Below are 56,274 nucleotides of genomic sequence, written 5' to 3' on the forward strand. Positions count from 1 at the left end.
GGTGCAGGCGGCGGTGTACGCGTACGAGAGCGGGCTGGTGCGCCCCGGCGCGCAGTAGCGGCGGGGCGGCCGGCCGCCGGTACGGCGAAGGGCGCCCCTCGCGCGTGGTGAGGGGCGCCCTTCGCCGTGACCGCGTCAGCTCTTGCTGAGTTCCCAGAACCGGAACACCGTCGAGGCGTCCAGGCAGTACTCCAGGCCGTAGACGCCGTCGCGGACGACCGCGTACTGCTTGGCCTGCCAGACCGGCAGGACGGGCAGTTCGTCGGCGACGATGTCCTGCAACCTGCCGAACTGCTTGTCGGTCGCGGCCCGGTCGCTCTGCGCGGCGGTGGCGGGCAGCAGCGAACCGGTGATGGTGCGGTTGCCGTAGTGGTTCTCCAGCACGTTGCCCTTGCCGAAGAAGGGGGCCGTGAAGTTGTCGGCGTCGGGGTAGTCCGGCACCCAGCCCTTCACGTACACGCCGTACCTGCCCTGGGCGATCTCCTTCTCGTACCGGTCGAAGGGGACGGACCGCACGTCGGCGTCGAACAGGCCGCTGGCGTTCAGCTGGCCGGCGATGGCCTTCAGTTCCTCGTCGGTGGCCGGGCCGTAACGGGACGGCGTGGACCACAGGGTGAGCTTGACCTTGCCGGTGATGCCGTCGGCGCGCAGTGCGGCGGCGGCCTTGGCACGGGAGGGGCGGGCGCCGTACGTGTCGAAGAAGGCGGTGTTGTGGCCCGCGATGCCCGCCGGGATGATCGAGTACAGCGGGGTGGCGGTGCCCTGGTACACGTTCGCGATCAGGGCGTCGCGGTCGATGAGGTAGGCCATGGCCCTGCGGACGCCGAGCTTGCCGGCCACCGGGTCCTTCATGTTGAAGACCAGGTGCTGGACCTCGGCGCTGGTGCCCTCGATGACGTCGACGCCCTTGTCGTCCTTCTGCTGGTCGAGGCCGGCGATGTCGGAGGCGGAAAGACCGCGGTAGGCGATGTCGACGCCGCCGTCGAGGAGGGACTGCTTCAGTGCGGTGCGGTCGCCGTGGAAGAACTTCAGGGTGACGCCGGAGTTCTTGACCCGGACGGTTCCCTTGTAGTTGCCGTTGACCGAGAAGACCGCCTGCTCCTTGTCGAAGGAGTCCAGCTTGTAGGGGCCGGAGCCGACGGCCTTGTGGTCGGTGCGCAGGCCGTTCGCGTCGTACTGGCGGTGGTCCACGATGGAGCCGGCGCCGGAGGCGACCTTGCTGGGGAAGGTGGCGTCGGGCACCTTCAGGTGGAAGACGACCGTCTTCGCGTCCGGTGTCCCGATCGTGCCGAGCATCGGGAACATGATCGCGGGACCGGCTGGGTCGTTGATCTTCAGGATGCGCTCGAAGGAGAACTTCACGTCGGCGGAGGTGAGGGGGTCACCGTTGCTGAACTTCAGGCCGTCCTTCAGTTGGCACCGGTAGACCATGGCCCGGGTGTCGGTGAAGCCGCACTGCTTCGCCAGGTCGGGCTCGGGTTCGGTCGCGCCCTTGGGAAAGCTGAGCAGCGACTGGAAGACGTTGTTGAACAACAGCCACGAGCCGGGGTCGTAGCCGGACGCCGGGTCCGTGGCGAGGACGTCGTCGGACATCCCCATCACCACGGCGGCGCCGGTTCCCCCGGAATCGCCGGTCTCCGAGCCGCAGCCGGTCAACAGGCCGGAGGCCAGCCCCGCCACGAGGGGCAGGACCGGCCACGGGTTGCGCTTCTTCACTTGAAAGATGCCTTGTCGTCGGTTCGTCACCCCGGGGCCGCCGTCCTGGCCCCGGGACCCGGGGCAGCCGTCCCTGGCCCCCGGGTGAGGAAGCCGTCAGCCGCTCACACCACGGCCGAGCTCCCACAACTGGAGCGTAGACGACGAGTTGAGGGCGTAGGAGACCCCGGTGACGTTGTCCCGGGCGGCGACGTACTGCTTGCCCTGCCACAGCGGCAGGACCGGCACGTCGTCGGCGACGATGTCCTGGATCTCGGTCAGGCTCTTGGCGGCGCCGAGCCGGTCGGCCTCACGGCGCGACTGCGGGATCAGCGAGCGCTGGATGGTGCTGTTGGCGTACGGCGAGCCGAGGAAGTTGTCCTTGTCGAGGAAGGGGGCGAGGAAGTTGTCGGCGTCGGGGAAGTCGGGGAACCAGCCCATGCCGTAGACGTCGTACGCGCCCTTCTGCTCGGCGGGCCGGAACGTCGCCCAGGGGTGGCCCTGGATGGAGACGTCGAACAGGCCGCTGTCGTTGAGCTGCTGCTGGAGGACCTGGAACTCCTGCTTGGTGGCCGAGCCGTAGTGGTCGGTCGTGTAGTGCAGGGTCAGCTTCACCGGCGTGGTGACACCGGCCTTGGCGAGCAGGTTCTTGGCCTTGTCGACGCTGGGATTGCCGTACTTGTTGAAGAACGAGTTGGAGTGGCCGGTGACGGTGGCGGGGACCAGCGAGTACAGCGGCTCGGCCTGGGTGCCGTAGACCTTGGAGACCAGCTCGCCGCGGTCGATGACCTGCGCCATCGCCTGGCGTACGGCCTTGGACTTCACGCTGGTGGCGTCGGTGTTGAACGCCAGGTAGCGGATCTCCAGGCCGGGCATGTCGACCAGGTCGGCCTTGTCGTCGCTGCCGGCGTCCAGTTTCTGGATCTGCGCGGGCGACATGGTGCGCGTCATGACGTCGATGTCACCCTTGTCGAGCGCGATCCCCATGGCGTCGGCGTCGCTGAAGGAGCGCAGCTCGACCGCGTCGTTGTGCACCGTCACGTTGCCCTTGTAGGAGGGGTTCTTCGTGAAGGTGATGCTGGTGATCGCATTGTTCTTGACGTCGGCCTGGAGGGTGTACGGGCCGGAGCCGTCGACGTCGAAACCGTCGCGCAGCTTGTCCTTGTCGTAGTCCTTCGGGTTGATGATGCCCGCGACCGGAGTGGACAGCTTGTACGGGAAGGTGGCGTCGGCCGTCTTCAGATGGAAGACGACCTCGCGGTCGCCCTGCGTCTCGATGGTGTCGACGGTGTTCAGCAGGGCGGAGACACCGCTGTCGGCCTTGATGCGCAGCGCACGCTCGATGGAGTACTTGACGTCGCCGGCGGTCACCTTGTCGCCGTTCGCGAACTTCAGGTCCTTGCGGAGCTTGCAGACGTAGCGCTCGCTGCCGCTGTCGGTGAAGGAGCAGCTCTCGGCGGCCTCGGGCACGGGGTCGCCCTCGCCCTTGGGCTGGGACATCAGGGTCTGCACGGTCTGGCGCAGGATGTTCCAGGTGCCGACGTCGTAGGCGTAGGCCGGGTCGAGGGGCGCCGGAGCCGCCTTGGTGGCCGTGAACTGGTCCGTGGTACCGACGACGATGGCGTCACCGCTCTTGCTCCCGCTGTCGGTTCCGCCGCACGCGGCGAGAACCGGGGTGAGCAGGCCGGCCACCGCCGGCAGCACCAAAGTCTTGCGGTTCATGCGGGAGTTTCTCCAGAGCTGTTCGGGTCCGTGTATCCGGCATGCATGGGTGGTGCGACGGATCACGGGGGTTCGCGGTGATGTTCTCGCGACGAGATTAGTCCGCGCTCGCAGCACGCTTCACGGCCGCGTGAGTTGACCCCTCATCACGCAGTGGAACCGGTCGCGGACACACCGAAAACCCGACAGCGGCAGGATTAGTGCAGCATCCCATCAATCGGGACACAAAGACCCGTCCGCACCACCCGATCCAGGGCGTTCAGCACAGTCCGCCGACACTGTCGAGCCCCATGGGCGTGGGAAACGTCACACTCGTAACTGTGTGACCGGTCAGCACAATTCGGCCGGACGGCACACCCGTATTTCCCCTGGGGTGTACTTCCCCGAAATATGTCCAGCACGCCCAATGGACGTCGCACGCTGGGTGAACGGCTAGCGCATTTCCGTCATCAGACCGTGCAGAAATGCCAGGTCGACCTCTTCCAGAGAGGAGACGACGGTCCGTCCGGCGGCGGGGCCGATGGGCGCCACGGAGGGTACGGCGATCACCCGGCAGCCCGCGGCCTCCGCGGCGGCGACCCCGGTCGCGGTGTCCTCGACCACGGCGCATCCGGCCGGATGCGCGCCGAGCCCCGCGGCGGCGAGCAGGTACGGATCCGGGAAGGGCTTGGTGCGGGAGACCTCGTCGCCCGCGACGGAGAGGGCGAAGTGGTGCGGGCCCAGCACGGACAGCACCCGGTCGATGATGCGCCGGTGGGAGGCGGAGACCAGGGCCGTGGGCACGTCGTGCCGGTGCAGTTCGCCGAGCAGACGGGCGGCGCCCGGCATCAGCGGCAGGGCCCGGTCGATGCGCTCCTCGAACCCGTCGTTGAGCAGCACCGAGAGTTCGGCGAGGGTGATGTCGGCGCCGGTGGCCTCGATGAGGAAACCGGCGCTGCGGGTCATGGGGCCGCCGACCACGACGTGCCGCCAGGAGTCGTCCAGGGTGTGGCCGAGGCGGGCGAAGACCTCCACCTCGACGTCCCACCAGAAGCCCTCGGTGTCCACCAGGGTGCCGTCCATGTCGAGAAGCACCGCCTGGAGGGCGGAGCCCTCGGGCGGCGCGGTCCTGCCCGCTGCGGTGCCGGTGGTAGCGGGGGGAAGGGTTCCGGGCGCGGGGACCGTGCTGGTCATCCGGGCGCACCTCCTTGAGGGACGGTCAGGCCGGTTCCCGTGCGGGGAACCGGCCTGCGGTGGACCGACCAGTGTACGACTCCGCGGAGCGAAACGCCTCGTTCGCCACTCGCGGCCCCGGGGACACCCCGCCGGACCCCCCTGAACGGCCCTGGGGCGCCGGGTGTGCCCGCGGCGGGGTCACCTGGCGTTGAAGTACTTCGCCTCCGGGTGGTGGATGACGATGGCGTCGGTGGACTGCTCGGGGTGGAGCTGGAACTCCTCCGACAGGTGCACGCCGATCCGCTCCGGCTGGAGGAGGTCGGCGATCTTGGCCCGGTCCTCCAGGTTGGGGCAGGCGCCGTAGCCGAGGGAGAATCGGGCGCCGCGGTACCCGAGGGCGAACATGTCCTCGATGGCGGCCGGGTCCTCGCCGGCGAAGCCGAGTTCGGAACGGACGCGGGCGTGCCAGTACTCGGCGAGGGCTTCGGCCAACTGCACGGACAGGCCGTGCAGTTCGAGGTAGTCGCGGTAGGCGTTGGCCTCGAAGAGCCGGGCCGTCTCCTCGCCGATGCGCGAGCCGACGGTGACGACCTGGAGGCCGACCACGTCCGTCTCCCCCGACTCCTCCGGGCGGAAGAAGTCGGCCAGGCACAGCCGGCGTCCGCGGCGCTGGCGCGGGAAGGTGAACCGGGTGCGTTCGTTGCCCTGCTCGTCCAGGATGATCAGGTCGTCGTCCTTGGAGACGCACGGGAAGTAGCCGTAGACCACGGCCGCCTCCAGCAGGTTCTCCGTCTGGAGCCGGTCGAGCAGGCCGCGGAGGCGCGGGCGGCCCTCGGTCTCCACCAGTTCCTCGTACGACGGCCCCTCACCGGTGCGGGCCTGCTTCAGGCCCCACTGGCCCTTGAACAGGGCGCCCTCGTCCAGCCAGCTCGCGTACTCCCTGAGCTGGATGCCCTTGACGACCCGGGTGTCCCAGAACGGCGGGACCGGCACGGGGTTGTCGGTGGCGACGTCGGAGCGGACGTGGCCCTCCTCCGGGCGCTCCTCGGCCTCCTCGACGACGGCCGCGGCCCGCACCCGGCGCTGCTTCAGCTCGGGCAGCTTCGCGCCGGGCACGCCCCGCTTGACGCCGATCAGCGCGTCCATCAGGCGCAGGCCCTCGAACGCGTCACGGGCGTAGCGGACCTCGCCCTCGTAGACCTCGTGCAGGTCCTGCTCGACGTAGGCCCTGGTCAGGGCTGCGCCGCCGAGGATGACCGGGAAGCGGGCGGCGAGACCGCGCTGGTTCAGCTCCTCCAGGTTCTCCTTCATGATCACCGTGGACTTGACCAGGAGCCCCGACATGCCGATGACGTCCGCCCGGTGCTCCTCGGCCGCCTCCAGGATCGCGGAGACGGGCTGCTTGATGCCCAGGTTGATCACGTTGTAGCCGTTGTTGGACAGGATGATGTCGACGAGGTTCTTGCCGATGTCGTGCACGTCGCCGCGCACGGTCGCGAGGACGATGGTGCCCTTGCCGGCCTCCTCGCCCTCGACCTTCTCCATGTGCGGTTCGAGGTGGGCGACGGCCGCCTTCATGACCTCGGCGGACTGGAGGACGAACGGCAGCTGCATCTGGCCGGAACCGAACAGCTCGCCGACGACCTTCATGCCGTCCAGCAGCGTGTCGTTGACGATGTCGAGCGCCGGCCGGTCCCGCAGGGCCTCGTCGAGGTCCGCCTCCAGGCCGTTGCGCTCACCGTCGATGATGCGGCGCTTGAGGCGCTCCTCCAGCGGCAGCGCGGCCAGTTCCTCGGCGCGGCCAGCCTTCAGCGACTTCGCGGTGGCGCCCTCGAAGAGCTGCATGAGCTTCTGGAGGGGGTCGTAGCCCTCGGCGCGGCGGTCGTGGATGAGGTCCAGGGCCGTACGGACCTCTTCCTCGCTGAACCGGGCGATCGGCAGGATCTTGCTGGCGTGCACGATCGCCGAGTCCAGGCCCGCCTTGACGCACTCGTCCAGGAAGACGGAGTTCAGCAGGATGCGGGCGGCCGGGTTGAGGCCGAAGGAGATGTTCGACAGGCCCAGCGTGGTCTGCACCGCCGGGTGGCGCCTCTTCAGCTCGCGGATCGCCTCGATGGTGGCGACGCCGTCCTTGCGGGACTCCTCCTGACCGGTGCAGATGGTGAAGGTCAGGGTGTCGATGAGGATGTCCCCCTCGTGGATGCCCCAGTTCCCGGTGAGGTCCGCGATCAGCCGTTCGGCGATCTCGACCTTCTTCTCGGGGGTGCGGGCCTGGCCCTCCTCGTCGATGGTGAGCGCGATCAGGGCGGCGCCGTGCTCCCGCGCCAGCCGCGTGACCTTCACGAACCTCGAGTCGGGGCCGTCACCGTCCTCGTAGTTCACGGAGTTGATCACCGCGCGCCCGCCGAGCTTCTCCAGGCCCGCCCTGATGACCTCCACCTCGGTGGAGTCCAGGACGATCGGCAGCGTGGAGGCGGTGGCGAAGCGGCCGGCCAGTTCCTCCATGTCGGCGACGCCGTCACGGCCGACGTAGTCCACGCACAGGTCGAGCATGTGCGCGCCCTCGCGGATCTGCTCGCGGGCGATCTCCACACAGTCGTCCCAGCGGGCCTCCAGCATGGCGTCGCGGAACTTCCTGGACCCGTTGGCGTTGGTGCGCTCGCCGATGGCCAGGTAGGCGGTGTCCTGGCGGAACGGCACCGACTGGTAGAGGGAGGCGGCACCCGGCTCGGGGCGGGGGTCGCGCTCGGCCGGGGCGAGGTCCCGGACGCGCTCCACGACCTGGCGCAGGTGCTCGGGGGTGGTGCCGCAGCAGCCGCCGACCAGGGACAGGCCGTAGTCCTGTACGAAGTTCTCCTGGGCGTCGGCCAGGCCCTCGGGGCCGAGCGGGAAGTGGGCGCCGTCCTTGGTGAGGATGGGCAGCCCGGCGTTGGGCATGCACAGCAGCGGGATGCGGGAGTGCCGGGTGAGATAGCGCAGGTGCTCGCTCATCTCGGCCGGACCGGTCGAGCAGTTCAGCCCGATCATGTCGATGCCCAGCGGCTCCAGCGCGGTGAGCGCGGCGCCGATCTCGGAGCCCAGCAGCATCGTGCCGGTCGTCTCGAAGGCCATCGAGACGAGCAGCGGGACCTCGACGCCGAGCCGCTCCATGGCGTTGCGCGCGCCGAGGACGGAGGCCTTGGTCTGGAGGAGGTCCTGGGTGGTCTCGACGATCAGGGCGTCGGCGCCGCCCGCGAGCAGGCCCTCGGCGTTCGCCTGGAAGCCGTCCCGGATGGTGGTGAAGGCGATGTGGCCGAGGGTGGGCAGCTTGGTGCCGGGGCCGATGGACCCGAGGACCCACCGCCGGCGGCCGTCCCCGGCGGTGTACGTGTCGGCGACCTCGCGGGCGATGCGGGCACCGGCCTCGGACAGCTCGTACACGCGGTCGGGGATGTCGTACTCCGCCATGGCCGCGTGGTTGGCCCCGAAGGTGTTGGTCTCCACGCAGTCGACGCCCACGGAGAAGTACGCCTCGTGGACGGAGCGGACGATGTCGGGGCGGGTGATGTTGAGGATCTCGTTGCAGCCCTCGAGGTTCTCGAAGTCCTCGAGGGTGGGGTCCTGGGCCTGGAGCATGGTGCCCATGGCTCCGTCGGCGACCACCACACGGGTGGCGAGTGCCTCGCGGAGCTCGGACACCCGGGTCCGGCTGTCGGCGGAAGGGGACGTGGGCAACGAGGCCATGAAGGGGCTCCCTGGGCTGCGACGGCTGTCGGCTATGCGGTTTCCCCGGCAGGCAGGGTTGCCGCACGGCGCCACAGTAGCCGGGAGTGGGCTTGGATGGGCACCTGCGTCCACGGAACGGACGCCTCCGGCCCCGGCCGGAGGCTGTGTAACAGGTGTCGTCCGACCATTGGCGGGAGATCGGCAAGGACCGGTAGTGTTCGGCATTGCCGAACGGCGGATCGGGCAGGGTGCCTACGGCAGTCGAAGGGGACGGAGGCAGGACGGCGATGGCACGGAACATCCAGTCGCTCGAACGGGCGGCCGCGATGCTGCGGCTGCTCGCGGGCGGCGAGCGGCGGCTCGGCCTCTCGGACATCGCCTCGTCGCTGGGCCTCGCCAAGGGCACCGCCCACGGCATCCTGCGCACCCTCCAGCACGAGGGCTTCGTGGAGCAGGACGACGCCTCGGGGCGCTACCAGCTGGGCGCGGAGCTGCTGCGCCTCGGCACCACCTACCTGGACGTGCACGAACTGCGGGCCCGGGCCCTGGTGTGGGCCGACGACCTGGCCCGCTCCAGCGGCGAGAGCGTGTACCTGGGCGTCCTGCACCAGCAGGGCGTCCTGATCGTGCACCACGTCTTCCGGCCCGACGACAGCCGGCAGGTGCTGGAGATCGGCGCCATGCAGCCGCTGCACTCCACGGCACTGGGCAAGGTGCTGTCGGCGTACGACCCGGTGGCGCACAGCGAGGTGCTGGAGGCCGACCGGAAGGCGTTCACGGACCGCACGGTGTGCGACCCGGGCGACTTCGAGCACCTCCTGGACGTCACGCGCGCGCGTGGGTACGCGGCCGACGTGGAGGAGACCTGGGAGGGCGTGGCCTCGCTCGCCGCCCCCATCCACGACCGGCGCCGCATGCCCGTGGGCGCGGTCGGCATCACCGGGGCCGTGGAACGGCTGTGCCGGGAGGGCGAGCTGCGCGCGGAGCTGATCGCGGCGGTGCGGGACTGCGCCCGCGCGGTCTCCCGCGATCTGGGCGCCGGACGGTTCTGAGCAGGGGCTGAGCACGGAGCGACCGGGACGTCGGGCGGCGTTCCGGCTGCCGACCTACCCTGAAACGGACAAACAGGATCAGAATGTATGTCCGCACTCGTTCCACACTCGACGGCTGATAAGCCCCAGCGATCAATAACGATCCTGTTTTCGATAACAGAACTCTTGACGCACGCGTAACGCCGAAGCGAGACTCCCGTCCATCGGTCGGCATTGTCGAACACCTACCGGCAATACGCGCTAGAGTGTGACAACGCCAGAGGCCGGCCAGCTCTCACCCCCTGAGGGCGCCAGACCCCCGGCGGGAACCGGGGTCCGGCTACCCCTGGACGAAGGACAAAGGAGTCGCGGGTGTCCAGCTCCGACATCTTCATCGGCGAGACCATCGGTACCGCCATACTCATCCTGCTCGGCGGCGGCGTCTGCGCCGCTGTCACGCTGAAGGCCTCCAAGGCCCGTAACGCCGGTTGGCTCGCCATCGCCTTCGGGTGGGGCTTCGCCGTCATGACGGCCGTGTACATCTCCGGACCGCTGTCCGGCGCCCACCTCAACCCGGCCGTCACCGTCGCCCTGGCCATCAAGGACAGCGACTGGAGCAACGTCCCGACCTACTTCGCCGGCCAGCTGCTCGGCGCCGTGATCGGCGCGGCCCTGGTGTGGGTCGCCTACTACGGACAGTTCCAGGCGCACCTGACCGACAAGGAGATCGTCGGCGGTCCGGGCGCGCAGGCCACCTCCGCCAAGGCCGTGGAGGCCCAGGAGCAGGGCGCCGGCCCGGTCCTCGGCGTCTTCTCCACCGGTCCGGAGATCCGCAACGTGGTGCAGAACCTCGCCACGGAGATCATCGGCACCCTCGTGCTGATCCTCGCGGTCCTCACCCAGGGCCTGAACGACAAGGGCAACGGCCTCGGCGTCCTCGGCGGACTGATCACCGCGCTCGTGGTCGTGTCGATCGGTCTCTCCCTGGGCGGCCCGACGGGCTACGCCATCAACCCGGCCCGTGACCTTGGCCCGCGCATCGTGCACGCCCTCCTGCCGCTGCCCAACAAGGGCGGTTCCGACTGGAGCTACGCCTGGATCCCGGTGGTCGGTCCGCTGATCGGCGCCGCGATCGCCGCAGGCATCTACAACGTCGCGTTCGCCTAGGAAGCCCCCGAGCCTTCGCGTACGCGCCGTACGTACAGCCCCACCACCACGGACCCTTCAGGAGCACACAGTGACCGACGCCCACACCGCAGGCCCGTTCATCGCCGCCATCGACCAGGGCACGACCTCCTCGCGCTGCATCGTCTTCGACCGGGACGGCCGCATCGTCTCCGTCGACCAGAAGGAGCACGAGCAGATCTTCCCCAAGCCGGGCTGGGTCGAGCACAACGCCAACGAGATCTGGACCAACGTCCAGGAGGTCGTCGCCGGAGCCATCGAGAAGGCCGGCATCACCCGCGACGACATCAAGGCCATCGGCATCACCAACCAGCGCGAGACCACCGTGCTGTGGGACAAGAACACCGGTGAGCCCGTCCACAACGCCATCGTCTGGCAGGACACCCGCACCGACGCCCTCTGCCGGGAGCTGGGCCGCAACGTCGGCCAGGACCGCTTCCGCCGCGAGACCGGGCTGCCGCTCGCGTCCTACTTCGCCGGACCCAAGGCCCGCTGGCTGCTCGACCACGTCGACGGCCTGAAGGAGCGCGCCGAGGCGGGCGACATCCTCTTCGGCACCATGGACAGCTGGGTCATCTGGAACCTGACCGGCGGTGTCGACGGCGGCAGGCACGTCACCGACGTCACCAACGCCTCCCGCACCATGCTGATGAACCTGCACACGATGCAGTGGGACGAGAAGATCGCCGAGTCCATCGGCGTGCCCCTCCAGATCCTGCCCGAGATCCGCTCCTCCGCCGAGGTCTACGGCGAGGTCACCGGCGGCCGGCTCGGCGATCTGCTCGGCGGCATCCCGGTCGCCTCCGCGCTCGGCGACCAGCAGGCGGCCCTGTTCGGCCAGACCTGTTTCTCCGAGGGCGAGACGAAGTCGACCTACGGCACCGGCACCTTCATGGTGATGAACACCGGCTCCAAGATCATCAACTCCTACGCCGGCCTGCTGACCACCGTCGGCTACAAGATCGGCGAGCAGCCGACGGTGTACGCCCTGGAGGGCTCCATCGCCGTCACCGGCTCGCTGGTGCAGTGGATGCGCGACCAGATGGGCCTGATCTCCACCGCCGCCGAGATCGAGACGCTCGCGCTCTCGGTCGAGGACAACGGCGGCGCCTACTTCGTGCCGGCCTTCTCCGGCCTGTTCGCCCCGCACTGGCGCTCCGACGCCCGCGGTGTGATCGCCGGCCTGACCCGGTACGTGACCAAGGCGCACCTCGCGCGCGCCGTCCTCGAGGCGACCGCCTGGCAGACGCGGGAGATCGCCGACGCCATGGTCAAGGACTCCGGCGACGAGCTGGTGACCCTGAAGGTCGACGGCGGCATGACCGCCAACAACCTGCTGATGCAGAACCTCGCCGACGTCCTGGACGCCCCCGTGGTGCGCCCGATGGTCGCCGAGACGACCTGCCTCGGCGCCGCCTACGCCGCCGGCCTCGCCGTCGGCTTCTGGTCCAGCACCGACGAACTGCGCGCCAACTGGCGCCGGGCCGCCGAATGGACCCCCCGCATGGACGCGGAGACCCGCGACCGTGAGTACAAGAACTGGCTCAAGGCCGTAGAGCGGACCATGGGCTGGCTCGAAGACGAGGACTGAGCGGTTCCCCCGGCTCAGTCAGCTCTGACGAGGAGTAAGTACCCGACATGACCAGTCAGTCCACCCTGAAGTCCGTGCCTGCCCTGGGGACGCACCCGGCCTCCGGCTCCAACCCGAGCCGCGCCGAGACCAGGGAGCAGCTCGCCAAGGCGTCGTACGACCTTCTCGTGATCGGCGGCGGCATCCTGGGCATCTCCACCGCCTGGCACGCCGCGCAGTCCGGTCTCAGGGTGGCGCTGGTCGACGCCGGCGACTTCGCCGGCGCCACCTCCTCCGCCTCCTCCAAGCTGCTCCACGGCGGTCTGCGCTACCTCCAGACCGGCGCGGTGAAGCTGGTGGCGGAGAACCACTTCGAGCGCCGTGCGGTCTCCCGCCAGGTGGCCCCCCACCTGGCGAACCCGCTCACCTTCTACCTCCCCGTGTACAAGGGCGGGCCGCACGGCGCGGCGAAGCTCGGCGCGGGCGTCTTCGCCTACTCCGCGCTCTCCGCGTTCGGCGACGGCGTCGGCCACCTGCTCTCGCCCGCCAGGGCGGCGCAGGACGTGCCCGAGCTGCGCACCGAGAACCTCAAGGCCGTGGCCGTGTACGGCGACGACCAGATGAACGACGCCCGCATGGCGCTGATGACGGTCCGCGCGGCCGTCGAGGCCGGCGCGGTCGTCCTGAACCACGCCGAGGTCACCGGGCTGCGCTTCACCCAGGGCCGGGTCACCGGCGCCGAGCTCAAGGACCGGACCTCCGGTGACGAGTTCGGGGTCAACGCCCGCCTGGTGCTGAACGCGACGGGCCCCTGGGTCGACCACCTGCGCAAGCTGGAGGACCCGAACGCGGCTCCGTCCATCCGCCTGTCGAAGGGCGCGCACCTGGTCCTGAAGCGGACCTCCCCGTGGAAGGCCGCGCTCGCGACCCCGATCGACAAGTACCGCATCACCTTCGCCCTCCCCTGGGAGGACATGCTGCTGCTCGGCACCACCGACGAGGAGTACGAGGGCGACCCGGCGGACGTGTCCGTCACCGAGAACGACATAACCCAGATCCTGGACGAGGCCGCGTTCTCCGTCCGGGACCAGCAGCTGCGGCGTGACCTCATCACGTACTCGTTCGCCGGTCTGCGGGTGCTGCCGGGCGGCCCCGGCAACACCGCCAAGGCCAAGCGCGAGACCGTGGTGACCGAGGGCCGGGGCGGCATGCTGTCCGTCGCGGGCGGCAAGTGGACGACGTTCCGCCACATCGGCCGTACGATCATGAAGAAGCTGGAGGCGCTGCCGGGGCACCCCCTCGGTGACGACTTCGAGCCGATCTCCTCGCTGCCGAAGAAGCTGCCGCTGCCCGGTGTCGCCAACCCGCGCGCGGTCGCCCACCGCCTGCTGGTGGACAACCCGGCACCCGGCCCCCGCATGGCCGCCGACACCGCCCGGCACCTGGCCACCCACTACGGCTCCCTGGCCTTCGACATCGCCCGCCTGGCGAACGAGAGCCCGGAGCTGGCCGAGCGCGTCCACCCCGACGCCCCGGAGATCTGGGCGCAGGTCGTCTGGGCCCGCGACCACGAGTGGGCCGAGACGACGGACGACGTGCTGCGCCGCCGGACCACGCTGACCATCCGCGGCCTGGCCACGGACGACGTCCGCACGAAGGTCCAGGACCTGCTCGACCGGAAGTAGGCCCGCGTGCGAAAGGGCGGCCCCACCCCGGTGGGGCCGCCCTTTCGCGTGCTCAGCGGGGGTGTTCGCGGCCGGGGAACGGGGCAGTGATCCGTTCACTCCCCCGTGCGAGGGGGCTGCGGGCGCCCCCGCCGGACGCCGTAAGGTTGGTGAGTCAAGCGAGGGCACGTCGGAAGGAGGCACTGGGTGATCGAGCTGGAGGGGGTTCCCGAGCTGATCGACCCAGTCATGGTGGCCGCGTTCGAGGGCTGGAACGATGCCGGCGACGCCGCCTCCACGGCGGTCGCGCATCTCGAACGCGAATGGAAGGGCGAGGTGTTCGCGGCGCTGGACGCCGAGGACTACTACGACTTCCAGGTGAACCGCCCCACGGTGTTCATGGACGGCGGTGTGCGAAAGATCACGTGGCCGACGACCAGGCTGTCGGTGGTCCGCGTCGGCGGTGACAAGCCGCGGGACCTGGTGCTGGTGCGCGGGATCGAACCGTCGATGCGCTGGCGCTCGTTCTGCAACGAACTGCTCGGGTTCGCGCACGAGCTGGGCGTGGAGCTGGTGGTCATCCTGGGCGCCCTGCTCGGGGACACCCCGCACACGCGGCCGGTGCCGGTCAGCGGGGTCACGTCCGACCCGGACCTGGCCCAGCGGATGGACCTCGAGGAGACCAAGTACGAGGGCCCGACGGGCATCGTCGGCGTCCTCCAGGAGGCGTGCACCCACGCCGGTGTCCCGACGGTCTCGCTGTGGGCGGCCGTACCGCACTACGTCTCCCAGCCGCCCAACCCCAAGGCCACGCTGGCACTCCTCAACCGGCTGGAGGACCTGCTCGACGTGCGGCTCCCGCTCGGTGAGCTGCCCGAGGACGCGCGGGCCTGGCAGGTGGGCGTGGACCAGCTGGCCGCCGAGGACAGCGAGGTCGCCGAGTACGTCCAGTCGCTCGAGGAGGCCCGGGACACCGCGGAGCTGCCGGAGGCGTCGGGCGAGGCCATCGCCCGCGAGTTCGAGCGGTACCTGCGGCGCCGGGACATCGGCCCGCCGGGCGGCCACGCCACCGCGGAGGGCGGGGAGGGCGGCTCGTTCCTGCGGGACAACCCGGGCGGCCGGACCCGCCCGGCGAAGCCGCCGAGGCCGGACGCGGCCGAGGGCGACGACCAGGACAAGGGCGACGCCACCGAGGACTGAGCGGACCCACGGAGAGGGGCGGTACGCGTCACGCGTACCGCCCCTCTCCGTCGCACGGCCACCGCCACGGGGGCCCACGGCCCTGCGGGGCCGGTCGCCCGGACCGGTTACACCCCTCGGCCGCGCGAGCGCGGCACGGCGGGCCGGCCGCAGGGCCCCCTCACGACGACCCGCCTCGTGCGCGACCTCGCGGCCGACACCGGCCCGCACCGCGCCCATGATTGCGACTCTTCACGGCAGCCCGTGCGGACCACTCACGGCAGCCCGTGCGGACCTCTCGCGGCGGATCACCGGGCCCGGCGCGGCCCCGGCACGGCCGGCCGCACGAACCCCGTCATGGCCGCTCACGCGGACCTCGCACGACCGGTCACGCTGGCCGGCACGACCGGTCAGGCGGAACCGGCACGACCCTTCACACGGCTCACGCAGGCCGGTCACGGCCGCTCTCGCTGGCCGGCACGACCACTCCTGCGGACGGCACGGCGGCGTACGACCTGCGCAGACCGGTCACGACTCCTGCGGACCCGACACGGCCGATCACGCGTCACACGCGGATCGGTCACGGCCGCTCCCGCGGGCCCGGCACGACCACTCCTGCGGACGGCACGGCCGGCACACGGACCTGCGCGGACCGGTCACCGATCCCGCCCACCCGGCAGAACCACTCCTCCGGAACCGGCACGACCGGTCACGCGGCTCACGCCAACCGGTCACGGCCGCTCCGGCCGAGCCGGCGCGGACGGGCGCGGACCGGTTCACGGCCGGTCGCGCGGCCCCGGCCGCTCCCGCCGACCCGGCGCGGGCGGCCACGCTGGCCCCGCGCGGGCGGCCACGCTGGCCCCGCGCGGGCGGTCGTGCCGGCGCCTGCCTGCGGTCGCTCGGGCGGGCGGGGGCGGCCGTAGGGCCCGCCCCCGCCCTGGGCCCCTTTTAGAGCGCCACGCCCAGCAGGGCGTCGACGGCTCGGGACGTCAGGCCGGGGGCGCCGGTGTCGGTGCCGCCGTCCCGCTCCTGCCGGGCCGCCCAGCGGTCCACCGCGGCGAGCGCGGCCGGTGCGTCCAGGTCGTCGGCGAGTGCCTCGCGGATCTCCTCCACGAGCGCGTCGGCGGACGGGCCGTCGGGCCGGGAGACGGCCGCGCGCCAGCGGCCGAGACGGGCCACGGCGTCCTGGAGGACCTTGTCGGTCCACTCCCAGTCGGCACGGTAGTGGTGGGCCAGCAGCGAGAGCCGGATCGCCGCCGGGTCGACGCCGTCGCGGCGCAGCCGGGAGACGAAGACCAGGTTCCCCTTGGACTTGGACATCTTCTCGCCGTCCAGGGCGACCATGCCGGCGTGCACGTACGCCTGGGCCATCGGGAACTCGCCGGTGAGCACCTGGGCGTGCGAGGCGCCCATCTCGTGGTGCGGGAAGGCCAGGTCGGAGCCGCCGCCCTGGACGTCGAAGCCCATGCCGAGGTGGTCGAGGGCGATGGCCACGCACTCGATGTGCCAGCCGGGCCGGCCCCGGCCGAGGGTGGCGCCGTCCCAGCTGGGCTCGCCGGGCCGGGCCGCCGACCACAGCATCGGGTCCAGCGGGTTCTTCTTGCCCGGGCGGTCCGGGTCGCCGCCGCGCTCGGCGGACAGCAGCCGCATGGCGGCGGCGTCCAGGTGCGAGACCTTGCCGAAGTGCGGGTCGGACTCGACGGAGAAGTAGACGTCGCCGTCGAGCTCGTAGGCCGCGCCGAGGTCACGCAGCCGCTCCACCAGCGGCACGATGCCGGGTATCGCCTCGACGGCGCCTATGTAGTGCCGCGGCGGGAGCATCCGCAGGGCGGTCATGTCCTCGCGGAAGAGGGCCGTCTCCTTCTCGGCGAGGGCGACCCAGTCGACGCCGTCCCGCTCCGCGCGCTCCAGCAGCGGATCGTCGACGTCGGTGACGTTCTGGACGTAGTGGACCTGCCGCTTGGTGTCGAGCCACACGCGCTGGACGAGGTCGAACGCGTTGTAGGTCGCCGCGTGACCCATGTGGGTCGCGTCGTACGGGGTGATGCCGCAGACATAGATTCGGGCGACAGGACCGGGGTCGAGGGTGACCGGACCGCCGGTCGCGGTGTCGTGGATCCTCAGGTCGCGGCCCTGACCAGGCAGGGCGGGGACCTCGGAAGCGGGCCAGGCATGCATGTACATGAGCCTAACCGGCGTAGAGCCGCACGTACGAACGAGATCAGGCCGGACGGCCGGTTCTGCGCTCTTGCACCTCGGCGCCGAATGTGCTGACGCACACGGGTGCGACTCTCACACGGGCGGCCAGGGGATCGCCGGCCACTCCCCGCTCGGCTCCGGGTGCAGGCCCGAGGCGAGCAGCGCGTCGACACGCGCGCGCGTGGCGTCGGTCTCGGCCTGCGTGACCAGCCCGCTCAGCCGCTCGCCCAGCGGCCCGTCCAGGGCGTCCCGCAGCCCCTTGAGGACACCGACGGCCTCCGCGGTGAGGGGTTCCCCGGCCCAGCCCCACAGCAGCGTGCGCAGCTTGTTCTCGACGTTGAAGGTGACGCCGTGGTCGATGCCGTAGAGCCGGCCGTCGGCGGTGGGCAGCAGATGGCCGCCCTTGCGGTCGGCGTTGTTGATCACCGCGTCGAGGACGGCGAGCCGGCGCAGCCGCTCGTCGTCGGCGTGCACCAGCAGCGCGGTGCGTCCCTCACCGACCTCGGCGAACCCGATCGCCTTCCAGCCCGGCTCCGGTTCCTCGCCGTCGACCAGGGCGAGCAGTTCCGCCTCGGGGCTCACCTCGATCCACAGCTGGCACATGCCCTCGCCGTACGGCCCGTCGCGCAGCACGGTCGGCGGCACGAGCCCCCAGCCGGTGGCCTCGGAGACCTCGTACGCGGCCACCTCACGGCCCGCGAGGTGGCCGTCGGGGAAGTCCCACAGGGGCCGCTCCCCCGCCACCGGCTTGTACACGCAGGAGGCTTCCCGGCCGTCCAGGGCGACCGTGCAGAACAGCGCGGCGTTGGACGCCTCGCGGATGCGCCCGCGCACGGTCAGCTCACCGCGCGCGAGCAGCTCGGCGGGGTCCGGGTCCGCCGTCACGCTCCGCGGCGGTATCCGTTCTGTCGCGGACATACGTGTCCTTCCGGATCGAGCGGGAGGCTGCACAGCGGGCACGGCGGCCGGCCGGCGTTGACGATGTCGAGGGCGCGCTTGGCGAAGGCCCGGGCCTGCGCGCCGGTCAGCCGGACCCGCAGCATCGGGGGCCCGTTCTCCTCGTCCTGGAGCAGCCGCTCCTCGGCCTCGGCGAGGTCCTCCTCGGTGTCGGCGTCCAGCTCGACCAGCGCCTGCGCCTCGACGATCATGCGCTGGTCCTCGCCGTCCCAGGCCAGCGCCATGGTGCCGACGCGGAACTCCTCCTCGACGGGGCTCTCCAGCGGGGCGGTGTCGCTGATCTCCGAGGGCACCACGGCGGGCACGGCGGCGCTGCCGCCACTACGCCGTACGACCTCGTCGAGCAGTTCGTCCATGCGCTCGGCGAGCGCGGCGACCTGGGTCTTCTCCAGGACCACGCTGGTCACCCGGGGGCCTGCGGTGGCCTGGAGGAAGAACGTACGGCGCCCGGGCAGTCCGACCGTGCCGGCGACGAAGCGGTCCGGCTGGTCGTAGAGGAACACCTGACGGGACACGTCCTGTCTCCATTGATTCGAGAGGTGCGGTGCAGGTCATTCGGATTCACGGCTGTTCGCGGATGCGCGGACCGCTTCACCCTACTGCGGCCGACGATCACGGTGCGCCCGCACCACCACCGACCGGTGCGTCGCCCTCGCCGTGTTCCTCGCGCGGGACGAGCGAAGCGAAATCCCCCGTGTCGCCGAGGCGGACGAGGAACGGCCGCAGACGGGTGTAGCGGATCACGGTGACGGAACAAGGCTCCACGGAGATCCGCTGGAACAGGTCGAGATGGAGCCCGAGGGCGTCGGCGACGAGCGACTTGATGATGTCGCCGTGGGAGCACATGAGGTAGACGGCGTCGGCGCCGTGATCGCGCTCCACGCGCGCGTTCCACTCGCGTACGGCCTCGGCTGCGCGGGTCTGCATGGACCGCATCGACTCACCGCCGGGGAAGGCGGCGGCGGACGGGTGGGCCTGGACGACCTCCATCAGCGGCTCGTCCGTCAGCTCGGCGAGCTTGCGGCCGGTCCAGTCCCCGTAGTGGCACTCACCGATCCGTTCGTCGGTGTGGGCGCGCAGCTCCGGGCGGGCCTCCAGCAGCGGCCGCACGGTCTCCTGGCAGCGCTGGAGCGGGCTGACGACCACTTCGCGCAGCGGCAGGCCGGCGAGCCGGCCGGGCAGCGCGGCGGCCTGCGCGGTGCCGCGCTCGTCCAGGGCGACGCCGGGCGTCCAGCCGGCGAGGAGGCCCGAAGTGTTTGCGGTGGAACGTCCGTGCCTTACGAGGATCAGCGTGGGCATGCGGACCAGGGTAGGCGCATCACGTGATGTGCCGATGGTCGGCCGAAGGGAGAATGCGCCGCGTGATCGTGGACTGCGCCGTTTACCGGCAGGGGCACCGTACCGAGGGCCCGGAGGACCTGTCCGACGCGCTCGCCGAGGCGAGGGCGGCGGGCGGCTTCGTGTGGATCGGGCTGCACGAACCGTCCGAGCGGGAGTTCGACCTCGTCACCAGGGAGTTCGGACTGCATCCCCTGGCCGTGGAGGACGCCCTCAAGGCCCATCAGCGGCCCAAGCTGGAGGTGTACGACGACTCGCTGTTCCTGGTGCTGAAACCGGTCGTGTACGAGCCCAGCAACGACACCGTCTCGGCCGGCGAGGTGATGATCTTCATCGGTGACTGCTTCGTGGTGACCGTACGGCACGGCGAGGGCGCCCCGCTGGCCGCCGTGCGGCACCGGCTGGAGGAGGAGCCACAGCTGCTCGACAAGGGCCCCACGTCCGTGCTGTACGCGATCGCGGACGCCACCGTCGACCACTATCTGGAGGTGGCGACGGAGCTACAGACCGACCTGGACGAGCTGGAGGCCGAGGTGTTCCGGCCGGACATCGGGGGGTCGCGCAACATCGCGTCCCGGATCTACACCTTCAAGCGGCAGGTCCTGGAGTTCCGGCGGGCCACCGGGCCGCTGGCGCTGCCGCTGTCCCGGCTGTCCGGCAGCGGCCCGACCGGCGACGGGGTGCCGTTCGTGCACGACAAGGCGCGGCCGTTCTTCCGGGACGTGGGTGACCACCTCACGCGCGTGAACGAGTCCGTGGAGGCCCTGGACCGGCTGGTGTCGGACATCCTGTCGGCTCATCTGGCGCAGATGAGCGTGCGGCAGAACGACGACATGCGGAAGATCTCCGCGTGGGCGGCGATGGCCGCGGTCCCGACGATGATCGCGGGCATCTACGGCATGAACTTCGACCACATGCCGGAGCTGCACTGGGTGTGGTCGTACCCCGTGGTGATCCTGGTGATGGCGGTCCTGGAGATGACGCTGTACCGGCTGTTCAAGCGGCGCGGCTGGCTGTGAGGGCCGGGCGGGAGCGATGCGGCTGGCCGTGAGGCCCGGCGGGAGCGATGCGGCTGGCCGTGAGGCCCGGCGGGAGCGATGCCGGACAGGTGTGCGGAGCGGATCGGCCGGAAGAAGGACCACGGGAGTCGTAACCGCGCGGCGCCGGGCGCGTTGTTCCGGGTGACGGCCGTGGCGGGGAAGACCCCCGAGCCCCCACCACGGCCGCTGAACTCCTCCTACGCGAGCCCGGCGCGCTCCAGGGCCTCGCTGCCGGCCCGCAGGGACGCGAGCCGCTCGTCCAGCGTGAAGCCGGCCGGGGCCAGGCTGAGGGTGGTGACCCCGGCGGCGGCGTAGGCCTTCATCCGGTCGGCGATGCGGTCGACGGAGCCGAGCAGCGTGGTGCTGTCGACGAGGTCCTGCGGGACCGCGGCGGCGGCGCCCTGCTTGTCCCCGGACAGGTACTTCCGCTGGATCTCGGCCGCCTCCTTCTCGTATCCCATGCGCTGGGCGAGCTGGTTGTAGAAGTTCTGCTTCGCGCTGCCCATGCCGCCGACGTACAGCGCGGTGTACGGGCGGAAGGTGTCGGCGAGCCGGGACACGTCCTTGTCGTCACCGAGGGCGATCGGCAGGGTCGGGCACACGTCGAACCCGTCGAGAGTGAGGCCGGCCTTCTCCCGGCCCGCGCGAAGGTACTTGACCGTGGTCTCGTCCAGGTGCTCGGCGGAGGGGAAGATCAGCAGCGCGCCGTCGGCGATCTCGCCGGTCTGCTCCAGGTTCTTCGGGCCGATCGCGGCGATGTACAGCGGGATGTGCTCGCGCTGCGGGTGCACGGTCAGCTTGATCGGCTTGCCCGGTCCGCCGGGCAGCGGCAGCGTCCAGTGCTCGCCCTCGTACGTCAGCCGCTCCCGGGTCATCGCCCGGCGGACGATCTCCACGTACTCGCGGGTGCGGGCCAGCGGCTTGTCGAACTTGACGCCGTACCAGCCCTCGGAGACCTGGGGGCCGGAGACGCCGAGGCCGAGCCGGAACCGGCCGCCGGACAGGGAGTCCAGCGTGGCCGCGGTCATCGCCGTCATCGCGGGCTGGCGGGCCGGGATCTGGAAGATGGCCGAACCGACGTCGATGCGCTCGGTCTGCGCGGCGACCCAGCTGAGCACCGTCGCCGCGTCGGAGCCGTACGCCTCGGCGGCCCAGCACACGGAGTAGCCCAGCCGGTCGGCCTCCTGCGCCACGGCCAGATTGTCGCCGTCCATTCCGGCACCCCAGTAGCCGAGGTTGATCCCGAGCTGCATGCGCGATTCCCCTTACCGATGAGTAACGTCCCTGTGCGCAGACCTTAGCGCGGGGCCGGGCGCCGGGGGCAGGGCGTGGCCGGGGACAGGCGGTGGATCGTGCGGTGCGCGGGGCGGGCGGGGGGCCGGCGGCGGGACGGCCGAAGCATCGCGCGGCGGGGCCACCGGAGTCCGCACGCCGGGCGCGACCAGGCTGTTCGCTCGGGGCCGTGCAGGTTATCCACAGGCAACCCACGGCAGCGGGCGCGGCCAGTAATCTCGCGGACATGGAGCAGAGGCATCTCGGCCGGACCGGCCTTCGCGTGTCCCGGATCGGACTCGGCACCCTCACCTGGGGCCGGGGCACCGACGAGCACGACGCCGCGGACATGCTGAAGGCGTTCTGGGAGGCCGGCGGCACCCTCGTCGACACGGCAGACGTGTACGGCGACGGGGAGGCGGAGTATCTGCTCGGGCAGCTCATGGAGACACTGGTGGCGCGCCGCGACCTGGTCATCTCCACCAAGGCGGGCAGCGTCCCCGATCCCGACCGCCGTATCGACGGCTCCCGGGGCCATCTGCTCGCCGCGCTCGACGCCTCCCTGGCCCGCCTGGGCACGGAGTACGTGGACGTGTGGCACGTCCACGCCTACGACCCCGACACCCCGCTGGAGGAGACCCTCCAGGCCCTCGACCTCGCGGTGAGCAGCGGCCGCGCCCGGTATGCGGGGGTGTCCAACTTCTGCGGCTGGCAGCTGGCCAAGGCGGCCACCTGGCAGCTCGCGGCGCCGGGCACGCGCACCCGGCTGGCCAGCACGCAGATGGAGTACTCGCTGCTCCAGCGGGGCGTGGAGCGCGAGGTGCTGCCCGCCGCGCTCGACCTCGGCGTCGGCCTGCTGCCGTCCTCCCCGCTGGGCCGGGGCGTGCTGACCGGCAAGTACCGGCACAGCACCCCCCAGGACTCGCGCGGTGCCTCCGAGCAGCTGGCGCCGTTCGTCGAGCCGTACCTGGACGACACGGCGACCCGCATCGTGGACGCGGTGACGACGGCCGCGGACGGGCTCGCCGTCACCCCGCTCCAGGTGGCCCTCGCCTGGATCCGCGACCGGCCCGGGGTGACCGCGCCGATCGTCGGCGCGCGCAACGGGCAGCAGCTCGCGGCGGCGTTGTCAGTGGAGGCCCTTAGTCTTCCTGACGAGATCTGCCGGGCGCTGGACGATGTGTCGGCGCCCGTGCACCGCTATCCCGATCACGACTGGAGCACGCTGTGAGCACCGAGCCGGAGACCACGGAGAAAGCCGGGCCGGGGACACCGGACACGGGGGCCGCCCCGGCCGGGAGCACGGGCGACCCCGACGGCCGGGCCACCACGGCAGACCGGGACGGCACCGGGCACACCGAAGACACCGGGGGCGCGGAGGGTCAGGGGGGCGGGAGCGGCGTGAAGAGTGCCGGGGGTGCGGAGGCTCAGGAGGGCACGGGCGGCATGCAGGGTGCCGGCGGTCCGGAGGGCCAGAGGGGCGCGGGCAGCGTGAAGAGTGCCGGGGGTCCGAAGGCTCAGGAGGGCACGGGCGGCATGCAGGGTGCCGGGGGTCCGGAGGGTGCCGGGGGTCCGGAGGGTGCCGGGAGCGCCGAGGGTCAGGGGGGCGCGGAGGGCGCCGGGCGCGCCGAGGACGCCGGTTCCGGCAGTGGTGCGGAGGCCGGGGGTTCTGGTTCCGCCGCTGGTTCCGAGGAGCGTACGGGGGCCGCGGCGGGGGACGACTCCCCGGGCTCCCCGGGCTCCCCGGGCTCCCCGGGCTCCCCGGGCTCCTCGGGTGGTGAGGAAGCCTCTGCCGAGCCCGGCGCCGAGGCCGGTGCGGAAGCGCCTGTGCCGGCCGGCGCCGACGGCGGCGGAGAGGCTGCGGCGGGGGCCGGTTCACCGGGCGGCGTGGATGCCGAGGGCGGCGTCGCGGGCGGTGTGTCCGAGGCGGAGGCCGAGTTGGCCGCGCAGCGGATCGAGCGGGAGCGGATCGAGCGGCGCAAGGCCGAGAGGGGGGGTCCGGTCGCCGCCGGGACCAAGCTCAGCGGCAAGGCGGCCGACCTGCTCGCGGCGGTGCGGGCCGTGGAGAGCGGTGAGAAGCCGGTGACCGCGGTGTTCGCCGAGCCCGCGCCGGCACCGCGCCGCCCCGCACCGGAGCCCGTGCGCAGGCCCCAGCCCGTCCCGGCCGTGGCCGCGCCCGGCGCTCCCGCTCCGGAGGCCGTGGAGGCCGTGCGCCGGGTACTGACCGAGGGCGGCGCGCCCGACGGCCTCGCCCCGCAGGTGGCCGCGGCCCTCGGGGAGGGCGCCGCCACCACGCTCCGGGAGGACCCCTGGCAGCTGCTCCGGGTCGGCGGCGTCCGGCCGGAGCAGGCCGACGGGTTCGCGCGGGCACTGCTCGGCGCCGACTGCGGCCCCGACGACGAACGGCGCGGCCGCGCGCTGACCGTCTGGCTGCTGGAACAGGCGGCCCTGGCCGGGCACACCGCCCTGGAACTGCCCACGCTCACCGCGGCACTGGTCCGGCAGGCGGTGCCGGACGCGGACGCGGCGGTGCAGAGCGCGCTCGCCGAGGGCGAGGCCCTGGTGTTCCAGGACGCCCTGGAGGAGACCGGCGCCCCCGAACCCCGGGACAGCGACGAGGAGCAGGAGCGGCCGGTCCGGGTCCTGGCCGGGCTGGAGCGCTACGCCATGGCCGAGGAGAGCCTCGCCGACGGCCTGGCCCGGCTGGTCAACTCCCTGTCGCCGGAGCCCGGTCAGGCCTGGGTGACGGCCGCCTCCGGGGTGTCCGGCGGTGCGGCCGAGCTGGCCCGCGCGGTCGCCGGGCACGGCCTGGTGCTGCACACCGGCGGGGAGGCGGCCCGCGCGGAACCGGCCGCGCTGCTCGGTGCCGCCCGCGCCGCGGGCCTGCGGGCCTTCGCCGTCTGCCACACGCCCGACGGCCGCCGGCGCCTGGCCGCGCTGCTGGGCGGCGACCCGGCGGAGCAGGGAGTGGGCACCGTCGCCGGACTGCTGTCCGGCGCCGAGGGGCCGGCCCGGGACGCGGAGGGTGCCCTCGAACTCGATCTGCTGATCGTGCTGGACGCACCCCAGCTCGACGTGGAGGCCGCCGCGATGCTGGTGGAGTCGCTGCCCGACGGGGCCCGGCTGGTGCTCAGCGGTGACCCGGCGGTGCTGTGGTCGGCCGGTCCGGGCCGGGTCTTCGCGGACCTGCTCGCGGCCCGCGTCTGCCCGCAGACCGTGTCGCGCGTGCCGGACCCGGGTCCGCTCGGGGAGCTGGTCTCCGGCATCGGCGTCGGCGAGCTGAACCAGGTCGCCGCCCCGGGCAAGGAGGTCGTGATCGTGCCGGTGCGGGACGCCGGCGAGGCCGTGCACCGGACCGTGCAGCTGGTCGCGGACTCGGTGCCGCGGGCGATCGGCGTGCCGGCCGACCAGACCGTGGTGATCACCCCGGGCCACGGAGGAGCCGCGGGCACCCGTGCCCTCAACTCCGCGCTGAAGGAACGGCTCAATCCCGGCCCCGGCCGGTTCGGCGGCTTCGACCCCGGTGACCGGGTGGCCTACTCCCCCGCGCCGGGCCGCACGGTGCCGGGCGTGGTGGTGAAGGCCGACGCCGACGGCCTGCACCTGTCGTGCGCGGGCGCCCCCGTCGTCGTACCCCGGGAGCGGGTGGAGAACGGTGTGCGGCACGGCTGGGCGCTGACCGCGCACCAGGCGGTGGGCGCGCGCTGGCCGGCGGCGGTCGTGGTGCTGCCCGGCGACGCGGCGCAGGTTCTCAGCAGACCGTGGGTGTACACGGCGTTCGGGCGTGCGGACCGGCATCTGTCCGTGGTGCACGGAGTGGACCAGGCGCTGCCGAAGGCGGTCGCGGAGATCTCCGCCAAACCGCGCACGACCCGTCTGCGGGCCCTGCTGCGGACGCAGACCCCGACGCCCTGACCCCTCGCCCGCCCGGGTCCGCGGCGCGGCCGGTCAGCGCGCGGCGGCGGGAACCGGCGGCGCCGTAGGGGGCCCGGCCCTCCACGGCGCCGCCACGCCGCTCACTTCTCGGCGTCGAGCGGCTCCAGCTCGTCCCCGTCGCCGTCGTGGTCCTCGGCGTCCTCGTGGTCCTCCTCGACGAAGTCGATGTCGTCGTCCTCGATGTCGGGGGCCTCGTCGTCGAACACCGCGCTCACGTCGAAGCGGCACACCACCTGCTGCGGGTCGAAGTGCTCGAACGGCGCCTCCAGCCACTCCCCGGCCTCGGGTGGTTCCTCCGCGGCGGTGACCCACAGCGTGGAGTCGCCCTCCTCCAGGCCGAACTCCTTGTGCCGGGAGGCGATCTCGTCCGGTTCGAACTCACCGAAGAGGATGCCCAGCGCTCCGGGGACGGAGCGGGCGGCCTCGTCGTCGTCCACGCCGTCGTCGTACTCCGCCGCCTCGATCCGCTGGGCCTGGGCGAGCAGCCGCTGCGGTTCCGCCACGGTGTAGTCGCGGCGGATCAGCACACTGATCGCGTTCGGTTCGTCGGGTCCGGCGTACGGCGGCAGGGCGTCCTCCGCGCCGGGGATCTCGAAGGGCGTGACCTCGTCGTGGCGGTCGTAGAGCAGCTCGTCGTACACCTCGGCGGCAGCGGCCAGCTGGTTGAACGCCTCGGAGACGGCCGGGTCGTCGTCCCCCGACCGGCGTTCGACCGCAGCCAGATGGCGGTCGAGCGCGGTCTTGACCGCCTCGGCGGCGGCGCGTACCTCGGCAGCGGTGGGCTGCGCAGCATCAGACATAGTGCAGACGCTATCCGTACCGGGCACCAGCCCGCACAATAGATGCGATGCCGGAATACGAATTTGTCGACGTGTACGTGCCTCGCGGGGTCTCCCGCAAGGAGGCGACACGTCTGCTGACCGACCATGCCGAGTACGGACACTGGGAGTTGGACCGACTGAGCCTGCTGCGCGACGGCAGCCGCAGGGTGCGGTTGCGCCGGCGGATCATCCGCCAGGTGCGTGCCACGTGGTGACCCGGGACAACTGAACGGAGCGGGCCCCGCCGGCATGGCAGGGCCCGCTCCGTTTTCCCGGGCGATCACAGCCCTGCGGGGGGCCGTACCGCCCTCGTACCGGGTGTGTCCGTTACGCCGCGGACCGCGCCTTGCGGTAGAGCAGGGCGCCCGCGAGCAGCGCGCCCCCGGCGGCCGGCAGCGCGACGCCGAGCGGCATGCCGTTGCCGGTGTGGGCGAGCTGGGCGGTGGTCACGGGCCGGTCGGCGCGGCCCGTCCACTGCGCCTGGTGCCCCGGGGTCTGCCGGTGGGCGGAGTGACCGGAATCACCCGGGTGACCGGGCTGGACCGGGTGGCCGGGGCGGCCCGGGTGACCGGGCTGGGCCGGCTTCCCGGGCGGGTTGCCGTGTCCGCCGCCCGGCGGCTGGGCGGAGTGCCCGCCGCCGTTGCCGCAGTCGTCGCCCACGGTGGCGTTGCCGGCCCCGATGACGTCGACGCTGTTGCCGCACACGTTCACCGGGACGTCGACCGGCACCTGCACGGTGTTGCCGGAGCCGACGCCCGGCGAACCGGCGCTCCCGCCGCCCGCGTGCGAGCCGCCGGAGGCGCCGGAGCCGCTGTGGTGCTCCGCCGAGGTGCCGCCGTGCTGGGCGCAGGCGTTGCCCGCCGACGGGTTGAGGAGCCCGATGACGTTCACCGTGTTGCCGCAGACGTTCACCGGGACGTGGACCGGCACCTGCACCGTGTTGCCGGACAGTACGCCGGGTGAGCCGGCGGCGGCGCCGGTGGCGGTCGAGTCGGCGTGTGCGTAGCCGCTCGCGGCGGCGATCACGCCGGTCGCGGCGGCGATGGTCATCAGGCCTTTGCGCGTGCTCTGTCGCATGCTGGAATTCCCCCCTGCCTTCGATGCTGTGAAGGACCGGCCCCGTCGAGGACGGACGGCCGGCCGCAGAGACCGGTCGGCCCCGGAGCGCATGGCGCGCGCTCCGGGGCCGACCGCTCAGGAAAGAGGCCCCCTCGGGAGGGATGTCCCGCGGGGAGCCGGCCTCACTTGTTGACGCAGGCGTTGCCGAAGGCGGGGTTCAGGAGCCCGATCACGTTGATCGTGTTGCCGCACACGTTCACCGGGACGTGCACGGGCACCTGGATGACGTTGCCCGAGACCACGCCCGGGGAGCCCACGGCGGCACCCTGGGCACCGGCGTCGGCGACGGCGAGGCCCGCGCCCGCGAGGAGCAGCCCACCGGTGGCAGCCGCGGCGGCGACGACCTTCTTGATCATTATTCCTCCTAGTTGGCAGTGCGACCCCAAGGTGCGGGGTCACATCACCTGTAACGAGGAGGGACTGATGAAGCTACGAACCTATCGTCGCATTCACCCTCTCAGGCGATCTCGCACGGCTGCCCGATTGTGTGCCGGTCATCCGGGGCGGGACGGCCTCAGGACGCGTCGATGAACCGGTCGAGCACGCGCACGCCGAACCGCAGCCCGTCCACCGGTACCCGCTCGTCCACGCCGTGGAACATGCCCGCGAAGTCCAGCTCCGGCGGCAGCTTCAGGGGCGCGAAGCCGAAGCCGCGGATGCCGAGGTCGTCGAAGGACTTGGCGTCGGTGCCGCCGGAGAGCATGTACGGGATGGCCTTGGCCGTGGGGTCCTCGGCGAGCAGCGCGGACTGCATGGCCTCCACCAGGGCGCCGTCGAAGCTGGTCTCGACCGCCTTGTCGGCGTGCACGTCCTCGCGGCGGACGTGCGGCCCGAGCAGCCGGTCGAGGTCGCTCAGGAACTCGTCCTCGTGGCCGGGCAGGAACCGGCCGTCGATGTGCGCGGTCGCCTCGCCCGGGATGACGTTGACCTTGTAGCCGGCGTTCAGCTGGGTGGGGTTGGCGGTGTTGCTGAGGGTCGCGCCGATCAGCTTGGCGATGCCGCCGAGCCGGGCGAGGGTGGACTCCATGTCCTCCGGGTCCAGCTGGGTGCCGAGCGCGTCGCCCAGCTCGTCCAGGAAGGCCCGGGTGGTCTTGGTGACGCGCACCGGGAACTTGTGCCGGCCGACGCGGGCGACGGCCTCGGACAGCTCCGTGATCGCGTTGTCGCGGTGGATCATCGATCCGTGCCCGGCGGTCCCGGCCACCGTCAGCTTCATCCAGTGCATGCCCTTCTCGGCCGTCTGGATCAGATAGAGCCGCCGCTGCTCGTTCACGGTGAAGGAGAAGCCGCCGACCTCGCTGATCGCCTCGGTGACGCCCTCGAACAGCTCGGGGTGGTGGTCGACCAGGTAGCGGGCGCCGTACGTGCCACCCGCCTCCTCGTCGGCGAGGAAGGCGACCACGATGTCCCGCGGCGGCCGGCGCCCGCTGCGCAGCCGGTCCCGCACGACCGCCAGCGTCATGGCGTCCATGTCCTTCATGTCGACACCCCCGCGCCCCCACACGCACCCGTCGGCGATCTCGCCGGAGAAGGGGTGGTGGGTCCAGTCGTCGGCGTTGGCCGGTACGACGTCCAGGTGGCCGTGGATCAGCAGCGCGGGCCGGGAGGGGTCCTCGCCCTCGATGCGGGCCACCGTGGAGGCGCGGCCGGGGTGCGACTCGTAGATCTCCGGTTCCAGCCCGACCTCGGCGAGCTTGCCCGCGACCCACTCGGCGGCCTTGCGCTCGCCGGGCCCGGAGTGGTCGCCGTAGTTGCTGGTGTCGAACCGGATCAGCTCGCGGCAGAGGTCCACGACCTCGTCCTCACCGGTGACGCTCCTGGCCGTGTCCGTCTCGCTCACGCTGCTTCCTCCCGCTGTCACTGCTGGTGGTCCTTCTCATCCTCTCTCCGGGCGCACCCCGGGCCCAAGACGGGGCCGGGCCCGTCACACGCCGTTCACGCGCGAGCTGCCGGGGTCCGCGCCGGGGGAAGGGGGTGATCGGCCACCCCGGAAAGCCTGGTAATGTTTCCTTCGTCGCCGCGAGGAAAACCCCGCCCAAAGGGAAATCTCGTACGACAGACACCTTGTCCGGGTGGCGGAATGGCAGACGCGCTAGCTTGAGGTGCTAGTGCCCTTTATCGGGCGTGGGGGTTCAAGTCCCCCCTCGGACACCAGCAGGGCCCCCGCGATGCGGGGGCCTTTCGCGTTGCCCCGGCGGGTGCGGGCTCCCGGTCACTCACGGGTCAGCCAGAGCGGCGTCAGGGCGGCGTCCGTGCCGGTGGCCCCTGTCGCCCTCATGTCGCCGTCGGCGGCGCGCAGCAGCATGCGGCCCAGGGCGATCAGGGCGCGGCCGGCGGCGAGTTCGTCGCCGATGTCCGGCATCGCCGGGTCGTAGGGGCTGCGGCGGGCCTCCGCGCGGATCTCCAGGACACTGTCGCCGGTGTCCAGGACGATCCGGGCCGTGGTGTCCGGATCGCGCTCGGACAGATAGAGGTTGAGCCGCCACTCCCTGATGGCGGGAGGACGGCTGCCGAGGGGTCGGGTCATCGTCCGTCTCTCCTCCCTGCGCGCCGCGGCCCGGTGGGGCGCCGGTGGGGCCCCTTCCACTGTGCACCCCCGCGCGGGCGGACGCCGCCGGGCCGCGGGCAGAATGTGGGGCATGACCTCGCGCACGTGCCCCTGCGGGCTCCCCATCTCCTACGAGGCCTGCTGCGGCCGCTTCCACTCCGGTTCGGCCGCCGCGCCGACGGCGGAGCTGCTGATGCGGTCGCGGTACAGCGCGTTCGCGCGGGGCGACGCGGGATATCTGCTGCGCACCTGGCATCCCCGGACCCGGCCGGAGCGGCTCGACCTCGATCCGCGGACGCGGTGGACGGGTCTCGAGGTCCTCGGCTCCACCGACGGGTCGGCCTTCCACACGACGGGCACGGTGACCTTCCGCGCCTCCTACCGGGGCGGCTCGCTGCTGGAGCGCAGCCGGTTCGAGCGGGTGGACGGGGCGTGGGTGTACGTGGACGGCGACTTCCCGGACGAGTAGGCGGCCCGGGACGGCCGCGCCGGCCGCGGCCCCGGCGAGGCGCCGCGGCGGCATCTCCCTCTGGCGGGCCGGCGCGTTTCAGGGCGCCAGGATGTCCAGCTCCTGGAGGGCGCCCACGGTGATCTGCCGGGTCAGCTCCTCGGCGCGGACCGCGTCGCCCGCGCGGACCGCCTCCGCGACCCGCACGTGCAGGGTGACGGCCGCCGGGTCGGGGTCCTCGAACATGACCTCGTGATGGGTGCGTCCGGCCAGCACCTCCGCCACGACGTCGCCGAGGCGGGCGAACATCTCGTTGCCGGAGGCGATGAGGACGACCCGGTGGAAGGCGACGTCGTGGACCAGGTACTGGTCCAGGCGGTGGCCGCGGGAGTTGGCCACCATGCCGAGGGCGCACTCGGTGAGTTCCGCGCACTGCCCGGCCGTGGCGTGCCGGGCGGCGAGGCCGGCGGCGACGGGTTCGACGGCGGAGCGCAGCACGGTCAGGGAGCGCAGCTGGTGCGGACGGTCGGCGCCCGCGAGACGCCAGCGGATGACCTGGGGGTCGTACACGTTCCACTCGGCCTTCGGGCGGACCGTGACGCCGACCCGGCGGCGCGACGCGACCAGGTGCATGGACTCCAGGACGCGGACCGCCTCGCGCATCACGGAGCGTGACACCTCGAAGTGCTGTGCGAGTTCGTCCGTGCGCAGAACGCTGCCCGGCGGGTACTCGCCCGCCGTGATCGCGGGACCGAGAGTGTCCAGTACACGGCCGTGCAGGCCCCGGCCCGGTGTGCTCATGCACTCAGCGTACGGCCTGGATCACGGAGACAAAAAGTCAGACTTATATGTCACACAGTCTTGAATTCGTCGTACCTAATGGGTTTCAGTGTGGCGACGCCGCAGTGGCGTCGGATGTCGAGGAAGACAGCGAGGCAGTGATGCGAAGCCCCCAGGTCGTCGTCGTGATGGGCGTCGCGGGGACGGGCAAGACCACGATCGGTCCTCTGCTCGCCGCGCGGCTGGGCGTCCCGTACGCCGAGGGTGACGACTTCCACCCGCAGGCCAACATCGACCGGATGTCGGCCGGGATCCCGCTCGAGGACGCCGACCGGTGGCCGTGGCTGGAGGCCATCGGGCACTGGGCGCAGGGCCGGGCGGGGCTGGGCGGGGTGGTCAGCGGCTCCGCGCTGAAGCGGTCGTACCGCGACCGGCTCAGGGCCGTGGCCCCCGGGATCGTGTTCCTGCACCTCACCGGGGACCGGCAGCTGATCGAGGAGCGGATGTCCGGGCGGCAGGGCCACTTCATGCCCACCGCGCTGCTCGACTCCCAGTTCGCGACGCTCCAGCCGCTGGAGCCGGACGAGCCGGGAGTCGCCGTGGACGTCGCCGGCAGCCCGCAGGAGATCACCGAGCGCGCCGTGCGGGCGCTGGACGCCCTTCCCGCCGCATCCGCCTAGCCCCGTTTCCGTAACCGCAAGGGAACCCCCGTGACCAGACTCAGCGTCGAGATGCTGGCAGCGGACACGCCTCCGCCGATCACTTCCGCCGGACACGCCCAGCTGGGCATCGCCGTCCTGGTGGGCATCGCCGTGATCGTCCTGCTCATCACCAAGTTCAAGCTCCACGCCTTCCTGGCCCTGACCATCGGGTCACTGGCGCTCGGGGCGGTCGCCGGAGCGCCGCTCGACAAGACCATCACCAGCTTCACCACCGGGCTCGGTACCACCGTGGCCGGCGTCGGCGTCCTGATCGCGCTCGGGGCGATCCTGGGCAAGCTGCTCGCCGACTCCGGCGGCGCCGACCAGCTCGTCGACACGATCCTCGCCCGGGCGGGCGGGCGCGCGATGCCCTGGGCGATGGTGCTGATCGCGTCGGTGATCGGTCTGCCGCTGTTCTTCGAGGTCGGCATCGTGCTGCTGATCCCGGTCGTGCTGATGGTCGCCAGGCGCGGCAACTACTCCCTGATGCGCATCGGCATCCCGGCGCTGGCCGGTCTGTCCGTGATGCACGGCCTGATCCCGCCGCACCCCGGCCCGCTGGTCGCGATCGACGCGCTGCACGCCAACCTGGGCGTGACCCTGGCGTTCGGCATCCTCGTCGCCATCCCGACGGTGATCATCGCCGGTCCGCTGTTCTCGAAGGTCGCGGCCCGCTGGGTGGACGTGCCGGCGCCGGACCGGATGCTGCCGACGCGCGCGTCGGACGAGCTGGAGCGCCGCCCCGGTTTCGGCGCGACGCTGGCGACCGTGCTGCTGCCGGTGGTGCTGATGCTGGCCAAGGCGCTGGTGGACATCGTCGTGGACGACACCACGGACCGGACCCAGCGGGTCTTCGACATCGTCGGTTCGCCGCTGATCGCTCTTCTCGCCGCCGTGCTCGTCGGCTTCTTCACGCTGGGCCGGCCGGCCGGGTTCACCAGGGACCGTTTGCAGCAGACCGTCGAGAAGGGCCTCATGCCCATCGCCGGCATCCTGCTGATCGTCGGCGCGGGCGGCGGCTTCAAGCAGACGCTGATCGACTCCGGGGTGGGCCAGATGATCCTGGACATCTCCCGGGACTGGTCGATCCCGGCGCTGCTGCTGGGCTGGCTGATCGCGGTGGCGATCCGGCTGGCGACGGGCTCGGCGACGGTGGCGACGGTCTCGGCGGCCGGCCTGGTCGCGCCCCTCGCGGCCGGCATGTCGACCACCCACACCGCCCTCCTCGTCCTCGCCATCGGCGCGGGCTCGCTCTTCTTCAGCCAGGTCAACGACGCCGGTTTCTGGCTGGTGAAGGAGTACTTCGGGCTGAGCGTCGGGCAGACCGTCAAGACGTGGTCGGTGATGGAGACGATCATCTCGGTGGTCGGCGGCGGCCTGGTCCTGCTGCTGTCCCTCGTCGTCTAGCCGTCCCCGGGAGCCAGGGGCGAGGAACGGTGGGCGGGGGGCCGGGCCGGCACGGTCAGGGGCGCCACAGCGGGTGCTCCCGCCGCGCCCACTCCTCGCTCACCGTCCCCGTGCGTAGGCCCTTGCGCGCCTCCGGGTCGGCAAGGGCCATGCCGATGTGGCCGGCCAGGACCACGCCGATCGTCAGGGCCAGCCAGTCGTGCACGAAGGTGGCCGACGTGCGCCACATCAACGGGGTGAGGTGGGTGAACCACATCATCAGACCGGTGCCGAGCATGACGAGGGTGGCGCCGGCGATCCAGGCGGCGTAGACCTTCTGGCCGGCGTTGAACTTGCCGGCCGGACGCGGGGCGTGCCGGGTGGCGCGGCGCAGGGCGGCGCGCAGCCAGAGCCGGTCGTGCGGGCCGAAGCGGTTGAGGAAGCGCAGGTCGGTGCGGAAGGCACGGGAGGCGAGGCCCAGCAGGACCGGGACCGGCAGGGCGAGGCCCGCGCACTCGTGGACGCGGACGACCAGTTCACGGCGGCCGACCAGGATCGCCAGCTGCGGGATGTAGAGGACGGCGGCCGTCAGCACGCACAGCCCCATCAGCGCGGCGGTGCCGCGGTGCACCCGGCGTTCGGCCGGGGTGAAGCGGTGGACGCGGGTGCCCGGCGGGGCCGGGGTGTCAGTCGGTAGGCGCATCGGTGCGTCCGTTCGAGCGGCCCACCCAGGCGTCGACGTCGTAGCCCAGGTCCTCCCAGTAGCCGGGCCGGACGCGGTCGGTGACCGTGATGCCGGAGAGCCACTTGGCCGACTTGTAGAAGTACATGGGCGCCACGTAGAGGCGGACGGGGCCGCCGTGGTCGTGGCCGAGGTCGTGGTCCTGCATGCGCAGGGCGGCCAGGACGTCCGGGCGGCGGGCCTGGGCCAGGGTGAGGCTCTCGGTGTAGGTGCCGTCGAAGCAGGTGAAGCGGAGGGCCCGGGCGGAGGGGTGGACGCCGGCGGCGTCCAGCAGCCGGGAGAGGCGTACGCCCTCGAAGGGGGTGCCGGGCACCCGCCAGCCGGTGACGCACTGGACGTCCTTGACCAGCCGGGTCTGCGGCAGGGCGCGCAGTTCGGCGAGGGTGTAGCTGTGCGGGCGGTCGACCAGGCCGTCGACGGTGAGGCGGTAGGCGGTGGCGCTGGGGCGCGGGACGGAGGCGGCGACGGAGTAGTACCGAAATCCGCCGCCGTTGGGCAGCAGCCCGGTCAGGCCCGTGGGGTCCTTGCCCGCGATGTCGCCGAGGAAGCCTTCCGTACCGCGTTGCAGCACGGGCGCGCCGAGGACGCCGAGCGCGCCGAGACCGAGGGTGCCGAGGAAGATGCGGCGGCCGACCGGCCGGCCGTCCCGCTCCTCGGGTTGGTCAGGGTTCACGTGGCCCATTCGAGCACTCGCGGCTCCGCGGGGCCAGGGATCCGGGTCACCGGTCAGACTTTCGTCATCTCTTCTTACCGGCATCTCTTCTTACCGGCCGAGCGCGTGGCCGCGGGCCGTGCGGAAGGCCGTCCAGGGGTCGCGGTGGACGTAGGACCAGGGCGCCCGGGTCGCGTGCCGGCCGATGCGCTGGAAGAGGGCCGCCGCCTCGGCCGGGCGGCCGGCTGAGGACAGGGCGAGAGCGAGGTGGTTGAGGTCGAGGTGGCGGCGCGGGTGGTCGCCGTGCTCCCACTCCAGCCACCAGTCGAAGCAGGTGCGCAGGATGCGCCGGGCCCGCGGGCCGGACCAGTGCCCCGAGGCGGCCGGGTCGGCGGGGGTGAGGCCGGTGGCGGCCAGGACCCGGTACCGCTCGGCGTAGGCGACGACGGGCAGCACGGCGAGGGGAGAGTCGGCGGGGGCCTCGGCGGCGGCCAGTTCGGCGACGTCGTACACCTCGTGGACCTCGGCCCGGCCGCCCGCGGGCCGTTCGGCGAGGCGGGCGATCAGCAGGTGGTGGGCGTGGTGGTGCTCGGGGTGGCGGCGGCGCAGCTCGGTGAAGGTGCCGAGCAGCTCGCGGTCGGAGCCCAGGGCGCGGGCCAGCAGCAGCCGGCCGAGCCAGGGCGTGGGGTCGGCCGGGGCGAGCGCGGCGGCCGTGTCGCAGGCCTCCCGGGCCCGGCCCGGTTCCTCCCTGCCGCGCACGGCGCGGTGGACGAGGGCCAGGGCGAGGAGGGCGGCGGCGTCGGCGGACCGGGGTTCGGCGGCCAGCCAGTCACCGGCCCGGTCGGCGGCGCGGGGGTCCTGGGCGAGGACGGTGAGGCGGTGACCGCGGCGGTCCCAGTCGTCGCCGGTGTGGATCAGCAGGGAGCGGGCGGCCTGCCGGCGGCCCTGGGCCAGGGCGGTCCGTGCGGTGCGCAGTCCGGCGTCGCCGAGGTCCTCCTCGAAGGCGGCGGTGGCGTCCCCGGCGGGGTCGCCGGACGCGTCCGTGGGGGCCCGGCTCAGGCCGGGCGCGGGCGGGAGAGGGGGCACCGGGGAACTTCCTGTTTTCTCGGGCTGCCATCAACCGATCACGCACAGCAAACCCGCAGCCACGACTTGCGTCAAGCGGAACCCCGGCGCTCCGCACTTCAACAGCCTTCCCCAGAACGGAACTTGGCGTAACCGACGCAGGTGGCCGGGGTCCGCTGCCGCGGTCGGCGGGTTTCCCTGTGGCGTATGCCACGGGCTGTGCGGAACACGTGCCCGCCCGGTGTGGCGTACGCCATGGCGCGGGACGCCCCGGCACCGGACCATGGCGAGTCAACTGCCCGTTTTCGGGTGCTTCCGGGGCAATGCCGTCCCGGGAACGCTACAGTCGGCGACTACGCGCCCGTGGTCCGGCCGGATGATGAGGTACACAGCGTGTCGGTTCTGGTTCTCGTCCTCGCCGTGAGCGCGGCCTGCTGTCTGGGCTTCGGATTCGTACTCCAGCAGAGCGCGGCCCAGCAGGCACCGCTCAGCGACTTCCTGTCCTTCCGGCTGCTGCTCGACCTGGTGCGGATGCCGCGCTGGCTGGGCGGCCTCGGTCTGATGGTGGCCGGCATGGTGCTGGGCGCGGTCGCCCTCGGCAAGGGCGAGATCTCGCTGGTCGAGCCGCTGCTCGCGACCAACCTGCTGTTCGCTCTCGCCCTCTCCCGGTACCGCACCGGACAGTCCCTCGGCCGTCAGGGCTGGGCCGGGCTGCTGCTGCTCGCGGGCGGCGTGAGCGCGTTCCTGATGGCGGGCGAGCCGCGCGCCGGCACGGCGGTCGCCGATCCGCTGCGGCACTGGCTGATCATCGGGGCCGTGGTCGGCGTGGCGCTGATCCTGACGGCGTACGCCAGGCGCTCCCGGATGAGCTGGGGCCCGGTGCTGCTGGCCACCGCCGCCGGCCTGCTGTACGGCATCCAGGACGCGCTGACCCGGGTGAGCGGCACGCGCTTCGGTGACGGCGGACTCACCGAGCTGCTCACGGGCTGGCAGCCGTACGGCGTGCTCGCGTGCGGGATCACCGGTCTGCTCCTGGTGCAGAGCGCGTTCGAGACGGCCCCCCTGCGCATGTCGCTGCCCGCGCTGACCGCGGCCGAGCCGCTCACCGGGATCCTGTGCGGGGTGGGCTTCCTCGGTGACCGGCTGCGCACCGACACCGGGGCGCTCGCCTGGGAGGCGGCCGGGCTCGCGGCCGTGGTCGCGGGCATCGTGCTGCTGGGGCTGCACCCGGCGATGCCGTGCGGCACCACACGGGCGGAGCCGTCGGCCCGGGACCTCCAGCGCCGCTGAACGCCGCCGCCCTGCTTGGATGAGGGGCATGAATCCCGCTGACGAGATCCTCGACATCGTCGACGAGCACGACCGGGTCGTCGCTCAGTGCCCGCGCGGCGAGGCGTACGCCCGCGGGCTGCGCCACCGCTGTGTGTTCGTCCAGGCCCGGGACGCGGCCGGACGGCTCTTCGTGCACCGGCGTACGGCCACCAAGCTAATGTTCCCGTCCCTGTACGACCTGTTCGTCGGCGGGGTCGTCGGCGCGGGCGAGTCCTACGACGCGGCGGCGCTGCGCGAGGCCGAGGAGGAGCTGGGCGTCAGCGGGCTGCCCCGGCCGGACCACCTGTTCACGTTCCTGTACGACGACGGCGCCGGCAGGAGCTGGTGGTCCGCGGTGTACGAGGTGCGCTGCGACCTGCCCGTACGACCCCAGGCGGAGGAGGTCCAGTGGCACGCCTTCCTCACCGAGGAGGAGGTCGGGCGGCGGCTCACCGAGTGGGAGTGGGTGCCGGACGGACTCGCGGCCTACGAGCGTCTGAAGGCGTTCCGGGCGGGCCGGTGAGCCGCCGGTAGGGTCGGCCCCGTGATCGAGTTCGTACGGAACATCCGGCTGTGGTTCGCGCCGGACCAGGTGCGGGACGAGGGCGGCACGCCCGATTACCGGTTCTCGCTGGCCAACGAGCGCACCTTCCTCGCCTGGCTGCGGACCGCGCTCGCGCTGATCGGCGGCGGCTTCGCGGTGGACCAGTTCCTGCCGGACCTGCGCTGGGCGTGGCGGGCCGGTCTCGCGCTCGCGCTGCTGGGCGCCGGGGTGCTGTGCTCACTGCGGGCGGTGAACCACTGGGTGCGCTGCGAGCGGGCGATGCGGCGCGGCGAGGACCTGCCCGTATCCCGGTTCCCGGCGCTGCTGAGCCTGGTCGTCGCGGTGGTGGCCGTGGCGATGATCGTGGTGGTGCTGGTCGGGTGGGAGGCGTGACGGCGGCCGCGGGGGCGGCCCCGGCGGGCCGGGATCCGGGGCTCCAGCCCGAGCGCACCCGGCTGGCCTGGCGGCGTACGACGCTGTCGGCGGCCGTGGCCGCCGTGTTCGCCGTGAAGTCGGCTCTGCGCGCCGGCCCCGGCGCCGGCGCGCTCGTCGTGTGCGCGGTGTGCTGCGGGCTGTGGCTGGCCTTCGTGTGGGTGGCCCACCAGCGCATCCGCGCGCTGTCCGCCGGCACCCCGCCGCCCGTGCTGGCCCCCCGCCACGCGGCGGCGGCGGTGCTGTGCGCGGTGGCGACGGCGGTGTGCGCGGCCGTGCTGGTGCTCGGCCCCGCCCGTTAGGCGCCGCCCGGGCCGGTGTCCCCGCCGACGGTGACCACGATCTTGCCGCGGGTGCGGCCCCGCTCGCTCAGCCGGTGGGCGTCCGCCGCGCGCTCCAGCGGGAACGTCTCCTGGACGTGGACGGAGAGAACTCCCCGATCGGCCAGCGCGGCGAGCGCGGTGAGGTCCTCGGCGTCCGGGCGGACGAAGGCGTACCGGCCGCCGTAGCCCACCACCGCCGGGTCGGCGACGGACGCCAGCCGGCCCTCGGGGGCGAGCAGGTTGGCGGAGGTCCTCAGGGTGTCGCCGCCGATGGTGTCGAAGACCGCGTCCACGCCTTCGGGGGCGAGCCCGCGCACCCGTTCGGCCAGGCCCTCGCCGTACGTCACCGGCTCGCCGCCGAGGCCGCGGACGAAGTCGTGGTGGTGTTCGCCGGCGGTGCCGATCACCCGGGCGCCGGTGTGGGCGGCGAGCTGGACCGCGAGCGAGCCGACCCCGCCGGCCGCCGCGTGCACCAGGACGGTCTCGCCGCGCTTCACCTCCAGCACCTTGACCAGGACCTGATAGGCGGTGAGCCCGGCCAGGGGCAGTCCGGCGGCCTCCTCGAAGGACAGGGTGCGCGGCTTGCGGGCCAGGGTGCGCACGGGCGCGGCCACGTACTCGGCGAAGGTGCCCCGGGACAGGAAGTCCTCACGGACGTAGCCGATGACCTCGTCGCCGGCGCCGAACTCCGTGACCGCGGCGCCCGGCCGCACGACCACTCCGCTGACGTCCCAGCCGGGGATCACCGGGAAGACGGCGTCCAGGAGGCTGTCGAGATGACCCTCGCGGCACTTCCAGTCGACCGGGTTGACGGCCGCCGCGCGCACCTGGACCAGCACCTGGTCGGGGCCGACCTTCGGGTCGCGCACCTCGCCGTACTCCAGCACCTCGGGTCCGCCGTAGCGGCTGTAGCTGATGCCCTTCATGCCCTCGACCCTCCGGGGTGCGCGGGCCCCGCGCAACCGGGATGCCCCGGTCCGGGGAGCGGACGGCCTATCGTGGCTCCCGTCACGTTTCACATCACGTCCGCTCCCCGCACTGGACGACATACCGACCGGTCGGCATCATGTGTCGGGTAGTGTCCACCCGTGCGTAGGAGTGATGTATGAGCGCCGACCACCCGCCCGGACTCGACCTGGACCGGCTGCGCGTCCTGCTCGACCGCGAGCGCCCCGGTCTGGTCAGCGGCCCCCTGACCGGCCGGCTGATCGAGGGCGGACGGTCGAACCTCACCTACGAGCTCTCCGACGGCACCGCGCGGTGGGTCGTACGCCGGCCCCCGCTCGGCCATGTGCTGGCCACCGCGCACGACATGCGGCGCGAGCACCGGGTGATCAGCGCCCTGCACCCCACCCGGGTGCCGGTGCCGCGGCCGGTGCTGCTGTGCGAGGACGAGGACGTGCTGGGCGCGCCGTTCTACGTCATGGAGTTCGTCGAGGGCACCCCGTACCGCACCGCCCAGCAGCTCGCCCCGCTCGGTGCGGAGCGCACCCGCGCGGCGGTGCTGTCCCTCGTGGACACGCTCGTCGAGCTGCACGCGGTGGACCCCGTCGAGGTGGGCCTCGCCGACTTCGGGCGCCCGGAGGGCTTCCTCGACCGGCAGCTGCGCCGCTGGGGCAAGCAGCTGGACGCCTCCCGCAACCGCGACCTGCCCGGCATCGACGAGCTGCACGCCGCTCTCGGGCGGGCGCTGCCGGCCTCCCCCGCCCCGGCCGTCGTCCACGGCGACTACCGCCTGGACAACGTGCTGATCGGCGACGACGACCGGATCAAGGCGATCCTCGACTGGGAGATGTCCACGCTCGGGGACCCGCTGACCGACCTGGGCCTGCTCGTGATGTACAGCCGGCCGCTCGGCATGCCGCGGTCCCCCGTCTCCACCACCGCCGAGGCGGCGGGGCACCCGTCCCCGCAGGAGCTGATCGAGCGGTACGCCGCGCGCTCGGGGCGCGACGTCTCAGCCGTCTCCTGGTACACGGCGTTCGCCTGGTTCAAGCTCGCCGTGATCCTGGAGGGCATCCACTACCGGTACACGCTGGGCCAGACGGTCGGCCCCGGCTTCGACCGCATCGGCGAACTCGTCCCCGTCTTCATCGACCACGGACTGACCACTCTTCAGGAAGGCTGACCGGTATGGACTTCGCGTTCGACGCGCGCACCGAGGAGCTGCGCGCCAGGCTCCTCGCCTTCATGGACGAGCACGTCCACCCGGCCGAGGCCGTGGCCGAGGAGCAGCGGGCCCGGCTGGCGTCCCCCTGGGACACCCCGGCCGTGGTCGAGGAGCTGAAGGCCGAGGCCCGCAGGCAGGGTCTGTGGAACCTGTTCCTGCCGGACACCGAGTACGGTGCCGGGCTGACCAACCTCCAGTACGCGCCGCTCGCCGAGATCACCGGCCGCTCCCCGCACCTCGCGCCCACCGCGACGAACTGCGCCGCGCCCGACACCGGCAACATGGAGGTGCTCACGCAGTTCGGCAGCGCGGAGCAGAAGAAGCAGTGGCTGGAGCCGCTGCTCGCCGGTGAGATCCGCTCCGCGTTCGCGATGACCGAGCCGGAGGTGGCCTCCTCCGACGCCACGAACATCACCACGCACATCGAACGGGACGGCGACGAGTACGTCATCACCGGCCGCAAGTGGTACATCTCCGGGGCGATGAACCCGGACTGCGCCGTCTTCATCGTCATGGGCAAGACCGACCCGGACGGGGCGGACATCCGCCGCCAGCAGTCCATGGTCCTGGTCCCGCGCGACACCCCGGGCGTCACCGTGCGGCGTGCCATGCGGGTGTTCGGGTACGAGGACCACTCCCACGGCGGCCACGCCGAGGTCGTCCTCGACCACGCGCGCGTGCCGGTGGCCAACCTCGTCGGCGAGGAGGGCGGCGGCTTCGCCATCGCCCAGGCCCGCCTCGGCCCCGGCCGGATCCACCACTGCATGCGGCTGATCGGCATGGCCGAGCGGGCGATCGAGCTGATGTGCCGGCGGGCCGTGTCCCGTACCGCGTTCGGCAAGACGCTGGCCCAGCAGGGGGTGGTCCAGAACTGGATCGCCGACGCCCGGGTGACCGTCGAACAGCTGCGGCTGCTGGTGCTGAAGACGGCGTGGCTGATGGACACCGTCGGCAACCGGGGCGCCCACACGGAGATCCAGGCCATCAAGATCGCCACGCCGCGCGCGGTGGTCGGCATCCTCGACCGCGCGATCCAGCTGCACGGCGCGGGCGGGGTGAGCCAGGACCTCCCGCTCGCCGAGCTGTACGCGAGCGCCCGCACCCTGATGCTCGCCGACGGCCCGGACGAGGTGCACCAGCGTTCGCTGGCCCGCAGGGAACTGAAGAAGTACAGCTGACCGCCCCGGCCGGTGCGGCCACCCCGCGCCGGTCCCCTCCCCCGCCGCCGCACCGGCGGTGTCGCGTGCTTCCCCGTGTTCGCGTGCGCTGTTGAGCGCGGGCGCGGGCTGTGGTGTCGTACGTGTTCCGGACGCGGCCGGGCCACGGCCGGGCGGTGGGGCGAGGGGGAAGCGTGGCAGATGCGCGGGAGCGGCCGGGGTGGGGCGCGGCGGCGGAGCACGAGGTGACCCTGGAGCGGTTGCTGTCGGTGGTGGGGCCCGGGGCCCTGGAGCTGGACACGGCCCCCGGCGGGCTGGCCGTCGCCGTCGGCGGTGTCGCCGTACTGGACGTGCTGGATCCCGCGATCCGGCCGCGGGAGCTGGTGCTCGCGGTCGGTGTCGCGGCCGGCTCGCCCCAGGCGGTGGACGTCCTGCGCCGGGCCGGCGACGCGGGGGCCGCCGGTGTGGTCTTCGGCCCGGACCGCCCCGAGGGTTCCGCCGGTGCCCTGCGGACGGCGGCCCGGGAGGCCGGTACGGCGGTGTTCTTCCGCACCTGGTACCGGTGGGACGAGCTGGTCGTGGTGCTGCGGGCCGGGCTGGCCGCGGCAGGGGCCGCGTCGTCGGCGACGGCCCCTGGGCCGGCCCTGGGGGACCTCGACGCGCTGGCCGACGCGGTGGCCGCGCTGGTCGGCGGCTCGGTGACCATCGAGGACACCGAGTCCCGGGTGCTGGCGTTCTCCTCGACCGAGGAGAACGTGGACGAGATGCGCCGGCTGACCATCCTCGGACGGCGCGTTCCCCCCTGGCGCGTGGCCGCCATGCGGGACGCCGGCTTCTTCCGTGCCCTGTGGACGGCGGACGACGTGCTGCACCGCAGGGCTCAGGGTGACAACCCCGAGCGCCTGGTGTGCGCCGTCCGGGCGGGCGGCGAGGTGCTGGGGTCCGTCTGGGTGGCGGCGGTCGGCGGCCGGCCCCTGTCCCCGAACGCGTCGCAGGCCCTGCGCGCGGCGTCCCGGGAGGCCGCCGCCCATCTGCTGCACCACCGCACGCGCGGTGCGGACAGCCGGCTGGTGGAGGACGCGGCGCGGGCGCTGCTGGAGGACCGCGGCTCGGCCGAGGTGCTGGCCGCGCGGGCGTCGCTGCCCGCGCTGGAGCCCTGCGCCGTGCTGGCGGTGGGCCGCGGCGTGAGCGCGTCCGCGGACGCCCCGCCCGACGACCCGTCGCGGCTGTACGGTCCGCTCGCCCTGCACTGCGCGGCGCTCGGCCACCGGGTCGTGGTGGTGCCGGCCGGCGGCAGGGCCCTGGTGCTGGTGACCGCGCTGGACCAGGATCCGGAGGGGGCCCGCGAGCAGCTGACGAAGCTGGGGACGTCGCTGGCCGAGCGGCTGTCGGTCACGACGGGCACGCCGGTGCGGGCCGGGCTGGGCGAGGTGGTGCCGGCGCTGGCGCGGGCCGCCGAGTCGCGCCGCAGCGCCGAACAGGCCCTGAGGGCCCTCATCCGGACCGGGGGCGACCGTACCGTCGCCCGGGTGGCGGACGTGGCCGACACGATCGGCGTGCTCCGGGTGCTGGAGGCGCTGCGGGACCTGGAGCTGCCGCCGGGGACCTCGGTGGCGCGGCTGGCCGCCTCCGACGCCGGGCCGGGCGGGGGCCACCTCGTGAAGTCGCTGCGGGCCTACCTCGACCACTTCGGAGACGTGTCCGCGGCGGCGCACGCGCTCTCGGTCCACCCCAACAGCCTGCGGTACCGGCTGGGCCGGATCACCGCGGTCTCGGACCTGGATCTCGGCAGTCCGGACGCCCGCCTGCTGGCGCAGCTGCAATTACGGCTCGCGGACCCGGACGGGGAGGCGGAGCCCGGGTCGTGAGGACGTGCCCGCGCTCGCTCTCCGGGGAGCCGGGCAAAGAGGCAGGGTCCGGTTCGCGGCCCAGGCCCCCTTCCCGCGAACCCGGGCAAAGAGGCAGGGCCCGGGGCGTAAGAGCGGCCCCACGCTCGCTTCCCCGGGACCGCGACGAGGAGGCGAAGCCCCGGGCGGGAGGACGTGGCCTCGCTCCCCGGCAACCCGGGCAAAAAGGCAGGGCCCGGGGCGTAAGAGCGGCCCCACGCTCGCTTCCCCGGAACCGGACGAGGAGGCGAAGCCCCGGGCGTGAGGACACGCCCGCCCCCGCTCCCCGGGGAGCCGGGCAAAGAGGCAGGGTCCGGGGCGTGAGGATGTGTCCGGGCGCGTGGTTCGTGCGCCCGCACCAACGGGGGGCGCCGTCCTTGTCGCCGCGCACAACGGCGTGGCCGGCCGGGGCCGGCCGCCCGGTGCGGGCGCCGGCGCGAGGGGCGAGCCTTTGAGGAACCGACGATGACGGCACGGGTGCGCGGCCCGCAACCTGGATACACGCCCGGGGAAACTCGGCCCCGGCCGCCTCGTCCCACACCGGAAGGTTCACCATGACCGCTGTGCCCCTCGACGCCGTACGGCGCGAACGTGTTCTCCAGGAGGCCGTGCGGCAGGGACTGCTGGACCCGGAGCAGTCCCTGCTGGCCGCCTTCGTCGACCTCGACGGCGTCGCGGCCACCGTCCAGGCCCTGCACGACGCCTTCCCCGGCTCCCCCGAGGTCCGCGGTGTCCTGCACACGTTCGCCGCGAAGGCCAACTGCCTGGTGCCCGTCCTGGCGGAACTGGCGGGCCACGGCATGGGCTGCGAGGTCGCGACCGCCGGTGAGCTGGCCCGGGCGCTGGCGGCCGGGTTCCCGGCCGAACGGATCGTCTTCGACTCCCCCGCCAAGACCCGGGCGGAGCTGGAGCGGGCGCTGGACCTGGGGGTGGCCGTCAACGCGGACAGCTTCCAGGAACTGGAGCGGATCGACCGGCTGCTCGGCGGCCGTACTCCGGTCTCGCGGATCGGGGTGCGCCTCAACTGCCAGGTCGGCGGGGGTGCCATCGCCGCGATGAGCACCGCCACGAGCACCTCCAAGTTCGGCGTCCCGCTGACGGATCCGGGCAACCGGGAGCGGCTGATGCGGGCGTTCGGCACGTACCCGTGGCTGACCTGGGTGCACACGCACACCGGGTCCCAGGGCTGCCCCCTGGACCTGATGGCCCGCGGGGTGGCGCAGGCGGTCGAGTTCGCCGACCAGGTGACGGCCGCGTTCGGGGAGGGCAGGATCGCGGGCATCGACATCGGCGGCGGGCTCCCCGTCAACTTCGCCGACGACGAGGTCACCCCCACGTTCGGGATGTACGTCGAACAGCTGAGGGCACACGCCCCGCGGCTCTTCGGGGGCGGGTACGCGGTCGTCACCGAGTTCGGCCGGTCCCTCCTCGCCAAGAACGGCTTCATGGCCGCCTACGTCGAGTACACCAAGAGCGCGGGGGGCCGGCCGATCGCGGTGACCCACGCCGGTGTCCAGGTCGCCACCCGGACGGTGTTCAGTCCCGACGCCTGGCCGCTGCGCGTCGAGGCGCACGACCCGTCCGGCACGGCCAAGCGGGGGCGGCCCGTACGCCAGGACATCGCGGGGCCCGCCTGCTTCGCGGGCGACCTGCTGGCCCGCGACCGCGCGCTGCCCCCGCTGGAGCCGGGCGACCTCGTGGTGGTGCCGGACACCGGCGCCTATTACTTCTCGACGCCGTTCCAGTACAACAGCCTCCCCGAGCCCGCCGTGTACGGCGTCCGGGCGGGCGTGGACGGCGGCTTCGCGTTCGGTGTCGTCCGGCCGGCGCAGGACCCGTGGCGGCTGACGGAGCGGGACGGCGTGGACCCGCTGTCCCAGGACCCGGTGCCCGTCCGGGCCGGCGACGCCCGGTGAGGAGCACCGGGGTGCCCCCGGCCGGCCGGCCGTCGCCCGGGCGGGACCGCCGGCCGCGGCGGGACCGGACGCGACCGGAGCGGGCCGGGCCGCTCCTGACGCAGCGCGCCGCCATGGTGTTCCTGCTGGCCGCGCTGGCCGGCATCGGGGCCACCGTCCTGGCGGCGCTGGCCGGCAACGCCTGGCCGGTGGCGGTGAGCGTGGGCAGCGGCACGTCCGCCACGGCCGTCCTGTTCTTCCGGGAGATCATCGACTAGCCGACGACACGGCCTACGGGCGCAGCGCCCTCAGCAGGAGGTCGGCGAGGTGGTCGGCGACCTCCTGGGGGGTGAGGGGGCCGCCCGGGCGGTACCACGTCGACAGGTGGTGGACGGAGCCGAAGTGGTAGTCCACCACCAGGTCGGCCGGGGTCGCGGTGGAGAAGACCCCCGCCTTCTGGCCCTCCTCGATGAGCGCGCGGAACCGCTCGTGGTAGCGCCGGCGCTCGGCGCGGACCTGCTTGTTCTTCTCCGGGCTCAGGTGGTGCATGGAGCGGAAGAAGATCATCGCGTCGTCGAGGTTGTCGATCGTGGTGACGACCACGTCGGCCGCCGCGCCCCTGAGCCGCTCCTCCACGGGCGCGTCGAGGCCCGCGAAGTGGTCCAGGCGCTCCTGCTGGACGCGCAGCACGCGCGCGTACACCTCGTGCAGCAGGTCGTCCTTGGAGCCGAAGTAGTGGTAGAGCGCCCCCTTGGTGACGCCGGCCGCCTCCACGATCTCCTGCACGGAGGTGCGGTCGTAACCGCGGTCGGCGAAGAGCCGGGTGGCGGCGGCCAGCAGCCGCTGCGGGACGGGCGTACCGTCTCCGTCCGTCGTCCTGGGCACTGCCGCCACCTGCCTTCCGGTCTGCTGCTAGTCGTCGGTGCGGGAACGCAGTTCCCGACGGAGGATCTTCCCACTCGCCGTCTTGGGCAGCTCGGGCAGGATCTCCACCTGACGCGGATACTTGTAGGCGGCCAGTCTCTCCTTGCAGTACCCCGCGAGTTCGTCCGGGTCCGCCTCGGCTCCCGGACGCAGGCTGATGTAGGCCTTGACCGTCTCGCCACGGTACCCGTCGGGGACGCCGACGACGGCCGCCTCGCGCACCGCCGGATGGGTGTACAGGACGTCCTCGACCTCGCGCGGCCACACCTTGAAGCCGGAGGCGTTGATCATGTCCTTCTTGCGGTCGACGACGTAGAGCCAGCCCTGTTCGTCCATGAACCCGATGTCGCCGGTGCGCAGCTCGCCACCGGGGAAGGTCTCGGCGGTGGCGTCGGGGCGCCGCCAGTAGCCGGGGACCACCTGGGGGCCCCGTACGACGATCTCGCCCTGTTCCCCGAAGGGCACCTCCACACCCTGTTCGTCCAGGATGCGCACCACGGTGTCCGCGCCTGGCAGGCCGACGGACAGCGTCCCGGAGACCGGGTCCACGGGTGCCTCCAGGCCGGGCGGGACGGAGGCGCACGGGGCGGTGCACTCGGTGAGGCCGTAGCCGACGCGGATGTACGGCCCGAAGCGCTCGCGGAACCTCTCCACCAGGGCCGGCGGCACGGGGGCGCCGCCGGAGGAGATGTGGGTGAAGGAGGCGAAGTGCTCGCGGGTGACGCCGGGGTGGGCGGCGAGCGCCATGAAGGCGGTGGAGGGGCCGACCGTGTAGTGGGGGCGGTGCTCGGCGAAGGCATCCAGGACGACGCCGGGCTCGAAACGGTAGGTCAGTACCAGGGTGCCCGCGCTGTTCAGGCAGGCGCCGAACTGGCAGACCATGCCGGTGATGTGGAACAGCGGCGCGAGCGCGTGGTAGACGGGCGGCCGGGGCAGGCCGAGCCCGGTGGCCTGCCGCTCGGCGTTGTGCATGATGTTGGCGTGCGTGTTGGTGGCGCCCTTGGGGGTGCCGCTGGTGCCCGAGGTGTAGCTGATCAGCGCGATGTCTTCCGGGCGCGGCGCTCGGTCCCCGGGGGCCGGGCCGCCGCGGCGGGCCACGGTGACCAGGTCGTCGGCGTCCGCGGCCGGGGGCAGCCGCTCGAAGGACAGGACGCGCGGGTCGTCGCGCGTCTGGAAGTCCCGCTCGCACGCGGTGAGGACGATCCGCACCGGCGAGCCGGCGGCCGTCTCGCGCAGGTACGCGTCCCAGGCCCGGTCGGAGCAGATCAGCGCGGTCACCTCGCCGTCCCGCAGGACGTGTCCCACCTCGCCCGCTTTGTACATGGGGTTCACGGGGACGACGGTCGCGCCCGCCTTCCAGGCGCCGAGGACGGCGAGCACGAAGTGCGGGGAGTTCTGGAGGAGGACGGCCACCCGGTCGCCGCGGGCCAGGCCGCGGGCGGCGAGGTGGGCGGCGACGCCGTCGCTCAGCTCGTCGGCCTCGCGGTAGCTCAGGCGGGCGTCGAAGTAGGCGAGGAAGGTGCGGTCCGGTGCCGCGGCCACGGCCTCGCGCAGCGCGTGCACGAGCGAGTCGGCGGGGGTGACCGGGGCGCGCTGGGCCTCGTCGAGCAGCGCCAGCCAGGGGCGGGCGGCGTAGCGGGAGGCGGTCACCGGCCGGCCTCCCACTTCTGCTGGATGTGGTTCATGGTGGCGAGCCAGCGGTCGGGATCGCCGGCCCGCGCCTGGTAGAAGCCGGCGACCTCGGGGTGCGGCAGGATCAGGAAGCGGTCCTCCGCGATGCCCCGGAACAGCGCCTCGGCCACGTCCTCCGGTTCGATCGCGGTGGGCCGGAGCACCAGGTCGCCCGCGCTGCCGGTGGCGGACAGCATGTCGGTGCGGACGCCCTGCGGGCAGATGGCGTGGACCTTGATCCCCCGGTGGCGGTACGTCAGCGACAGCCACTCGGCGAAGGCGTAGGCGCCGTGCTTGGTCACGCTGTAGGAGGGCGCGCCGATCATCGTCAGCAGCCCGGCGGCGGAGACGGTGGACACGAACCGGCCGCCGCCCCGCTCCACCCAGTCGGGGAGCAGGGCGTGGGCCGCGCGGACGTGGGCCATCAGGTTGACGTCCCAGGACGTCGCCCAGGAGTACTCGTCCAGGGTGCCGCCGAGGTCGCCGTCCTCGAAGGCGACACCGGCGTTGGCGCAGTAGACGTCGACCGTGCCGCCGAGCGCCTCGCGGGCCGGGCCGACGACAGCGGAGGCGTCGCCGGGCACGGCGATCCCGCCGATCTCCCCGGCCACGGCCTCGGCCCTGCCGGCGTCCAGGTCGTTGACCACGACCCGGGCGCCCTCGGCGGCGAACCGCCGGGCCAGCGCGGCCCCGATCCCACCGCCCGCTCCGGTGACGATCACTCCCGCATCCTGCACGGCTTCCACCATCGGTCTCCTTCGACACGACTTTCGCGCGGCGCGCGCGGCTCTTCCGGGACAGACTAACCAGTCGGTATGTATAAGGGAAAGGGTGACTGCGCCACCCTCGGGGGACGCGGGGAACCGCGCGAGCGACCACGGACCTGCCGGTACCTTCCATCCCCACGGAGGCCATCCCATGCACCTGTCCCGACGGAATCTGCTCGGATCGGCGGCGGTGGCGGCCGTCCCCGCCGTACCCCGGCCCGGCGCACCCGCGGCCGCCCCCGCCGCGTCCCGGCCCGGCGGACCCGCGGCCGTCCCCGTCACCGCCCGGCACGGCGCGCGCGTGCGCACCGGTTTCGAGCGGCTCGCGGCCGACGGGTACGCCCTGCTGGAGGGCCGGCGCGTCGGCGTCGTCACCAACCCCACCGGCATCACCCGGGACGCCCGCCACATCGTCGACGTCCTGCACGCCGACCCCCGCGTCGCGCTGACCGCGGTCTTCGGCCCGGAACACGGCTTCCGGGGCACCGCGCAGGCGGGCGGTTCCGAGGGCCGCCACGACGATCCCGCGACCGGCCTCCCGGTCTACGACACCTACCTCAAGAGCGGCCGGGCACTCGCCGACGTCTTCACCGCCTCCGGCGTCGACACGGTCGTCTTCGACATCCAGGACGTCGGCGCCCGGTTCTACACGTACGTCTGGACCCTGTACGACTGCATGGAGGCGGCCCAGCTCGCCGGCCTGCGCCTCGTCGTCCTGGACCGCCCGAACCCGGTGACCGGCCGCGAGGCCCGCGGACCCGTCCTGCACCGGGAGTTCGCCACCTTCGTCGGCCGGCAGCCGATCGCCCAGGCGCACGGGATGACCGTCGCGGAGCTGGCCCTCCTGTTCAACGGGGAGTTCCTGGCCGCGCCCGTAGGTTTGGAGACCGTCCGCATGTCGGGCTGGCGGCGCGACGCGTTCTACGACGACTGCGGCCTGCCCTGGGTGCCGCCGAGCCCCAACATGCCGACCCCGGACACGGCGCTGGTGTACTCCGGCACCTGCCTGTTCGAGGGCACCAGCCTCTCCGAGGGGCGCGGCACGACCCGGCCGTTCGAACTCCTTGGCGCCGAGGGTGTCGACGGGCGCTGGGCCGCCGCCGTGAACGGGCTGGGGCTGCCGGGCGTGCGGTTCCGGGAGGCGTACTTCACGCCCACGTTCTCCAAGTTCCAGGGCAGGACGGTCGGCGGGGTGCAGATCCATGTGACCGACCGGGCCGCCTACGACCCCGTACGCACCGGGATCGCGCTGCTCGTGACCGCCAGGAAGGTCTGGGACGGCTTCGCCTGGCGGTCCGACGACTGGATCGACAAGCTGACCGGTTCGGCGCAGGTGCGCACGATGATCGACGCGGGTGCCGGCACCGACGAGGTGACGGGGGCCTGGCAGGACGAGCTGGCCGCGTTCCGGCGCACCCGGAGGAAATACCTCCTCTACAAGTGAGCCGCGCCGTATGGCCAACCCCTCGTCCCCGCAGGACGATACGGGCGCATCACACCGTGGTGCGGGACGAGGGAGCCTGGCATGACGGATCCTGGGGCGGGTGTGACTCCCTACTGGGAGCTGACCTTCGACGCGGACGGGGACGGGGACGGCCGCGAACGCGACCGGCTGCTGACGCAGGTCACCGAGCACGGCGTGCGTGACCTGATCGTCTTCTCGCACGGCTGGAACAACGACCGCTCGGGCGCGACCGCGCTGTACCGGCGCTTCTTCGCCCCGTTCCCGCGGTTCGCGCCGAAGGCCCGGCTCGGGTACGCCGGCGTGATCTGGCCGTCGATGCGGTTCAGCGACGAGCCGATCCCGGACTTCCCGGCGTCCGCGGCGGCCGCGGAAGCGGTGGCGCCGCTCCGGGGATTGGACGAGGACACCCGGCGCGCGCTGTCGCGGACCTTCCCCGGCCGGACGGAGGTGGTCGACCGGCTGGCCCGGATGCTCGACGAACGGCCGGACGGCGCCGCGGGCCTGACGGAGTTCTGCCGGCTGGCGCGGCTGCTGCCGGACGGGGAGCCGGCGGGGACCGCCGACACCGACGAGAGCGGCGAACCGGCCGTGTCCGGCGGGGATCCGGTGGCCGCGTGCGAGCGGTTCGCCGAGGCGCTGGCCGCGCTCGACACGGCGGGAGGCGCCGCGCGGTTCAGCCTGCCGAACCCGTGGGACGGCGCCAAGGAACTGCTGCGGCAGCTGACGTACCACCAGATGAAAGGGCGGGCCGGGACGGTCGGCGAGCGGGGACTGGGGCCGCTGCTCGGGCGGCTGGCCGCGGTGGCGCCCGGCGTGCGGGTGCACCTGGTCGGGCACAGCTTCGGCGGCCGGCTGGTGGCGTTCGCGCTGCGCGGGCTACCCGAGGGGGTGGACACCGTCAAGTCGGTGACCCTGCTCCAGGGGGCCTTCTCCCACTACGCGTTCACCGCCCGGCTGCCGCACGCCCCGGAGAGGGCGGGGACGCTCAGGGACCGGCAGCGGCGCGTCGACGGCCCGCTGGTGTGCTGCTACTCGCACTTCGACACGGCTCTGGGCACGTTCTACCCGCTGGCCTCCCGGCTGGCCGGCGACGACCGTTCCTGCGTGGGCAGCGAGATCGCGGCCGTGCTGGGCCCGCGGTGGGGCGCCCTCGGCCATGACGGGGCGCAGGGGGTGCCGGGCACCGCCCGGCTGGACCTGGCGGCGGCCCTGAGCGGTGCGCTGCCCGCGTCGGGGTGCGTGAACGTCGACGCGGCGTCCGTGGTGCGGCGCGGGGGCGCGCCGACCGGGGCGCACAGCGACATCGTGCACCCCGAACTGGCGCGGCTGGTGGTGGCGGCGGGCCGCATCGGCTGACCCGCCGCCCGTGTCACCTCAGCGGTGCGAGGTGTACTCCACGACCTGCTGGAACGTCGGCCGATTCTGCCAGCTGATCCTGCCGTGCTTGATGCCGCCCAGGGTGCGCTGGGCTATCGAGTCGGCGCACCACTGGTCACCGGCCGAGCACTGGTCGTCGCCCGGGTAGACCTGCGCGGCGGTCAGGCCGGCCGCCTGCTTCAGCGTGCCGAGCAGGGCGTCCCGGCAGGCGCCGAGGCTGCCGCCGCCGCAGTACGTGTGCGCGAGGCCGCCCCGCACGGGCTCGCCGAGCACCGCGCGGATGTCCTTGTCGACATAGCTCCACCATCCGTACTGGAAGGAGCTTCCGGCGTGCGAGCCGGTCGGGCCGTGTCCGGCGGACGGCGCCTCGTCGACCGGCAGGCTGCCGGTGATCGCGCTGTACAGGTCGCTGCCGAGCCCCGGCTCGAACTCCGCCTTCACCAGCAGCGGCCACCAGGCGTCCAGGACGCGGATCGCGTCGGCGTCGGCGTACGTCTTCGAACCGGCCGAGGTCTCGGTGCGCTTGGCGCCCGCGGCCACCCAGGCCTTGAGCTTGCCCACCGCCGCGGCGGCCGTGGGGTCGGTCACCGGCGCGGAGTCGACCACCTTCAGCAGCTCGGGCAGCACGTCCTCGGCGCGCAGGTCGGCGAGGCCCGCGTCGGCCATGGCCTGCACCAGTTTCGTACGGGTCACCCCGCCGGCCGCGACGAGCTTCTTGACGCGGTCGTCCAGCAGGTTGCCGCGGTGCACGGAGCCGTCGCCCCAGGACGCGGTCGTGTAGTCCTCGGCCTGCTTGTTGTTCCAGGAGATGTAGTAGTCCTGGTCGACGGAGTTGGGGTGCGCGGCGGCCGGGGTGTAGTCGGCGGTGTTGGTGGCCGGGTCCCAGTTCCGCCACTCGTACGCCGGCCGGCCCCAGACGGGGAACTCGGCGTCGACGCCGTCCGCCCGGACCGGGTTGTCACCGCTGTTGTAGTAGGCGGTGTGCCGGGAGTCGGCGTAGAACCAGTTGAAGGTGAAGTTGATGTGCTGCGCGGCGCTCTGGAAGTCCTGGGGGCCCTTGACGTAGTCGGGGTCGTTGAGCATCTGGAAGCCGATGATCGAGTCGGCCTCGTGCAGGTAGGAGGAGCGCAGGGAGGTGTAGGCGACCTTCTTGCCGCCGACGGTCGCCCGGTAGGCCACCGGACCGTACTTCGTGCGCCACACGCGCATGGTGTACGACCCCGCGGCCGTGCCGTCGGCCACCGTGGGCGACCAGGCGTTCTTCTGCTCGACCTGGTCCATGGCCGTGCAGGTGCCGTGGTACAGGTAGTGGTGGTCGTCCTGGCACAGTTCGACGGCGTAGGTGTCGATGATGTCCTGGCCGGACGTGGTGGCGCTCCAGGAGTAGTCCTGGCCACGGCCGAGTTCCACGTACATGCCCAGCCCCGCGAAGGACGCGCCGCGGGCGCTGATGCCCGGGCCCTGTATCTCCTGGAGCATGAGCAGCTGTGGCGCGAAGTAGCCGGTCTGCGGGCCGAACACGGCGACCGGGTGGCCGCTCGCGGTGTGTGCGCCGCTCACCACGAGGGCGTTGGACATGCCCCGGCGGGCCGAGCCGAGCGCCGCCCCGGTGGCCGTGGCGGACATCTTCTCGGCACTCGCCGTGGCCGCGCTGCCCGTGCGGTCGTACACGAGCGGTTCCTCGGTGACCGAGCCGGCGTCGGGCAACGCCCCGCCCTGCGCGTCGGCGGGCTTGGCGGCGTACGGGAAGCTGCGGCCGTCGTGGACGGTGAGAGCGGCCTCGGGGTCGTTGCGTTCGCGGAAGGACTCCCAGACCCGGGTGCCCTCCTCGACGCCGTATTTTGCCTGGGCGGCGAGCAGGGACCGGGCGTTGGCGACCTCGCCGCCCCCGCCGGAGCCGAACAGCGAGCCGATGACGGAGGCGAGGGCCACCATGTCGGTGACCTTGAAGTGGTCTATCGTGCCGGCGTTGGTGATCGAGTCCTTGTGGCCGGTCAGGACGTACTCGCCGGGGAAGTAACGGCCGCTGTCGGAGGCGTCGATGTAGGCGTTGATCCCGGCGAGATAGGCGTTGACGTCGTCGAGGGCCTGCCGGCCGCGCGCGCCGTTCTTCGCGACCGCGTTGTCGATCTGCGCCTGGAGGTCGGCCTCGGTGTAGGGCGCGTCGCGGTAGAACTGCTGCTCCAGGCCCTGGTTGGCGGGGGCGCCGCCCGCGAAGGAGGTCAGCCGGCCGCGGCCCACGTGCCGGAAGACGTCCATCAGCCACAGCCGGTCCTCGGCCGCCGCGTAACCGGCGCCGAACTCGGTGCCGTACCGGGTGGTGCCGGTGATGTGCGGCACGCCGGACTTCTTGTCGCGCACGATCGTCACGTCGCCGCGGCCGGCCGGCTTCTCGGTGGAGGCGACCTGCCCGGCGGGGACGCCGAACGAGGCGTCGTTGAAGAAGGCGTTGATGGTGGCGTCGGTCAGGCCCTTGTAGCCGGTGGCCAGGTCGGCGTAGGGGCCGAGCTGGTCCTCGGCGTGCGACGGCTGGGTGCCGAAGGCCTGGTTGAGCAGGATCTGGGCGAGCGTCGCGTTGCCGTTCTCGCCGGGCGGCACGATGTCCGAACACTGGCCGCCGCAGTAGTCGTTCGGGGCGGTCGCGTCGGCCGCCGCCGCCGCTGTCCGGGTGAAGGGAACGAGGAGACCGGCGACGAGGACGCATACGGACGCGGTCTTCAGGAACCCGGGAAGACGTCGGGACGTTCTCGGTCTGTCAGGGGCAGTACGTGGACTTCGCCGTGGCATGGCGGCTCCTAGCGACAGGGGGTGGCCGAACGTTACCGGCGGTATCCCCACGTTCAAAGGTGAACATGCGTCACTTTCGTGAGTCCGCGAGGAGAACCGGAGAAGAGATGGAGCCGAATCGCCTGTCGATACGTCTATTCGGCGACGTCCGTGCGACGACGACGCCGAAGTGACCGAAGTGCAGGTGCAGGTGTGACGGAGGTGCAGGACGATGGCAGGTTTCCGGAGTCTGGCGAGACAAGTACGCGATCCGCGCTGTGATCTGGCGCTGCGGCGGTACTCACTGCGCAAGTGCCTCGAGAAGTTCGCTCCTTACGGGCATCGCGCGACCTGGGACCATCTGTGCTCCCGGGCGGGCTTCGGCCCGGAGGACCGCTCCCCCGATCCGGCGCGGCTCGTGGCCGCGCTGGAGGAGCTGGAGGAGGCCCGTGACGTCTGGCTCGCCTACGAGACCGACTTCACGGAGCGACGCAAGAAGGAGAAGCACGACGGGCTGCGCCGGCCGGGCAGTGTCGACGACTGGCACCGATTGACCTGGGGCGGCTTCGGGGTCGCCTGGTGCGACGACCCGCGGGTCCACCCCGGCGAACCGCTGGCGGTGGTGCTGCGCCGGCTGATCGCCGCGCTGGAGCGGGCACCGGGCTCGTCCTGCCCGGTGTGCGACGGCGAACGTCTGGTCTGGAGGTACGGCCTGGACCACGAGCCGTCGTCCGGGCCGGTCTGCGCGGACTGCGGCATCCTCGTGCCCCGTCCCGTGCTCACCTCGCGGGCCCTGGAGTACGCCAGGCGGGAGCGCCTGCTCATGTCGGCCTGAGCGGTGGGGTGTCACCGGGCGCGGCCCGAGCGGCGGGCCGGCACCCGGTGCGGGGTGCGCAGGGGATGCCGCACCCCTTCCGCGAGGCGGCCGGCGCGTGGACCGGGGCCGTCGTCGGCGGCGCCCGGCATCATCGGATCATGATTCAGGTATGTCTCAACGGGCGCCGCTCGGCCGTCGACGGCGCGAGGGTGCCGATGTCCCCCGAGGAGCTGGCGCGTGCCGCCGCGGAGGCGGTGGCGGCCGGCGCCTCCTCGGTCCATGTCCACCCCAGGACACCGTGCGGGCAGGACAGCCTCTCCCCGCGCGTCCTCACGCCGGCGCTGGAGGCGATACGGGCCCGGGTGCGGGTGCCGGTCGGGGTGACCACCGGCGCCTGGGCGGAACCGGATCCCGCCGCCCGCCGCGCCCGGGTGCGCGCCTGGCCGGTGCTGCCCGACTTCGCCTCGGTCAACTGGCACGAGGACGGCGCCGAGGAGGTCGCCGGGGAACTGGTCGACCGGGGGGTCGGTGTGGAGGCGGGCATCTGGTCCGGCACGGGGGGCGCGCGCCGGTTCGCTCTCTCGCGGCTCGGGCCGCGGGTGCTGCGGGTCCTGGCCGAGGTGACCGACGCGGATCCGGCGACCGCCGAGGCGTCGGCCCGGGCGCTGCTGGCCGAGCTGGATACGGCGCACGGCCGCCCCGTGCTGCTGCACGGCGAGGAGGGCGGCACCTGGCCGGTGCTCCGGCTGGCCCGGCGGCTGAATCTCGCCACCCGCGTCGGCCTGGAGGACACCCTGTTCCTGCCGGACGGCCGACCGGCCGAATCCAACGCCCAGTTGGTCACGGCGGCGCTGTCCCG

General features: G+C 72.8%; 49 protein-coding genes and 1 tRNA gene (2 of these 50 cut by a window edge). 27 read left to right on the forward strand and 23 right to left on the reverse strand.

Features of this window, described 5'->3' with window-relative positions:
• On the forward strand, positions 1–58 hold the 3' end of the coding sequence (locus ABZ117_RS17730) for a response regulator transcription factor (protein WP_356821718.1). The gene continues 614 nt to the left of window position 1, outside the view; only the last 58 of its 672 coding nucleotides appear in the window; its start codon lies off the left edge, out of view; its stop codon occupies positions 56–58.
• A gap of 77 nt (positions 59–135) precedes the next feature.
• Here the strand turns inward: ABZ117_RS17730 and ABZ117_RS17735 are convergent, their stop codons facing one another.
• The 4 genes from ABZ117_RS17735 to metH all read right to left on the reverse strand — a co-directional run bounded on the left by ABZ117_RS17735 (position 136) and on the right by metH (position 8,295).
• Entirely contained in the window at positions 136–1,716 is a 1,581-nt protein-coding gene (locus ABZ117_RS17735) for an ABC transporter substrate-binding protein (protein ID WP_356821720.1), read from the reverse strand.
• A gap of 96 nt (positions 1,717–1,812) precedes the next feature.
• Complete coding sequence (locus ABZ117_RS17740; RefSeq protein ID WP_356821722.1) at positions 1,813–3,417, reverse strand: ABC transporter substrate-binding protein; 1,605 nt, start codon at positions 3,415–3,417, stop codon at positions 1,813–1,815.
• 432 nt (positions 3,418–3,849) lie between these two features.
• Entirely contained in the window at positions 3,850–4,590 is a 741-nt protein-coding gene (locus ABZ117_RS17745) for an HAD family phosphatase (RefSeq protein ID WP_356821723.1), read from the reverse strand.
• Positions 4,591–4,770: 180 nt separating this feature from the next.
• Positions 4,771–8,295, reverse strand: coding sequence for a methionine synthase (gene metH, locus ABZ117_RS17750; RefSeq protein WP_356821725.1), 3,525 nt, complete (start codon positions 8,293–8,295; stop codon positions 4,771–4,773).
• 269 nt (positions 8,296–8,564) lie between these two features.
• Here metH and ABZ117_RS17755 point away from each other — a divergent pair, with 269 nt between their 5' ends.
• From ABZ117_RS17755 to ABZ117_RS17775, 5 genes are all read left to right on the forward strand, one after another.
• Positions 8,565–9,329 carry an IclR family transcriptional regulator gene (locus ABZ117_RS17755; RefSeq protein ID WP_356821726.1) on the forward strand — a complete coding sequence of 255 codons (765 nt, stop codon included), beginning with the start codon at positions 8,565–8,567 and terminating at the stop codon, positions 9,327–9,329.
• A 351-nt stretch (positions 9,330–9,680) separates the two neighbouring features.
• Positions 9,681–10,475, forward strand: a complete 795-nt coding sequence (locus ABZ117_RS17760) for an MIP/aquaporin family protein (protein WP_356821728.1) — start codon at positions 9,681–9,683, stop codon at positions 10,473–10,475.
• Positions 10,476–10,545: 70 nt separating this feature from the next.
• Positions 10,546–12,084 carry a glycerol kinase GlpK gene (gene glpK, locus ABZ117_RS17765; RefSeq protein ID WP_356821730.1) on the forward strand — a complete coding sequence of 513 codons (1,539 nt, stop codon included), beginning with the start codon at positions 10,546–10,548 and terminating at the stop codon, positions 12,082–12,084.
• Between the two features lie 47 nt (positions 12,085–12,131).
• Positions 12,132–13,748 (forward strand): glycerol-3-phosphate dehydrogenase/oxidase, encoded by a 1,617-nt coding sequence (locus ABZ117_RS17770; protein ID WP_356821732.1) that lies wholly within the window; start codon positions 12,132–12,134, stop codon positions 13,746–13,748.
• A gap of 186 nt (positions 13,749–13,934) precedes the next feature.
• The gene (locus tag ABZ117_RS17775; RefSeq protein ID WP_356821734.1) at positions 13,935–14,927 is read left to right on the forward strand and encodes a PAC2 family protein; all 993 of its coding nucleotides are present in this window, start codon (positions 13,935–13,937) and stop codon (positions 14,925–14,927) included.
• A 927-nt stretch (positions 14,928–15,854) separates the two neighbouring features.
• Here ABZ117_RS17775 and mshC read toward each other — a convergent pair.
• The 4 genes from mshC to ABZ117_RS17795 form a co-directional block, all read right to left on the reverse strand.
• Positions 15,855–17,084, reverse strand: coding sequence for a cysteine--1-D-myo-inosityl 2-amino-2-deoxy-alpha-D-glucopyranoside ligase (mshC, locus tag ABZ117_RS17780; RefSeq protein ID WP_356821736.1), 1,230 nt, complete (start codon positions 17,082–17,084; stop codon positions 15,855–15,857).
• A 114-nt stretch (positions 17,085–17,198) separates the two neighbouring features.
• Positions 17,199–18,023, reverse strand: coding sequence for an SCO1664 family protein (locus ABZ117_RS17785; protein WP_356821737.1), 825 nt, complete (start codon positions 18,021–18,023; stop codon positions 17,199–17,201).
• Positions 17,987–18,577, reverse strand: a complete 591-nt coding sequence (locus ABZ117_RS17790) for a DUF3090 domain-containing protein (RefSeq protein WP_356821739.1) — start codon at positions 18,575–18,577, stop codon at positions 17,987–17,989. The genes ABZ117_RS17785 and ABZ117_RS17790 overlap by 37 nt, the downstream gene beginning before the upstream one ends.
• Before the next feature lie 97 nt (positions 18,578–18,674).
• Positions 18,675–19,361 (reverse strand): histidine phosphatase family protein, encoded by a 687-nt coding sequence (locus ABZ117_RS17795; RefSeq protein ID WP_356821741.1) that lies wholly within the window; start codon positions 19,359–19,361, stop codon positions 18,675–18,677.
• Positions 19,362–19,423: 62 nt separating this feature from the next.
• Here ABZ117_RS17795 and corA point away from each other — a divergent pair, with 62 nt between their 5' ends.
• On the forward strand, positions 19,424–20,419 hold the full coding sequence (gene corA, locus ABZ117_RS17800) for a magnesium/cobalt transporter CorA (RefSeq protein WP_356821742.1): 996 nt from the start codon (positions 19,424–19,426) through the stop codon (positions 20,417–20,419).
• A 218-nt stretch (positions 20,420–20,637) separates the two neighbouring features.
• On the opposite strand, the gene ABZ117_RS17805 is transcribed toward corA, so the two are convergent.
• Positions 20,638–21,693, reverse strand: a complete 1,056-nt coding sequence (locus tag ABZ117_RS17805) for an LLM class F420-dependent oxidoreductase (RefSeq protein WP_356821744.1) — start codon at positions 21,691–21,693, stop codon at positions 20,638–20,640.
• A gap of 266 nt (positions 21,694–21,959) precedes the next feature.
• Here ABZ117_RS17805 and ABZ117_RS17810 point away from each other — a divergent pair, with 266 nt between their 5' ends.
• Positions 21,960–22,943 (forward strand): aldo/keto reductase, encoded by a 984-nt coding sequence (locus ABZ117_RS17810; RefSeq protein ID WP_356821746.1) that lies wholly within the window; start codon positions 21,960–21,962, stop codon positions 22,941–22,943.
• A 305-nt stretch (positions 22,944–23,248) separates the two neighbouring features.
• Positions 23,249–25,627 (forward strand): helix-hairpin-helix domain-containing protein, encoded by a 2,379-nt coding sequence (locus ABZ117_RS17815; protein ID WP_356821748.1) that lies wholly within the window; start codon positions 23,249–23,251, stop codon positions 25,625–25,627.
• Between the two features lie 101 nt (positions 25,628–25,728).
• On the opposite strand, the gene ABZ117_RS17820 is transcribed toward ABZ117_RS17815, so the two are convergent.
• On the reverse strand, positions 25,729–26,448 hold the full coding sequence (locus ABZ117_RS17820; RefSeq protein WP_356821749.1) for a hypothetical protein: 720 nt from the start codon (positions 26,446–26,448) through the stop codon (positions 25,729–25,731).
• Positions 26,449–26,495: 47 nt separating this feature from the next.
• Here ABZ117_RS17820 and ABZ117_RS17825 point away from each other — a divergent pair, with 47 nt between their 5' ends.
• Positions 26,496–26,684 (forward strand): DUF5703 family protein, encoded by a 189-nt coding sequence (locus ABZ117_RS17825; protein ID WP_014671721.1) that lies wholly within the window; start codon positions 26,496–26,498, stop codon positions 26,682–26,684.
• A 112-nt stretch (positions 26,685–26,796) separates the two neighbouring features.
• Here the strand turns inward: ABZ117_RS17825 and ABZ117_RS17830 are convergent, their stop codons facing one another.
• From ABZ117_RS17830 to ABZ117_RS17840, 3 genes are all read right to left on the reverse strand, one after another.
• Positions 26,797–27,546, reverse strand: a complete 750-nt coding sequence (locus ABZ117_RS17830) for a chaplin (RefSeq protein ID WP_356821751.1) — start codon at positions 27,544–27,546, stop codon at positions 26,797–26,799.
• Between the two features lie 164 nt (positions 27,547–27,710).
• The gene (gene chpH, locus ABZ117_RS17835; protein WP_356821753.1) at positions 27,711–27,944 is read right to left on the reverse strand and encodes a chaplin ChpH; all 234 of its coding nucleotides are present in this window, start codon (positions 27,942–27,944) and stop codon (positions 27,711–27,713) included.
• Between the two features lie 158 nt (positions 27,945–28,102).
• Positions 28,103–29,428 (reverse strand): M20/M25/M40 family metallo-hydrolase, encoded by a 1,326-nt coding sequence (locus ABZ117_RS17840; RefSeq protein ID WP_356821754.1) that lies wholly within the window; start codon positions 29,426–29,428, stop codon positions 28,103–28,105.
• A 226-nt stretch (positions 29,429–29,654) separates the two neighbouring features.
• Here ABZ117_RS17840 and ABZ117_RS17845 point away from each other — a divergent pair.
• A tRNA-Leu gene (locus ABZ117_RS17845) sits at positions 29,655–29,742 on the forward strand.
• Positions 29,743–29,800: 58 nt separating this feature from the next.
• Here ABZ117_RS17845 and ABZ117_RS17850 read toward each other — a convergent pair.
• Entirely contained in the window at positions 29,801–30,115 is a 315-nt protein-coding gene (locus ABZ117_RS17850) for a dsRBD fold-containing protein (RefSeq protein ID WP_356821756.1), read from the reverse strand.
• Between the two features lie 112 nt (positions 30,116–30,227).
• Here ABZ117_RS17850 and ABZ117_RS17855 point away from each other — a divergent pair, with 112 nt between their 5' ends.
• Complete coding sequence (locus tag ABZ117_RS17855) at positions 30,228–30,605, forward strand: YchJ family protein (RefSeq protein ID WP_356821758.1); 378 nt, start codon at positions 30,228–30,230, stop codon at positions 30,603–30,605.
• A 78-nt stretch (positions 30,606–30,683) separates the two neighbouring features.
• Here ABZ117_RS17855 and ABZ117_RS17860 read toward each other — a convergent pair whose 3' ends face one another.
• Positions 30,684–31,385 (reverse strand): FadR/GntR family transcriptional regulator, encoded by a 702-nt coding sequence (locus tag ABZ117_RS17860; protein ID WP_356821760.1) that lies wholly within the window; start codon positions 31,383–31,385, stop codon positions 30,684–30,686.
• Positions 31,386–31,525: 140 nt separating this feature from the next.
• On the opposite strand from ABZ117_RS17860, the gene ABZ117_RS17865 reads away from it, so the two are divergent.
• Both ABZ117_RS17865 and ABZ117_RS17870 read left to right on the forward strand, forming a co-directional pair.
• Positions 31,526–32,044, forward strand: a complete 519-nt coding sequence (locus ABZ117_RS17865) for a gluconokinase (protein ID WP_356821761.1) — start codon at positions 31,526–31,528, stop codon at positions 32,042–32,044.
• A 30-nt stretch (positions 32,045–32,074) separates the two neighbouring features.
• Positions 32,075–33,472 carry a gluconate:H+ symporter gene (locus tag ABZ117_RS17870; RefSeq protein WP_356821763.1) on the forward strand — a complete coding sequence of 466 codons (1,398 nt, stop codon included), beginning with the start codon at positions 32,075–32,077 and terminating at the stop codon, positions 33,470–33,472.
• Positions 33,473–33,527: 55 nt separating this feature from the next.
• On the opposite strand, the gene ABZ117_RS17875 is transcribed toward ABZ117_RS17870, so the two are convergent.
• The 3 genes from ABZ117_RS17875 to ABZ117_RS17885 all read right to left on the reverse strand — a co-directional run bounded on the left by ABZ117_RS17875 (position 33,528) and on the right by ABZ117_RS17885 (position 35,904).
• Entirely contained in the window at positions 33,528–34,154 is a 627-nt protein-coding gene (locus tag ABZ117_RS17875) for a cytochrome b/b6 domain-containing protein (RefSeq protein WP_356821765.1), read from the reverse strand.
• Entirely contained in the window at positions 34,138–34,866 is a 729-nt protein-coding gene (locus ABZ117_RS17880) for a molybdopterin-dependent oxidoreductase (protein ID WP_356821767.1), read from the reverse strand. Before ABZ117_RS17880 ends, ABZ117_RS17875 begins: the two co-directional genes overlap by 17 nt.
• Positions 34,867–34,956: 90 nt before the next feature.
• Positions 34,957–35,904, reverse strand: a complete 948-nt coding sequence (locus tag ABZ117_RS17885; protein WP_356821969.1) for a hypothetical protein — start codon at positions 35,902–35,904, stop codon at positions 34,957–34,959.
• Between the two features lie 399 nt (positions 35,905–36,303).
• Here ABZ117_RS17885 and ABZ117_RS17890 point away from each other — a divergent pair, with 399 nt between their 5' ends.
• Genes ABZ117_RS17890 through ABZ117_RS17905 form a run of 4 tightly spaced genes read left to right on the forward strand, consistent with a single transcriptional unit; the run spans position 36,304 to position 38,499 of the window.
• Positions 36,304–37,200 (forward strand): DMT family transporter, encoded by an 897-nt coding sequence (locus ABZ117_RS17890; RefSeq protein WP_356821769.1) that lies wholly within the window; start codon positions 36,304–36,306, stop codon positions 37,198–37,200.
• Positions 37,201–37,228: 28 nt separating this feature from the next.
• Positions 37,229–37,744, forward strand: a complete 516-nt coding sequence (locus ABZ117_RS17895; protein ID WP_356821771.1) for an NUDIX domain-containing protein — start codon at positions 37,229–37,231, stop codon at positions 37,742–37,744.
• 21 nt (positions 37,745–37,765) lie between these two features.
• Positions 37,766–38,158, forward strand: coding sequence for a DUF202 domain-containing protein (locus ABZ117_RS17900; protein WP_356821773.1), 393 nt, complete (start codon positions 37,766–37,768; stop codon positions 38,156–38,158).
• Positions 38,155–38,499 (forward strand): DUF202 domain-containing protein, encoded by a 345-nt coding sequence (locus tag ABZ117_RS17905; RefSeq protein WP_356821774.1) that lies wholly within the window; start codon positions 38,155–38,157, stop codon positions 38,497–38,499. Before ABZ117_RS17900 ends, ABZ117_RS17905 begins: the two co-directional genes overlap by 4 nt.
• Here the strand turns inward: ABZ117_RS17905 and ABZ117_RS17910 are convergent.
• Positions 38,496–39,446 (reverse strand): NADP-dependent oxidoreductase, encoded by a 951-nt coding sequence (locus ABZ117_RS17910; protein ID WP_356821776.1) that lies wholly within the window; start codon positions 39,444–39,446, stop codon positions 38,496–38,498. The two genes, ABZ117_RS17905 and ABZ117_RS17910, sit on opposite strands and share 4 nt — an antisense overlap.
• Positions 39,447–39,625: 179 nt before the next feature.
• Between ABZ117_RS17910 and ABZ117_RS17915 the strand changes: the two genes are divergently transcribed.
• The 5 genes from ABZ117_RS17915 (at position 39,626) to ABZ117_RS17935 (ending at position 45,906) form a co-directional block, all read left to right on the forward strand.
• Positions 39,626–40,648 (forward strand): phosphotransferase family protein, encoded by a 1,023-nt coding sequence (locus tag ABZ117_RS17915; protein ID WP_356821778.1) that lies wholly within the window; start codon positions 39,626–39,628, stop codon positions 40,646–40,648.
• Between the two features lie 5 nt (positions 40,649–40,653).
• The gene (locus tag ABZ117_RS17920) at positions 40,654–41,868 is read left to right on the forward strand and encodes an acyl-CoA dehydrogenase family protein (RefSeq protein WP_356821780.1); all 1,215 of its coding nucleotides are present in this window, start codon (positions 40,654–40,656) and stop codon (positions 41,866–41,868) included.
• 173 nt (positions 41,869–42,041) lie between these two features.
• Positions 42,042–43,715 (forward strand): helix-turn-helix domain-containing protein, encoded by a 1,674-nt coding sequence (locus ABZ117_RS17925; protein ID WP_356821782.1) that lies wholly within the window; start codon positions 42,042–42,044, stop codon positions 43,713–43,715.
• Between the two features lie 572 nt (positions 43,716–44,287).
• Entirely contained in the window at positions 44,288–45,649 is a 1,362-nt protein-coding gene (locus ABZ117_RS17930; RefSeq protein WP_356821783.1) for a diaminopimelate decarboxylase, read from the forward strand.
• 113 nt (positions 45,650–45,762) lie between these two features.
• A complete protein-coding gene (locus ABZ117_RS17935; protein ID WP_356821785.1) occupies positions 45,763–45,906 on the forward strand; it encodes a hypothetical protein in 144 nt (47 codons plus the stop codon).
• A gap of 13 nt (positions 45,907–45,919) precedes the next feature.
• Here ABZ117_RS17935 and ABZ117_RS17940 read toward each other — a convergent pair whose 3' ends face one another.
• From ABZ117_RS17940 to ABZ117_RS17950, 3 genes are read right to left on the reverse strand one after another with little or no spacing between them, the layout of a single operon-like run.
• Entirely contained in the window at positions 45,920–46,513 is a 594-nt protein-coding gene (locus ABZ117_RS17940) for a TetR/AcrR family transcriptional regulator (RefSeq protein WP_356821787.1), read from the reverse strand.
• A 27-nt stretch (positions 46,514–46,540) separates the two neighbouring features.
• Complete coding sequence (locus tag ABZ117_RS17945; RefSeq protein WP_356821789.1) at positions 46,541–48,202, reverse strand: AMP-binding protein; 1,662 nt, start codon at positions 48,200–48,202, stop codon at positions 46,541–46,543.
• Positions 48,199–48,972: an SDR family oxidoreductase gene (locus tag ABZ117_RS17950; protein WP_356821790.1), complete on the reverse strand. Its 774-nt coding sequence runs from the start codon at positions 48,970–48,972 to the stop codon at positions 48,199–48,201. The genes ABZ117_RS17945 and ABZ117_RS17950 overlap by 4 nt, the downstream gene beginning before the upstream one ends.
• Before the next feature lie 169 nt (positions 48,973–49,141).
• Here ABZ117_RS17950 and ABZ117_RS17955 point away from each other — a divergent pair, with 169 nt between their 5' ends.
• Both ABZ117_RS17955 and ABZ117_RS17960 read left to right on the forward strand, forming a co-directional pair.
• The gene (locus tag ABZ117_RS17955; RefSeq protein ID WP_356821792.1) at positions 49,142–50,434 is read left to right on the forward strand and encodes a DUF1343 domain-containing protein; all 1,293 of its coding nucleotides are present in this window, start codon (positions 49,142–49,144) and stop codon (positions 50,432–50,434) included.
• Positions 50,435–50,515: 81 nt separating this feature from the next.
• Positions 50,516–51,811, forward strand: a complete 1,296-nt coding sequence (locus tag ABZ117_RS17960; RefSeq protein WP_356821794.1) for a serine-threonine protein kinase — start codon at positions 50,516–50,518, stop codon at positions 51,809–51,811.
• A gap of 18 nt (positions 51,812–51,829) precedes the next feature.
• On the opposite strand, the gene ABZ117_RS17965 is transcribed toward ABZ117_RS17960, so the two are convergent.
• Positions 51,830–54,619 carry a penicillin acylase family protein gene (locus ABZ117_RS17965; protein ID WP_356821796.1) on the reverse strand — a complete coding sequence of 930 codons (2,790 nt, stop codon included), beginning with the start codon at positions 54,617–54,619 and terminating at the stop codon, positions 51,830–51,832.
• A gap of 211 nt (positions 54,620–54,830) precedes the next feature.
• Between ABZ117_RS17965 and ABZ117_RS17970 the strand changes: the two genes are divergently transcribed.
• On the forward strand, positions 54,831–55,433 hold the full coding sequence (locus tag ABZ117_RS17970; RefSeq protein WP_356821797.1) for a hypothetical protein: 603 nt from the start codon (positions 54,831–54,833) through the stop codon (positions 55,431–55,433).
• A gap of 140 nt (positions 55,434–55,573) precedes the next feature.
• Positions 55,574–56,274: the 5' portion of a 3-keto-5-aminohexanoate cleavage protein gene (locus tag ABZ117_RS17975; RefSeq protein WP_356821798.1), read on the forward strand. It continues 4 nt past the right edge of the window; only the first 701 of its 705 coding nucleotides appear in the window; the start codon lies at positions 55,574–55,576; its stop codon lies beyond the right edge, outside the window.

Source organism: Streptomyces sp. NPDC006309, from assembly GCF_040613095.1.
Taxonomy (GTDB): Bacteria; Actinomycetota; Actinomycetes; order Streptomycetales; family Streptomycetaceae; genus Streptomyces.

What these genes read in the sequence shown, in the direction of transcription:
- ABZ117_RS17740 (WP_356821722.1), bottom strand. Translation starts at nt 3,417, where the DNA reads ATGAACCGCAAGACTTTGGTGCTGCCGGCGGTGGCCGGCCTGCTCACC.
- ABZ117_RS17745 (WP_356821723.1), bottom strand. Translation starts at nt 4,590, where the DNA reads ATGACCAGCACGGTCCCCGCGCCCGGAACCCTTCCCCCCGCTACCACC.
- metH (WP_356821725.1), bottom strand. Translation starts at nt 8,295, where the DNA reads ATGGCCTCGTTGCCCACGTCCCCTTCCGCCGACAGCCGGACCCGGGTG.
- ABZ117_RS17755 (WP_356821726.1), top strand. Translation starts at nt 8,565, where the DNA reads ATGGCACGGAACATCCAGTCGCTCGAACGGGCGGCCGCGATGCTGCGG.
- ABZ117_RS17770 (WP_356821732.1), top strand. Translation starts at nt 12,132, where the DNA reads ATGACCAGTCAGTCCACCCTGAAGTCCGTGCCTGCCCTGGGGACGCAC.
- mshC (WP_356821736.1), bottom strand. Translation starts at nt 17,084, where the DNA reads ATGCATGCCTGGCCCGCTTCCGAGGTCCCCGCCCTGCCTGGTCAGGGC.
- ABZ117_RS17785 (WP_356821737.1), bottom strand. Translation starts at nt 18,023, where the DNA reads ATGTCCGCGACAGAACGGATACCGCCGCGGAGCGTGACGGCGGACCCG.
- ABZ117_RS17795 (WP_356821741.1), bottom strand. Translation starts at nt 19,361, where the DNA reads ATGCCCACGCTGATCCTCGTAAGGCACGGACGTTCCACCGCAAACACT.
- ABZ117_RS17805 (WP_356821744.1), bottom strand. Translation starts at nt 21,693, where the DNA reads ATGCAGCTCGGGATCAACCTCGGCTACTGGGGTGCCGGAATGGACGGC.
- ABZ117_RS17810 (WP_356821746.1), top strand. Translation starts at nt 21,960, where the DNA reads ATGGAGCAGAGGCATCTCGGCCGGACCGGCCTTCGCGTGTCCCGGATC.
- ABZ117_RS17815 (WP_356821748.1), top strand. Translation starts at nt 23,249, where the DNA reads ATGCAGGGTGCCGGGGGTCCGGAGGGTGCCGGGGGTCCGGAGGGTGCC.
- ABZ117_RS17820 (WP_356821749.1), bottom strand. Translation starts at nt 26,448, where the DNA reads ATGTCTGATGCTGCGCAGCCCACCGCTGCCGAGGTACGCGCCGCCGCC.
- ABZ117_RS17825 (WP_014671721.1), top strand. Translation starts at nt 26,496, where the DNA reads ATGCCGGAATACGAATTTGTCGACGTGTACGTGCCTCGCGGGGTCTCC.
- ABZ117_RS17830 (WP_356821751.1), bottom strand. Translation starts at nt 27,546, where the DNA reads ATGCGACAGAGCACGCGCAAAGGCCTGATGACCATCGCCGCCGCGACC.
- chpH (WP_356821753.1), bottom strand. Translation starts at nt 27,944, where the DNA reads ATGATCAAGAAGGTCGTCGCCGCCGCGGCTGCCACCGGTGGGCTGCTC.
- ABZ117_RS17850 (WP_356821756.1), bottom strand. Translation starts at nt 30,115, where the DNA reads ATGACCCGACCCCTCGGCAGCCGTCCTCCCGCCATCAGGGAGTGGCGG.
- ABZ117_RS17855 (WP_356821758.1), top strand. Translation starts at nt 30,228, where the DNA reads ATGACCTCGCGCACGTGCCCCTGCGGGCTCCCCATCTCCTACGAGGCC.
- ABZ117_RS17860 (WP_356821760.1), bottom strand. Translation starts at nt 31,385, where the DNA reads ATGAGCACACCGGGCCGGGGCCTGCACGGCCGTGTACTGGACACTCTC.
- ABZ117_RS17865 (WP_356821761.1), top strand. Translation starts at nt 31,526, where the DNA reads ATGCGAAGCCCCCAGGTCGTCGTCGTGATGGGCGTCGCGGGGACGGGC.
- ABZ117_RS17875 (WP_356821765.1), bottom strand. Translation starts at nt 34,154, where the DNA reads ATGCGCCTACCGACTGACACCCCGGCCCCGCCGGGCACCCGCGTCCAC.
- ABZ117_RS17895 (WP_356821771.1), top strand. Translation starts at nt 37,229, where the DNA reads ATGAATCCCGCTGACGAGATCCTCGACATCGTCGACGAGCACGACCGG.
- ABZ117_RS17910 (WP_356821776.1), bottom strand. Translation starts at nt 39,446, where the DNA reads ATGAAGGGCATCAGCTACAGCCGCTACGGCGGACCCGAGGTGCTGGAG.
- ABZ117_RS17915 (WP_356821778.1), top strand. Translation starts at nt 39,626, where the DNA reads ATGAGCGCCGACCACCCGCCCGGACTCGACCTGGACCGGCTGCGCGTC.
- ABZ117_RS17920 (WP_356821780.1), top strand. Translation starts at nt 40,654, where the DNA reads ATGGACTTCGCGTTCGACGCGCGCACCGAGGAGCTGCGCGCCAGGCTC.
- ABZ117_RS17930 (WP_356821783.1), top strand. Translation starts at nt 44,288, where the DNA reads ATGACCGCTGTGCCCCTCGACGCCGTACGGCGCGAACGTGTTCTCCAG.
- ABZ117_RS17935 (WP_356821785.1), top strand. Translation starts at nt 45,763, where the DNA reads ATGGTGTTCCTGCTGGCCGCGCTGGCCGGCATCGGGGCCACCGTCCTG.
- ABZ117_RS17950 (WP_356821790.1), bottom strand. Translation starts at nt 48,972, where the DNA reads ATGGTGGAAGCCGTGCAGGATGCGGGAGTGATCGTCACCGGAGCGGGC.
- ABZ117_RS17955 (WP_356821792.1), top strand. Translation starts at nt 49,142, where the DNA reads ATGCACCTGTCCCGACGGAATCTGCTCGGATCGGCGGCGGTGGCGGCC.
- ABZ117_RS17960 (WP_356821794.1), top strand. Translation starts at nt 50,516, where the DNA reads ATGACGGATCCTGGGGCGGGTGTGACTCCCTACTGGGAGCTGACCTTC.
- ABZ117_RS17965 (WP_356821796.1), bottom strand. Translation starts at nt 54,619, where the DNA reads ATGCCACGGCGAAGTCCACGTACTGCCCCTGACAGACCGAGAACGTCC.
- ABZ117_RS17970 (WP_356821797.1), top strand. Translation starts at nt 54,831, where the DNA reads ATGGCAGGTTTCCGGAGTCTGGCGAGACAAGTACGCGATCCGCGCTGT.